Origin of the sequence: Yersinia vastinensis, from assembly GCF_902726565.1 — a bacterium.
GTDB lineage: Bacteria > Pseudomonadota > Gammaproteobacteria > Enterobacterales > Enterobacteriaceae > Yersinia > Yersinia vastinensis.
The window spans coordinates 342,276-399,946 of sequence record NZ_CACVAF010000002.1; the positions used below are offsets into that span (position 1 = coordinate 342,276).

A 57,671-nucleotide genomic window follows, 5' to 3' on the forward strand; every position below is an offset into this window, starting at 1 on the left:
AAACAAGAGAAATCAGTACTCAACCGCTTAGTTGAAGAAATGTTTGATGAGGCAGATGAGTGGTTAGTCAGTGAATTCTGAGAAAATTAAAATCTGTTAAACTGACTCAGTGATATTCTTTATTATCCTAGAGACATTATTTAGTGATAAATTAATTTTTTTGATTTTCTTTTAATCTTTATTTTAAAAAATTAATACTTTATCGATGTTAGGTTTCCTTACAGAAACGTAAACAGAGTAAAGGTTAATAATGAAAATCACGCTAATCACTAAAGAAAGTGTTTGTACATTAGCATTACTGCTGGCGAGCCATACTGCCGCCGCAAACCAGCAAAGTCATATCACAAATAATGTTATTGTCAGTACCTCACTAGGTTTATTAAATTCAGAATCTCGTGAATTTGTTTACAATGTGCCAGGTAATGGTCGTAAATTAAGCCAACTAGATTGGAAGGCAAAAAACACACCTATTATTAAAGCTGAGATCTCATGGGATTTTTTATCTCGATTGACATTGAGTGCTAGAGGCTGGAGTACATTAACATCCAGTCATGGGTTGATGGATGATTATGATTGGCTTAATTCAAAACAAACCCAATGGTCTCATTGGTCCCACCATGAAAAAAGCAACTTAAATTATGCCAATGAAATGGACGTCAATGCTAAGTTTTGGTTTTTACAGCAACATAATTACCGAATTTCCTTAATGTATGGTTACCAGCGGTATAATAATAGTTGGACAGCATATGGTGGGCACAGCAATTATACAAAACCGCAACCTGATGAAGTGGCAGGTCTCGGTTATAAACAAAAATTTGATATGCCCTATGTCGGGTTAGCGAGTCATTATCGCTACCAGGATTACGAATTTAATACCTTAGTGAAATATAGCCGATGGGTTAATGCTCAAGGTCATGATGAGCATTACTTACGCAATCTTTCATTCAAAGATAGCAGCAAAAAATCACGTTATTACGGCATTGTTATTAATGCTGGTTATTACATCACTAACAACACTAAATTATTGATTGAAGCCGCCTGGAACCGCTACTCCGAAGGGAAAGGGGGCACACAAATACTTGACCGCACCACGGGTGCTTCAGCCAAATTCTCTGAAGGTTCGGGAATATCTCATCAAAATCAAAGTATTAGTGTCGGTTTGCAGTATACGTTTTAATCTTTCTGAAAGAGTATAACTACACATATTCAGCATCAATCCTGCCTCCTTTATGCTTACGGATTGGTGCTAATCTTTATTTTTATCTCCCTATTTTTTTCAACTTTACCCCGTGTCAACGCAATACCTTCAAGATCAAAAAACGATCAAGTTAATGTTTTTATTAGAAATTAACATCAACAAAATCCTTCTATATTGTCACCATCACATAAAAAATAATTAACAATGGTGCATAAATTACACTTTGTAACCGTGACTCAGCTCAAGTTTTTCTAAACCACGCCGTTACTTGAATCATGCCTTCCCTTCTATTTAGGACGCTCTATGCTTGATTCTATTCGTTCACGTATCTTGGCTGCCTGTATCTTCATCGTGGCGGGTTCTTTGGCCATTAACACTTACTTTAACTATTCAGTTGCTAACAAATACAATAGTCGTGCCATTGATAATACCCTCACTGCGGTAACAGCGAGTCATGGTGTAGGAATTGCAGATTGGGTTGCATCTAAAACCCAAATGATTGTGTCACTGAAAGACAGCGCACTGGCAGCAGACCCAACGACCGCACTACGCCAAGTTGCCGCCGCCGGTAACTTCATTAACGTTTATATTGGTTACGCCAATAAGACAGCTATCTTTTCTAACCCTGATGGTATTCCCGCAGATTACGACCCCACTGGCCGACCTTGGTATTTACAAGCAGTGAAAGCAGGCAAACCCGTGGTCACTCCCCCTTATGTCGATGCGGGAACCAACCAGCTGGTGGTCACTTTTGCATTGCCGATTAATCAAGATGGACATGTTAAAGGGGTATTGGCTGCCGATGTCACCATGGATAGTGTGATTGCTAATGTAAAATCGATACACCCGACTGATGATAGCTTCGGCATGTTAATTGATGCCGATGGCACAATCATCGCGCATCAAGATGCACAACTAACCCTGAAACCCTTAAGTGAAATTGCCCCCTCACTGGACTTGAGCACACTGTTGACGGCAACGGAGCCCATGACTGTCGATATTGGCGGCAGCAGTAAGTTGCTACTGGCACAAGCCGTCCCAGGTACTCAGTGGTTTACCGTTGTCGCATTGGACAAAGCTCAAGCCACGGCGGGCATGCGCTCATTGCTGACAACATCTTTGGTCACTTTAGTTGTTATTATTTTGATAGCGACGGTTATCATTGGTCTGATTACTCAGCGTGCATTAGCTCCCCTGACCCATGTGCACAAAGCCATGGATGCAATCAGTTCTGGCACCGAAGATTTAACTCAGCGTTTGCCAATAGAAGGCCGTGATGAAGTGGCCAAGATAGCCCTTTCATTCAACAACTTTGCCGACAAACTCAGTGCGGTTATGGCGCAAATTCGTGACACTAGCGAGTCGGTACGGATTGCAGCCAATGAAATAGCAGCAGGTAATCAGGATTTGTCAGGTCGAACAGAATCAGCGGCCGCCAGTTTGCAACAAACCTCAGCCGCATTAGAACAAATCTCGGCAACTGTGGCTCAGTCAGCCAGTGCGGCAAGGCAAGCCAATACCGCAGTGCTCTCTGCTGCAAATGATGCCTCTCGCGGAGGGGATGTTATTGCGAAAGTAATCACAACCATGGAATCGATTGAGGCCGCATCTGGCAAAATTGGCGACATCACCAGTGTCATTGACGGTATTGCATTCCAAACCAACATATTGGCGCTGAATGCCGCTGTAGAAGCGGCACGCGCAGGTGAGCAAGGCAGAGGTTTTGCCGTCGTGGCAGGGGAAGTTCGCACACTGGCGCAACGCAGTGCGCAAGCAGCAAAAGAAATTAAAACATTGATTGAATCAACTGTCAGCAGCGTAGCTTCAGGTTCTGGTCAAGTCCGTCAGGCCAGCAACACCATGACCGAAATTGTCAGTAGCGTATCTGACGTCACCACCATTATGTCAGAAATCACTAATGCCGCTGATGAGCAAATGCGTGGCATTCATGAGATCAATAGCGCGGTCGCGCAATTGGATACCATGGTGCAACAAAATGCCGCACTGGTACAGGAATCAACCGCAGCATCTGCAGCGCTACAGGCCCAGGCGGCAGATTTAACTGGGGCGGTGAACCAATTCAAAATCTAGTCCATCAGACCTGTAGTTTCAGCGGGCTATCATCAGCCCGCTGAAATTCCCCTATTCCAGCACGATGCATGCACCAATCTTAATGGGTACAAAATTATCTTGTGGAATACCTGCTTCAGTTAAGGCCATTTTCAATTGTTGTGGCGGCTCATCCAGAGATTCATCAGCCAATTCAAAAACCCCCCAATGAATTGGGACTGTTATCGGCTGCTGTAATTGCGCAAATAAATGTACTGATTGCTGCGGATCCATATGCTGTGCATTCATAAACCAACGTGGAGCATAAGCGCCAATGGGGAGGGCCGCATAATTAAATGGCCCTAACCTTTCACCGATTGCTAGCAGTTGCTGACAATAACCAGTATCACCGGTGAAATAGAAGTTAATCTCATCGCGCTTAACGACCCAACCCGACCACAAACTTTGATTCCGATCCCACGGCGTGCGCATGCTCCAATGGCGCGCAGGAACACAATGAAACTCAAATTCAGCGGCCTGATGCTTATCCCACCAATCTAACTCATGGACATGTTTAGCTCCATGGTGCACGAACCAACTTTTTAGCCCGAGTGGTGCCAAAAAAATCACCTCGGGGAAGCGACGAATGAGTTGGGTAATCGTCGTGACATCCAGATGGTCGTAGTGGTTGTGGGAAATAACGACAACATCAATATGCGGTAATTCCTTCACACTGGCGGGTGCCGGAGTTCTGCGCGCAGGCCCGTAAAAATTGAGAGGGGAAGCACGACAAGACAGTACCGGGTCAAACAATACCGTTTTCCCCGCGACACGTAACAATAGAGAGGCATGACCCAACCACCATAAGGCATCTTGCTGGCCGCTGAAATCTGCCGATTGCCACCAGTCAGCAACAAACTGCGCATAGCCTTGTTGCGGGGGTTTGGGTAGTGACTGACGTTTACGCTCTTCGCGCCAGCGTTTTAAATCCTGTGGATGGTGGATGACGGGTTCCAGATTCTGAAATCCAAACTCAGTGTGGTGTGGCTTACTGGCATCATAATACGGGTTTTTCTTCGCCATCTTACATCCTTCACTACTGCTGATATTTCAGACTATTGATTAAAATCTTGCCACCTTTGTCACGGTGATGATTGCCGTAAGCGTGCATTATCGCTTATTCGTATTCTTATGGATATTTTGTTTTTTTGCCGAATATTTCCTCTATCCACTAATTTGATTCATATCAATTTTTTACTGTAATACGCGCTTTTTCAGGCCACAAAACCCTTTTTCGTGATCGACCACTCATTTTTATGAACACCATACCTTTATAAAGAAAACGCTTATCCATTATTAATGAAACATTGTTTTAATTTGAGGTGGTGGTAAAAATGAGTAAAGCTATAACAACAAGACATACGTTGGCGTATGGGAGCGCCAACTTATTGGGAAGTGGGGCATTAGCAATTAGCGGTGCCTGGTTAATGTATTTCTATACCACCTTTTGCGGACTGTCTGTCGTCGAAGCGGCCACTATCTTTTCAATCGCCAGTATTCTCGATGCCATCAGTAACCCGGTCATGGGTTATATCACTGATAACTTTTACAACACACGCCTTGGCCGTATATTTGGCCGTCGTCGCTTCTTTATTTTGCTAGGGATCCCCCTGGTCTTGGTTTATCCAATGCTATGGATGAGCGGCTTTGGTTTCTGGTATTACCTGCTGACCTACGCGCTGTTTGAACTCATTTACACGTCTATCATGGTGCCTTATGAAACATTGGCAACCGAGATGACAACCGATTTTGCTAAACGCTCAAAACTAACCGGTTCCAAAGCTATTTTTGGCAAAGTTGCAAACTTTTTGGCCGCCTTTATTCCCGGCCAGTTTATTGCTATTTACGGTAAAGATTCGGCAACACCATTCCTCTATACCGGTATCGCTTATGGTCTCATTATGTGCTGCGCGATGATCTGGCTTTATAGTTCATCTTGGGAGCGTCCTGCCAGTGAAGTGGTTAGAGAGACCACCAGCAGCTTAGGTCAAGCATTGAAAAAGCTGTGTGTGGATATGGCATCGACTTTCCATCTGCGTATTTTCCGTAAACATCTGGGGATGTACCTGTTTGGTTTCGGCGCTGAATGGCTATTCGCTTCCGCATTTACCTACTTCATTATTTTTGGCTTGGGCCAAGACGCGGCGCTGGTTTCTCAACTCAATAGCTTCAGCTCAATCATGCAGTTGATTTCAACCGCGGTCTTTATTGGCATCTGCGTCAAAATGGGTTTTGCTCGCCCATTCCGTATTGCGCTGCAAGTGGTTATTGTCAGTGTTATCGCCTATGCCGCACTCTATTTTACCGGCTGGTCTCAAACTACGACCGTGATTGTGCTGTTCTGTATTACCGCTGTTTTTGGCCTAAGTACCGGCGGTATCTACTATATTCCATGGACGGTTTACACTTTCCTGGCTGATGTAGATGAAGTATTAACAGGCCGTCGCCGTGAAGGTATCTACGCAGGTGCCATGACTTTCGCGGGTAAAATGGTGCGTTCAGTTATCGTCTTCGCCATGGGGTGGACATTAAGTCGCTTTGGTTTTGTTTCCGGGCAATCGAGCCAGCCAGAAGTTGCGGTACAAGCAATTGTCGGTGTGTTCGCCATCGGTGTCATTGCCTTGGCCTTGGTGGCAATTTACTACACCACACAGATGAAACTCGACCGCAAGAATCACAAAATTCTGCTGGAAGAAATTGAGCGAATTAAAGGTGGCGGTGCCATGGCAGATATCCCAGCTCATGCCCGCGCCGTGGCGGAAGAACTTACTGGCTGGAAATATGAACAATGCTGGGGCAACAACCCTCTTGGTATGAAAGAGTCCACAAATGTCGTTCCTAAACCAGTGACTGAGAGTTAATTCACTCTGGTAATCATATCAAACCGCATCGGCGTCCTTGATGCGGTTTTTTTATCCCTCCGGGTAATGCCTCCCCCTGTAATGTAAATTATTCGTCTACCTGAAAATTTCCGCATGTTTTATACAAATATCCGATTACTATAAGTCCACGACCACTTATTTAGTTTTTTGAACATGGATAAACGATTGCTGAAACATCTCTCTGCTTCACTGCTGTCTGCCGCGCTATTGACGATACCTATGCACAGCTACGCCGATACGGCACTTTTGACATCACAAGTTGTTGACCAATACGCCGAACATATTTTCTATAACAGCGGAGCCATGGGTATGGCACTGGTGGTGATTGATAATAACCAAGTGGTCAACCGGAGTTTTGGCGAAACCAAACCCGGTAACAATCTTCGCCCGCGACCAGACTCATTAATTCGTATTGCCTCCATCACTAAGCTAATGACCAGTGAGGTGATGGTTAAACTGGCCGAAGATGGCACAGTAAAATTGACCGATCCGCTGCGAAAATATGCGCCGAGTGGGGCCAAGGTTCCGGCTTATAATACGAAACAGCCAATTACCCTGCTGAATTTAGCCAGCCACACCAGCGGCCTGCCACGTGAGCAACCGGGTGGCCCGCAAAAAAGGCCGGTGTTTACCTGGCCAACTAAGGATAACCGCTGGCAATGGCTGAAACAGGCCACGGTGACTGTTCCGCCCGGAGTCAAAGCGGCTTACTCCAATTTAGCCTACGATTTGCTGGCTGATGCGCTATCACGGGCGTCAGGAAAACCTTATACCAGCTTATTGCGCGATAAAATCACCGCTCCGCTAGGAATGCGTAACACCACCCTCACCCCAACAGCGGAGCAATGCAGCCGTCTGATGGTCGGTGTTGGCAGCAGCCGCTGTGAGAACACCACTGCGGCAGCGGGTAGCGGTGGGGTTTACTCAACACCGGAAGATATGCAGCGGTGGATGCAACAATTTTTATCTTCAGATAAGAATGCACGCAAGAATTCAGCTAAACGTGAACAAGCCATGTATTTCCAGCGCCGCGACTTAGTTTCATTGAAAGGGATGGATGTTGCCGGTCAGGCCGATGCGTTAGGTTTAGGCTGGGTTTACATGGCCCCCAATGCTGAGCTGCCTGGCATCATGCAAAAAACCGGCGGGGGTGGCGGATTTATTACCTACATGGCGATGATACCTGAGAAGAATATTGGCGTCTTTGTAGTGGTCACCCGCACCCAATTGACCAAGTTCACCAATATGAGCGATGGCGTCAATCAACTGGTTGCTCAACTAGCGAAGAACGGCTAATACTATCGGCGGCGGAGCTAAAAACTGCCGCCGATCATCATCAGTCAGAAAGCAAAAAGCCCGTTATCTTATTCAGATAACGGGCTTTTAATTGGTGCCGGCACCAAGAGTCGAACTCGGGACCTACTGATTACAAGTCAGTTGCTCTACCAACTGAGCTATGCCGGCGTAATTTGGCGGAAGGATAGAGATTCGAACTCTAGGACCTGTTACAGTCGACGGTTTTCAAGACCGTTGCCTTAAACCACTCGGCCATCCTTCCAATGGGCGGCATTATCATCTATAGCGTAATGATATGTCTAGTGTTTCATTCAGAAAAAATTGAAATTCGATTCGTTTGGTTAAACTTCACGCCAAAACTGGTCAAAAAAAGTCACTCCGGTCAAAAACACACCTATTTTAGCTTAGGCGACAACTCGGTTTACGCACTAACAAAAACAAAAAAACGCGGCCAAATGACCGCGTTTTATCAGAACCTACCCTGTTATCAGGATTAGAACTGGTAAACCAAACCAACCGCTACGATATCATCAGTGTTGATACCGGCATTTTTGGTGAATTGGTTTTCATCCAACAGGTTGATTTTGTAATCAACATAGGTGGACATGTTTTTGTTGAAGAAGTAAGTTGCACCGACATCAACATATTTCACCAGATCTTGGTCACCATAGCCGTTGCCGAGGTCTTTACCTTTAGATTGCAGGTAAGCTACGGATGGGCGCAGACCGAAATCAAACTGATACTGAGCGACTAATTCAATGTTTTGTGCTTTGTTAGCAAAACCGGAAATTGCAGTAGGATCGCTGTTGAACTTACCGAAGCGAGTCAAGTTGTAAGTCTGGGCATAAGTTGCCGCCAGATAAACATTGTTCGCATCATATTTCAGACCACCGGTATAGGCATCAGCACGATCGCCATGACCAAATGCCAGGTTATTTTGATCATCGGTACGTTTAGAGCTTGCCATGGCAGCCGATGCACTCACACCCCAGCCCAGATCGTAAGATACGGACATACCGTAGCCGTCACCATTCTGGCCTTGTACATCACGGCCATTGTTGGTTTCAGTACCGCTGCCGTTCTTGCCTTGGTATTGCAGTGCGAAGTTCAGGCCATCAACCAGACCAAAGAAGTTGCTGTTACGGTAAGTCGCAATGCCATTACCACGCTGTGACAGGAAGTTATCCGCACCGTAAGTATCACCACCAAACTCTGGCAGTACGTCGGTCCATGAAGTTACGTCGTAAAGCACACCATAGTTACGACCATAATCAAAAGAACCGTAATCAGCGAATTTCAAACCAGCGAAGCCAATACGAGTAAAGTTATCTTGGTCTTGGCTTTCTGCTTTGTTTAGATTCGCCTGATATTCCCACTGGCCGTAACCGGTCAGTTGGTCGCTGATCTGAGTTTCGCCTTTCAGACCAAAACGCATGTAAGACTGGTCGCCATCCTTGCTCTTATCATCAGAAAAATAATGCAAACCATCGACTTTACCGTACAGATCCAGTTTATTACCGTCTTTGTTGTAAATTTCAGCCGCGCCTGCGCTACCTGCGACTAATAAGGCCGGAACAAGCAGGGAAAGAACTCGAAGTTTCATCGTTATTATCCTCTAATTATTAGATCTAACTATGCCACTGCTCTTGCGAGCATATAATCCCAATGGGGTGATTCTATTGTGGTAATAAGATTAGGATTAATCTATACAGAAAATGCTACCAAGTCTCGAATAATGTTTCATATGACCAAAAAGCATTTCAAAATGTAAATGAGAGCGAACTTTCACAAAAACAAAAAATACTTAAAAATAGAGCACGCATAATCAAAAATAATTATTTTTATAATAAAATCAAAGATATGCATAAAAATAAAAACCGCACAAATTGACAAGTGACATTCGAAAAACAGAGGCTATAATAAATCCGCTATCATCATTATTTTACTATTACCTACATTGTGGCTTACGCAGCCAGATAATTCGTTAGTGTTACGGCCGGTCAATTGACCGGCTTTTTTATTGCCTGCAATATATATAGTAAAGTATATTTATAGTGGCTGGTATATTTCAAAAATGAAATAATAGGTTACGTATATAGTTTCGTATTTATATTTAAGCACGAATAGCTCAATCATCACAGACTAATAATTAGCCTGATAGGTTAATGATCAATCAATTATTTAACTGCATAACTTCATCTTTTTACGCCAATAAACACTCTTCAGCCCTGAGAGTAAAAGGCGCATAGTGATAAATAATGAACAGTAATATTAGCGCTCCCGCAATGATTCCTTCACTTTATTTAGCGGTTTTATTAGGTAATCTAAAACTGTTTTCTGACCCGTTTTAATTTCTACGCTGGCAACCATTCCCGGTAATATAGGAAACGATTTACCAGCTTTATTGGTCAACTCAGCCCGATTAGTACGAACGTAGATACGATAGTAAAACTGGTCCCGTTTGACCTCATCTTGCAGGGTATCCGGCGAAACCGTTTCTACCACGCCCTCCAGATTGCCGTAGATTGATGAATCATAAGCCGTGATTTTTACTGTAGCGGGTAACCCGGGTCGAATATAAGCAATATCACGAGGGTTAATACGCGTTTCGATCAACAATTGTTCTTCAATCGGTACGATTTCCATCAGTTTACCGCCGGGTTGCAGTACCCCACCGACCGTCGAAACCTGAATATCTTTTACGATCCCACGTACAGGAGAGATCAGTGTCGTTCGAGTGAGCTGATCCTGTTTGCCGGAGACCACCTGCAATTGTGCATCCAAATCAGCATTGTTTTTCAACTGCTCCTCTCTAGCTCTGACGGCGTACTGATTGCGAGCCTCGTCAATTTTACCTCGCAGATCACTGACTTGCCGCTGTAGCCTAATCACCTCGACCTGACTGGCTGCCCCTTTAGCCACCAAAGGTTCCGTCATGCGTAATTCCTGCTGCACCAGCTTGAGTGACTGCTGTAAATTGCTAACCGTCTCATTGAGGTTTTGCCGCCGAGATAAGTAAAACTGAGTCTCTCTCGCCACCAACTCCGGCTCTTTCAAGGTATCGACACTGAAAACCAGCGCCGCGCCAGTAAGTTCGGCCCGTAAGCGTTCAGCGGAGGCACGTAACGTCCGCACTCTGGCGGCAGCCTCACCATAATTAGATTGAAAACGCGTGGGATCGAGGCGGGCCAGTATTTGCCCTTTATTGATGATAGCTCCTTCATGGACCAGCAACTCATTGATGATACCGCCATCCAGACTCTCTATTAGCTGTGCACGACTCGACGGTGTCACTTTCCCGGTGCCAACTGTAACTTCATCCAGAATGGCGAAATAGGCCCAGAGAAACATGACTATCATCCCCACCAACATGAGCCACACAATGGCCGACATGCGCCGTTCCTGCTGTGCCCTTTCTTGTTGTAGGCTTAAATTGCTCATGACCAACTCCTGTTAGGCTGCACCTTGTTGAGATTTATTGGCCATCGCATTAAGGATATGGTCTCGTGGGCCATCAGCCACGACATGGCCGTTGTCCATGACAATGATGCGGTCCACTAATTTTAGTAATGCGGGCCTATGAGTCACCAGCACCAACATGCGTCCATCTAACCAAGTGCGCATTTGGCGAATAACATAATCTTCCAGTTGTTCATCCATTGATGCTGTCGGTTCATCCATCAACACTACTTGTGGATTACGCAAAATCATGCGGCTCAGTAATACCATTTGCCGCTGCCCCCCCGATAACCCCTTCCCACCTTCATTAATAATCCGGTCAAGGCAAGCCGCATCTTGCTGCACCATAGTGATTGCGCCACTGATGCGCAGCGCTTGAATCATTTCCTGTTCGGTCGCATGAGGGTGCCCCAGCATTAGGTTTTGTCGTAATGAACCAAAGAACAGGCGGGAATCTTGCGATAAAAAACCCAGTTGGCGGCGTAGATCCGCCGGTTCAATGCGTTTGATATCAACACCATCAATGACCACTTTGCCTTGGGTCGCACTAGCCTGGCCGGCTAGCAACTTCAGTAAAGTGGATTTACCGGCCCCTACTTTGCCAAGGATCGCCACTTTCTCACCGGGCTTTATTTCCAGTGAACTAATGGCAACCACGTTTTGCCCTTTTTCCTCATCATAGGTGTACTGCACATTCCGCAGTTGATAGTGACCATTGAGTATCGGGCAATGAGCCAGCTCACCCTCTTCAGGGCGATCCAACGGTTTTTTGAGTAATTCATTCAAGCCGGTCATGGCACTTTTCGCATGTTGCCAACGCGAGAACACCATCGTCAATTGCATTAACGGCGCAATGGTTCTTGAGGAGAGCAAGCTGCTGGCGACCAACGTACCGGTGGTTATCTCTCCAGCCAGCACCAAATAGGTGCCAAACACCAACATTCCGGCATAGGTCAATTGTGAAACCGTTGAGGCCCAGCCGGTAAGACGCGCCCCCCACAGCCGCTGCTTCATCCCAACCGCCGCACTTACCTCGTGGGTTTGCTCCCATTGGCGCTGGAAATAAGGCTCGGCCTGTAACGCTTTAATGTCTTCAATCCCCTCAATGGTTTCGACCAAAATGGCATTGCGTAACGCCCCTTCACGCATCCCTTCTTTCGCCAACTTTGCCAGTGGGAATTGAATTAATAAGCCGGGGATAACAATCAACGGGATTGCTAACAGCGGAATGACCACCAATGGCCCTCCCATAAACGCCATAATGGCCAGAAACAGCAGCACAAAAGGCATATCGGCCGCGGCCCCTACTGTCGTGGACGTCAGCAACTCTCGAACTTGATCGATTTCGCGCAATTGGGAAATAAACGACCCCGTCGATTTAGGCCGTGCTTCATTTTTAATAGCCATAGCGCGGACAAACAGCATCGACGACACATTGAGGTCAATTTTTTTGCCCATTAAATCAGAGATCTGCGTCCGGGTTAGGCGAATGACATATTCCATAAATGCCGCCAGTAACACACCAAAGAACAGCACCCACAACGTGGCGTATGACTGAGCTGGAATCACCCGATCGTAGACTTGCATTGAAAACAGGATGCCGCCCAACGCCAGCACATTACCCAGTACCGACGCGAGAGAGATTTCGGCAATTTTACGCCCCGCTCCACGGAAATTTTGCCAAAACCAGTGTTTACGATACGGCCCGACAAATTCGTCAATCCGTTTATCACGGCCCCGATTGGCCATTCCCACCATCACCACCTGACCTTGGCTGCGTGCCAGCAATTCTTGCAAGCTCGCCTCCCGTACCACGTCCCCCCCTTCACTGAGCCAATAGCTCACTAAATCGTCATCGCCCATGTGCTCTAAAACAGCTACGCTGCCCGGTTCCAGCTCCAGCAACACTGGCAACAACTCGTTGCGCCAGCGTACTTTTTTCAATGGCATCACATTGACCTGCAACCCCAGCAGGCCACTGAGTCGTTCCAGTTGGCGTAAGCCACTTAATTGCTCAAACCAGCGCATTTGCTGGGCAAGAAAGTTAACATCAGCGGGCTTGCCATAGCGGCTGGCAACTCTCGCCATTGCTGTTATCCAGACTTCTGTTGGCGTAGATTGCGTCGTCATGTTACCTCTGTCGCGTGCGCATTTGCGGTCAGTTAAACCCGAAACCGCCCGTCAATGGACGGGGGAGTTTGGGCGTTTTCAGAGCGTCGGCAACCTTTCACCACTCTGAGCGACCCGATCAATACCCAGCATGTCCACCAAATTATCGACAGCCGAGGCATAGCGTGCTGTCGCATCCCAGCCGTCATACAGCGCCATCAGCCGCATTGAGTCGGCCTGCAACACATCTTGCTCAACACTCAGCAGGTCATTTAAGCTACGTTTGCTTAACTTATATTCATCCTGATAGACACTGCGGGTATGGCGGGCACTTTCCAATTGCTGTTCTCCCGCTTGTTGACGTTGGATGGCACCAATCATGTCGGCGTACGCCATCGCGGCTTTTTGATTCACATCCAGTTTGGCTTTTTCAACTTCCGCTTGTGCCGCCGCCCGCGCACCTTCTGCCGCGCGTACTTTAGCGCTCACCGCGCCTCCTTGATAAACCGGTGCTTCGAGGGCCAGTTGCACCTGATCATCCCAGTAAGAGCGTGAATCATTTTCATAGCGAGTTCGGCCCGCCTGAATCTTCAAGGTCGGCCAGTGTTGTGCCTGACTTTGCCGCACCCGCTGCATTGCGGCCTGCTGTTTTGCCTCGGCGCTGCGTACTGCACTGCTGGCATCATAGGGAATGGCATTGAGCGTGACTTTTTGCTTGAGCAGATCTTTAGGCAGATCGGGTAAGTTATCGGATACCACCCCGGTTAGCACTGTCAGTTGCGCCTGAGCCGAGCGCTGCTGCGCGCGATATTGCTCCAGCGTCGCCACCATGCCAGCGATTCGGGTTTCTGCTTGTAACACATCTGATTGTGAACTCAGGCCGGCATCAGCCCTGAGCTGGGCGGTTTCTTTGACTTTCTCCAGTGACGCAATATTGCTGCGCGCCACCACACTTAATGCCTGATAGCGTTTAACTTGCAAATACGCCTGAACCGTACTCAACCCCACCGCAGTCATGGCGTTAAACAGTTCATAGCGATAGGCATCTGACAAGGCTTGTTGTTCATCAATGCTGCCGCCCGTTTTACCAAAGTCATACAACAATTGACTCAATTGGATCCCGGCAGAAGCATCGTTATTCAGACTGCCAGCGGAATCTGTTTGGTGCGATTTTCCCGTCGTTCCCTGTAGGGAAATCTGCGGATACCAGCCACTTTCAGCGACATCCAAATCACCTTGCCCCACTTTTATTTGCGCCGCCGCTTGCGCAATTTGCGGGTTACGGGCAAATGCCCGCAAAATGGCCTCACGCAAACTCAGTTGGGCCAATTGCTCCTCACTGGGGGCCGCCTGCCAGTTAAAAACTGCCACTGGTGGGGTTTCTGCCGCCCATACCGGCGGCGTCCCCACAGCCATTAACATCGTCACCGCCCATAATGCGCCGGGAATACCCCGGCGAGTTAAGCACCTTATTTTTCTTTTCATCGCCGACAAACTCCTGTGCCGATCCTATTTTATGGGGCTTTTTTTGTTCTTAATCTCATCCATGGTTTCACACCAAATGCACCTGTAAGCCATGTTGAACCAACACATCTCCCAATGTGTTGCTGCTATCCAGAGAGGAATTGTGGTAAACGTCAAACGCCTGCCCATCAACGTTGCGTTGCCCTACACTGCTCCAGACCCCCTCGGGCGTATTGCTGAGGGTGACCTGACCACCTTCAGCCCCTTTGATCAACAAGTCATCTTGCGGTTTATCGGTCAGTGTTAATGCGTCGTGCAAATCCAACCGGATGCTGTTGGTGCCGCTTTGCCCCAAATCTATGACTTCGATGTGCTCCACTTTCAGCCCCAGACTGGTCAAGTCTAGAACCTGATGCGTCCCACCTAACAGCAAAGTATCCATTCCTAAACCGCCATCGATATGGCTAAAATTCAGTGAATTGACAGTGAAAATATCTGCGCCACTGCTCCCGGTCAGCGCTTCACCAGACATCACCACACCATCGGCCAGATTCAGCGTAATTCCGCCGATGGTATAGCCCCCCTCTGTCACCGTGGTGGACAGCATGCTGTCGATAGGTTCAGCCAGTGGTTCGACGACCATGGATTGTGTTTGAGCTGACGCGGATTGCGCTGCTGTTGGGTCTGCCGAAGTGTCACTAGCCGTCGAAGTGTTAACGGTCTGGCTCTCGACACCGGCGGTATGCGCAGCTTGGGTATCTGGAGTGACCATCATGCTGGTCGCTTGAATATCGCTATCAGCCGACAGCAGTTGAATACCCGAACCTGAGAGCAAACCAACCGATATCTCTTTGTAGTTACCGGCTTCATCTGTGACCGAGACCGCCACTGTGGTGGTTAGGATGCTGACAACATTCAGCGCCCCGAGGAAAGATCCATAGAATTTGACACTCCAGTGCCCGGTGCTATCAACGGTGCCCTCAAGGGATTGCCCCAGCAAAACCACTTTGACTTTAGTATTGGGCAGCACATTTACGCTGGAACCAGAAACGGTTAATCCGTTGATCGGCAGTAATACCAAGTTGCCCACATTGCCTAATACATCGACTCCTAATAATGGCAGGGCATGGGTTTTCACCGTGAAATCGGTGTTCACCGCAACCTGATTGCCGACGGTATCAGTGATTGAAACACCTATTTTGGCCGAACCGTCCAATAACCCCGTCAGAGCCGACGGGGTAATAGGCACACTCCAACTGCCATCACTGCCCACGACGCCGAGAAGCGTCGTCCCGCCAATTGTCACCTTAATTTGCGAACCAACAGCATGAGTACTGGTTCCTGAGATCACTTGTGCCGCTGTCGACTCCGCACCGCTGAGATAGTGATCAGTGGCAAAGAATGGGTTTAGTGTGATCGTTGGTAAAGTGATACCGACAGTGACCGGTGCACTGGCTGAGGTGCTATGCCCGGCGGCATTAGTCAGACTGGCACTGGCCGTAAAACTGCCATCAAGCAGGCCGGCTAACATCAATGGTGAAACGGGAATACTCCACGAACCATCGGTTTTGACGGTGGTATTCAGTGTCAAATTACCGACAGTCACATTTACCGTAGAACCGGCGGCGAATGTACTATGACCGCTGATAGTTTGGGTCAAAAGTGCATCAGCCGCATTGAGCAAACCGTCACCAAAAATAGGGTCCAGTGTCAGTGTCGGTAAGCCATTGGCGATAACATTCAGAATGCCAGTGCTGGAGGCAGGGTTGCCCACCGCATCTTGCAATCCAGCGGTGAGTGTCAAGTTACCGTCTGTCAGCATTGCTTTTAAATCAATCGGCTGGACCAGCACACTCCAATTGCCTCCGGCCCCTACCGTGGCAGTGTAGGTTTTGCCATTGAGGGCAATATTGACTTGGGTGCCCAACGCCACATTGGTGGTGGTGCCGCTGATGGTCTGCGCTACCAGTAAATCTGCCACACTGAGAATGCCATCACCAAAAATAGGATTGACTGACAGCGTAGGCTGGGCATGAATCAGGACATTGACTAATCCATTGGCGCTGGTGGTATTGCCGGCCCCATCAACCAACGATGCACTGATAGTTTGGTTGCCATCCAATAGTCCGCTTAATATGATGGGCGGAACTGATGCAATCCAAGCGCCCCCAACCCCGACGATTGCCACCAGTTGATACGCGCCCACCTGAACCTGTACCTGCGCACCAACCGTGCCATTGAGCACCGTCCCACTAATGATTTGCACGGTTTGACTATCCAGAATACTCAGCAGCCCGTCACCAAAAATAGGGTCCAGCACCAGTTTAGGTACATTGTTGATAATGACATTAACGTTGCCCGATGCGCTTGCAGTGTTGCCCGCCTGATCAGTGATAAAGACGTCCACCTTGAGGTTACCATTTAGCAGTGCAGTCAAATCCGCAGGTTGCAAGGTGATCGTGAAACTGCCATTTGCGGCGGTGGTGCCAAAGAAGGTTTTCCCTCCTAGCGTGACACTCACCTGTGTTCCGGTTGTCACTCCACTGACGGTGCCACTAATTATTTGCGCAATGGCAGTGTCGGCCAGACTGAGCTTTCCGTCACCAAAGATAGGATTTAACGCGATAACCGGTGGGGTCACATCTACCAGTAATGAGCCAGTCACTGTGCTAGTGTTCTTCGCAGAATCCTCTACCGAAGCTGTAACATTGAGCGTACCTGCCAGCAGCCCATTCAGTGTGAGAGCGTCAACTGGTACACTGAAAGTCCCGTCCGCATTGACCGTGGCCTCTAGCGAAACCGTCCCCAGTTTGATAGTGACTTTCGCCCCTGCGGGCAAATTCTTAACCGTACCACTGATGGTTTGATTGAGCAGCAAATCAGCCGCATTGAGGATGCCATCACCAAAGATTGGATTAAGACTAACCTGCGGCAGATTATGGATAAGAACAGTAGCCCCAACTTGGGTATTGACGATGTTACCTGCCACATCTTTGACCGAAATATTGACCTGCAAGCTACCGTCTTGCAGACCACCAAGCAGGGACGGCAGCAAGTCAACATGCCACACACCACCAGCCTGTACTTGCGTGGTCAATATTTGAGTTCCGATGGTCACAGTAACCGTTGTTCCAACGGCGACATTATTTATCACCCCACTCAGTGTTTGAGCTGTCGTCGCTTCCACCGCATTAAGAATGCCATCGGCACCAAACAGTGGGTCTAATAAGCCAAACGTTGGCAGATTGTGTGTCAGCACATTCAACACTGGTGCGGGATTCACCTGAACCACATTATTATTAGCATCAACTATGGTGAGCGCCAATGACAGTGGGCCATCGGCTAATTGACTCAGTTGTGCCGTTGGTAGCGTCAGTGACCATTTGCCATTAGCCCCCACATCAGCCGTCAGTTCGACACCATTAATGGTGAGTTTCACCTTGGCACCCAACCCAGCATTTTGTGCCGTGCCCGATAACGTTTGATCCAGCAACGCGCCAGCCGCGTTGAGATAGCCACCGTTAAAGAGTGGGTCAACCGCCAGTGACAGTCCTTTATTGAGCGCAATATTCACTGTCACATTGCTGCCGCTTGGGTTACCGGCAGTATCCGTCACACTCAAGCCCACCACCAATGGGCCATCCGCAATTCCTGAGAGGTTCTGTGGCAGCACCTTGATGCTCCATTTACCGTCATTTCCTACCAGTGTGGTGAGTGTCGTGCTCCCCAGGGTCAGGCTTAAGGTTTGCCCTTCGGATCCCAACGCTGTCCCAGACAATATTGAACCAAGGATATTGTTGTTAAGGATGGGCGCACTGACGTCCAAGGTGATCAGTGTTGGCACCGTATCAACCAAAACAGTAATCGGCGTGATATTGGCACGGTTTCCTGCCAGGTCGGCCAGTGTCGCCGTCAGGGTATTATTGCCTTGGGGTAGCGCCTGCAAATCGACCACTGGAATAGTGACACTCCATGTTGCACCTAGACCTGCACTTACAACTACCGCCGAGTAATTTTTACCGTTTAGCGTCACCGTTACCGTGCGGCCAATATCGTCAACTGAAGCTGTACCACTGACCTGTTGTGGCACTTTAGATTCCAGCGCATCTAATGTGTTGTTGATGGCAAATGGCTCTACCGTCAAGGTGGGAGGAACACGGTCAACCAGCAGCCCGACCTGTTCAGAGGCAGTACCAAGTTCCAATGATGCTGTAATTTGATAATTTCCATCGGGGAAAGTGATTTTGGGCAAGGTGACTGACCAACTCCCGTCAACCGCGATGGCGATCGGCAAACCGACGGTGACACCATCGATTTTGAGAATAACGTTGTCACCCAGCGCATTGGTCACTTTACCGCCAATCGTGATGGTCAGCGGATCACTTAGCTCATTGATAATATTATTGGTGTTGATAGGGTCGATAGTCAGCACCACCGGAGGAACAATGATATTCACATCAACGTTAATTGGATTGAGGGTATGGCCCTCATTACCCACACTGTCGGTGACTGACGCATTGATCGTTACATTTCCGGGTGCCAAACTCCCCAACTGAGCACTGCTCACTGTGGTTGACCACGCACCATTAGCCCCCACTGTGGCCGTGAGATTAAGGCCACCAAAGGTGATATTGACTTGGCTGCCAATAGCCATATTGGTGGTGGTGCCGCTGATAATCTGGGGCACTTTACTTTCTAGGAAGTCCAAAACAGGACCAAAAAGTGGAGTATCGATGGTGACTGTTGGCAACGCGTGTGTCTGTACACCAATATTGAGTGAGTGGCTGCCACTGTTTCCACCGCCATCAAGTACATCCACTTGAATAGCGGGTGAGCCATCAGGAATGAGTTTTAAATCTGCCGTTGGCACCGTGACAGACCATACCCCCGTGGTGATATTCACATTCGCATCATATTGCTTGCCATTGAGAGTCACTTTCACAGTTTGGGCCGTGTTCAGCAAACCCGTGGTGCCTGTCAATATTTGATCAACCCCCGCTTCACTCAGATTCAGCACTGCACCAAAGGGAGGTGTGTTAATGGTCGGCTGTGGCAGTGTCAAGAAGCTGTCAAAGCCCAATGAGCCAGTATTGTTGTTTCCGGCGGAGTCAGTCACGGTGACATTGATTTGGTGCGCGCCATTAACCAGACTATTTAGCGCCCCTGATGGGATAGTAACTGTCCAGTCCCCAGTCAGCGAGTTCACTTGGCCGATATAGATGATTCCACCCACATCGATTTTCAGCTGCACATTCTGGTTATTCCCCGAAATTCCGGTTTTGCCGCTGATCGTGGTCACCGCCCCAGCTTCAGCAATATTAATGCTATCGCCAAAGGAAGGAAGATTGATTGTGGGCTGTGGCAACAACTGCTGAGAAATAAAGGTGATGGGCTGATTTGGCAGAATATCCACCACGTTCCCGCCACGATCAGTGACGGTAACACCAATCGTATGTGATCCCGCCCCTAGCAGGGTTAATACCCCCGATAGTAGCGGCAAACTCCAACTGCCATCAGGGTCAGCAGTAATGGTATTGATCAACTTACCATCAATAAAAATAGCCACACTCTGCCCGCTACCCACAACGCCCGTGCTACCACTCAATGTCTGCCCAAGCAGAGCTTCCGCATGGTTCAGCACCCCATCGCCAAACGGCAATGTCAGTGTTGGCTGGGGTAAATCATGGGTTATCACCTCAACCTGCCCCGTCAAGGTGCCGCTATTACCCGCCGCATCCTTCGCGGTGACAGCCACACTCCATGTCCCCTCCGGCAGGGCTTGCAGCACGGCGGGGGTCAAAGCCAATGTCCATTTGCCATCTTCCGTGACGATTGCCGCGTAACCGGTGCCATTAATATAGACGGTGACCTGCTGTCGCGTATCGCCCACAATCCCGGTGGTCCCAGTTAAGATTCCACCGGCGGCCGCTTCCACCGCATTGAGATAACCGTCGATGATCGGCCCAGTATCCAGCGTTGGGGTTGGGCTAATTATCAATTGAGAATTGAAGTTAACGGACTCCGTATCGCTATTACCCACCCGGTCGGTGACCGTGACCGAAATCGTGTGTGACCCATCAGCTAACAAACTTAATGCCCCCGCAGGCAGAGCACAGACCCACGTCCCATCAGCAGCGACAGTCGCTGGGTAGGTTACGCCATCAATTTTCAGTGTGATGATCTGTCCACTCCCTGTGGCTCCGGTATTTCCCGTCAAAATTTGGCTGGTGGCCGCTTCTAATTTATTCAGATAGCCATCGCCAAACGGTAATGTTGGCAGGGTAATATTTGGCACATTATGGATTAAGATATCGAGGTTAGTGCTGGCTGAAGCGACGTTTCCCGAATCGGCATCAGTGGCGCTGACGGTTACTTTCGTCATTCCATCAGCCAAGCCTTGCAACTCTGTGGCGCTAATATTCACCGACCAGACACCGGCTGACGTCACACTACCGGGGTAATTTTTACCATTAATGGACACCACTACCGCCGTGCCAATCGCCAGATTGCTGCAACTGCCGGTCAAGGTGGCATTCGCTCCTATCTCGCCCACACTCAAAATGTTATCAGCAAATAAGGGCGCTAATGTCAGTGTCGGAACATCGTGGATAGCGACCGTGATGCTCGTGACATTGTGACTTTCATTGCCCGCAGTGTCGGTCACACTGACATTAATCCCGCCAGCCAGCGGGCCATCCCCCAACAGCAATAAGTCAGCCGACGGAATGGTTAAGCTCCAACTGCCATCACTTTGCACTGTCGTCTTATAGTCATGACCATTCAGTGTGACGGTCACCGTCAACCCGGCATCTCCGGTGCAAGTTCCTTTCACTACCACACCCAGCAAGGCATCGGCCAGATTTAAAACATTATCGAGGTTGGTTTGCACATCGACGGTGAGAACTGGGGCTTGCGTATCTACCGTGACATTGTGGGTGGTGCTAGCCGGGTTTTGCGCGACATCATTAACCGTGGCGGTAATGACGTTGTTACCCTGTGGCAGCGCCTGCACATCCACGGCAGGAACGGAGACACTCCAACTGCCGTCCGCCTGCACCTGCGCCTGATAGAACTTACCGTGTAAACCCACGGTCACCGTTTGCCCGGCTTGTACATGCAGGCTATTGCCATGAATGGTCAGTGCTGACTGACTTTCCTGATAATTGATAATGTCATCGCTGGTGACCGTGGCAACCGTTAACGACGGTTGGTCAGCAAGAGAGGCTATCACCGTCACCTGATGACTGGTACTCGCAGGGTTCCCCCCCAAGTCCGTCACCGTCGCCTGCGCAGTGGATGCCCCCTCAGGCAATTGACTCACATCGGCGGCAGGGACGGTCACTTGCCAACTGCCGTCACTTTGTACTTGGCCGCTGTAGCTCTTACCATTAAGGGTAACAGTGACAGTGCGCCCGGCTTCCACATGAGTAGAAACCCCTTTGATCAGCGCATCTTGTGAATATTCATTCCGGTTAATGAAATTATCGCCGGAAATGGTGCTGATAGTGACCGTCGGTAAACGAGTGGTATCAGCATCAATGATCAGCGTGCTACCGACGGTCTTTTGGTTGCCAGCGCTATCACTGAGCGTGACGCTAATCGGATAACTACCGTCTGCTAGGCTTTGCAGCAAGGCACTACTCAGTGGAATGCTCCAACTGCCGTTCGGTTGAACCAAACCGGTGTAGGTTATGCCATTAAGCACCACAGAGACCGTTTGCCCCACTTCTGACAGTGGCGCACTACCGGTAATATTGACGGTGCTTAGAGCTTCAGTGGCATTGACAATGTTGTCGGTGCTGATGGGATCTACCACCAAATCCGGCGCGATTTTATCTACTGTGGCATTGCCGGTGAACGTATTACTGTTACCGGCGCTGTCCGTCGCAGTGACTACAATAGTCAGATTGCCATTAGGCAGATTTTGCAATTCAGACGGTGCTAAGGTTAATTGCCAATTGCCGTTATTATCGGCCACCAGTTGGTGTTCCACGCCACCCACCGTTACCACCACTTTTTGCCCTGCACCACTGACACCTGTGGAGCCAGTTAATGTTTGGTTGGTCGTGACTTCTGCTGCGTTCAGGTATCCATCAGCAAACGGTGTACTCAGTGTTGGTGCAGGAAGTGACTGCGTTGCCAGCGTCACATTGCTAACCTGAGTGGTAATATTGCCAACACTGTCTTGAATCGAAATGCTAATGGGGTAGGATCCATCCGCCAATAAATTCAGGGTATTAGCCGGAATATCCACACTCCAACTGCCGGAAGGCCCCACCGTGGTACTGTAAGTTTGCCCATTAATGACCACATTAACAGTGGCCCCTACTTCATTGGAGGTGCCAAATACCGGGATGTTTGCTGCAGCTTCACTGGCATTGATCACACCGTCACCGGCGATCGGTCCGACGGACAATTCAGGTGCCAACGTGTCGACCGTAATCGCCGTCACCTTGCTATTGGTATTACCGGCTGCATCGGTTACTTGCACCGTGATGGACTGCCCACCTTGCGCCAGCCCCTGCAATACCGAACTTGGTAACGTCAGTGACCATTGACCGTCACTGCCGACTAATGCCGGATACGTTTTGCCGCCCACCGTCACCGTTACTGTCTGCCCGGCCCCAGAAATCCCCGTGGAACCATTTAAGCTCTGGCTGATGCCCGCTTCGCCTTTTGTCAGCGTGCCATCGCCAAAAGGTAGGTTGGTTATCGGGGCGGGTAAATTATGGATATAAATACCCAACTCACTGCTGGTCGAGACAGTGTTGCCCGCGCTGTCAGTGGCGGTGGCGGTCAATGTGGCTTTGCCATCCGCGAGTAGCGCCAAATCACCCGCAGGTAAATTCAGGCTCCAACTTCCCCCCGCGCCAGTAACAGTAATGTAGGTTTTACCATTCAGTGTCAGGGTAATTATCTGGTTAGGATTGAGGTTGCTGGAGGTACCGTTAACCGTGACACCTGCCGCGGCCTCTTGCGCATTGATCTGATTGTCGCCCGCTATCAGGCTTATCCCAATTCCGCTCTGGGCATTGTTGATGATAATACTGTGGCTACCACTGGCCGCATTGCCATTCATATCACTGACTGTTGCCGTAATATTCGTCATGCCATTGGTTAGCAACGCCAGATCAGCGGCAGGAATGCGGGTACTCCAATTACCCGAAGAGTCCACTGTTGCTGTATAGTTTCGGCCATTAAGCGAAATGGTGATCACCCGCCCAGCTTCTATCCCTGTGGTGCTACCGCTGACAGCCTGACTGACTAACTGTTCAGCCCCATCAAGAATATTATTTCCGGCGAAAGTATTAATCGTCAGGCTAGGTAAATTGAGCGGATCGGCATCCAGCGTGACATTTTGTGTCACTGTTGTGCTATTACCGGCCACATCCTGCACCTGTGTACTGACCACGTAGGTCCCATCGCTGAGAGACGCCAGTGCCCCTGCAGGAATAGTGATGCTCCAGCTACCATTGGTTTGCACCACTCCGGTATAGGTCTGGCCGCCAATGGTCACTTTCACAATGGCACCTATTTCTGTGCTGCTGCCATTGACTGAAATACCTGTCGCTGCTTCTGCGCCATTAATGATGTTATCCGTCGCAATCGGTGAAACAGACAGACCCGGAGCTTGAGTATCCACGTTAAATTGGGTGCTCAGCGTATTGCTATTGCCAGCAGCATCACTGGCGGTGATCACCAGTGGCTGGTTGCCTTGCCCCAAGCCTTGGAGCACATTGGCGGGCAACACGAGTGACCAACTGCCATCCGTCGCGATGGTCGCCGAATAGGTCACACCGCCAAGTTTCACACTGACGTGCTGACCACTGCCCGTGATGCCGGTGCTCCCACTTAATGTTTGCCCCAGTGCGGCTTCCGCACTGTTGAGCGTGCCATCACCAAAAGGCAGTGTCAGACTGGCAACCGGAGAGGTATGGGTATAAATCCCCAGCGTCGTTGTGCTGTTGATGGTGTTACCAGCGGCATCCATAACCGAGGCTGATAACGCCGCAGTGCCATCCGCTAGCTGGGCCAGATCGCCTGCAGGAATCTGGGTACTCCAGTTGCCGCCTACCCCGACTGTGGCAGTATAAGTTTTGCCATTCAGCATCAAGGTCACGGTTTGCCCGGCATTCACATTGGACGAGGTCCCACTGACCGTCACCCCAGCCGCCGCTTCTGCTGCATTAATCAGGTTATCGCCCGTGATCAGGTTAATACCGAGTCCCGACGAATTATTATCGACAACAATGTTATGAGTCCCTACGGCAGAATTACCGCTCACGTCTGTAACGGTCGCCGTAATACTGGTGCTACCATTCGCCAGAAGGGCTAAATCTGCCGCGCTGACCTTGGCACTCCAACTGCCATCCGCCGCAACCGTCGCGGTGTATGTTTTGCCATTCAGTATGATGGACACTACACGACCCGCTTCCACATTCGTGGTTAGCCCACTGATTATCTGGTCAACCCGCTGTTCTGCACCATCCAAAATATCATTACCTGCAAAGCGATTGATGGTCAGCGTTGGCAAATGAGCAGGATTAACATCCAGAGTGACGGTCGACGTAACGGTGGTGGTATTACCCGCGGCGTCAGCGATAGTCGCGTTGAATGGGTAGCGCCCATCGGCAGTGGCAAAGAGATCGCCGGCCGGAATATCAACCGCCCAAGAACCATTTGGCAAGACGGCGGCGGTGTAGGTTTTCCCTGCATAAGTGATGATGACTGTGCCGCCTATCTCAGAACTGCGTCCACTGAGTGTTATCACTGCGGCGGCTTCAACGGCGTTAATGATGCCGTCACCGGCCACAGGGTTGACCACCAGTGTCGGTGCCTGTGTATCGACATTCACCACCAACGGCTTGCTATCACTATTACCTGCGGCATCGCTGACCGTCACCACCAGCGGCAGGTTCCCTTGGCCCAATGCCTGTAGGGCTGCAGTGGGTAAAACTAATGACCAACTGCCATTAATATCGACTATTGCCTGATAAGTCACACCGTTAAAGCTCACCGAAACGGTCTGCCCCGCTCCCGTAACCCCCGTTGACCCCGTGACTGTTTGGCTTGAATTGACTTCAGCACCATTGAGATTCCCATCACCAAAAGGCTGATTAATGGTAACGACGGGTAAGCTATGGATGTAAATACCGAGTGGCAAGGTGCTGTCTGGCACACCGGTGGCCTTAACCGTTAATGTTACTGAACCATCAAGCAGGTTCGCTAAATCCCCTTTAGGAATAAGCACACTCCAGTTGCCATCCGCATCAACAAAGTCGGTATAAAGTATGCCATTTAACGTGACGGTAACCTGTGTGCCTAGTGCCAAGCCTGCTGACGTGCCGGTTACGGTGAGGTCATTTTGTGCTTCAATGGCATTAATAAGGTTATCGCCCGCAACGGTATTGATACCCAAACCACCTTGGGTGCTATCGACGAGGATATTGCTGTCTTTACTGGCCGGGTTACCGGCGATATCCGTAACCTGAGCATGAATAGTGGCGGTACCATTGGCAATCATCGCCAAATCTGCGGCCGGAATCTGAGTGCTCCACTTACCATCAGCCCCAACAGTGGCAGTATAGGTTTTATTATTCAATGTGATGAGGACTAATCGGCCAGCCTCAACATGGCTGGTTGTGCCGCTCAATGTCTGACTAACTTTTTGCTCTGCCCCGTTAAGGTGATTATCTACAGCAAAGTCGTTTATCGCCAAATTAGGGAGGTTGGCAGGGTCGGCATCAATGATGACATGCCCAGAGGCACTGGCACTGTTGCCTGCACTATTCGTTACCGTGGCAGAGATGGATTGTGAGCCGTCCGCCAACCCAACGAGTGCGCTCGCTGGAACATTGACACTCCAACTGCCGTCACTCTGTACCGTACCCGTATAGGTTTTGCCATTGAAAACAACGGAAACGGTGGCACCAATGGCAGTAGACGTCCCACTAATGGCGACGGTCGCTTTGGTTTCGGCGGCGTTGATAATGCCATCACCCGCGACAGGTGAAATTGTCAGTGTGGGGGCGGTGGTATCCACCACCACCGTGATAGTTTGCTCCGCCGTCTGGCCACTGCCATTGCTGACAGTGACCACCACGTTATAGCTACCGTCATGTAATCCTTGCAACACCGAGGCGGGAAGCGAAACATGCCAGGATCCATCAGCAGCCACTTTCGCAGTATAGGTCGTACCGTTAATCGTGATATTGACCAATTGCCCAGCAGCGACACCGGTTGTTGTACCACTCAAGGTTTGGCTGATAGTGATTTCACTGCCATTAAGACGGTTATCACCGGTCAACGGATTCACTTTCAATGTCACGACGGGGTCGGGGTCAGGGTTGGGATTTGGGTTGGGATTTGGGTTGGGATTGCCTGTCGGTGGCTCAATATTACCGCCATTATTCCCCCCCGCACTGCCACTATTGTTGTTACTGCTATGCGATGCGGCAATACCGATACCGCCGGCGATCGCCAGAAAACCCAATGATCCGGCCAATAGCCCAGCGGAGCTACTACTGCCGCTTAGGGCCAGACCGGCCACCCCATCAATTGCGGTAAATTGCGGTACCAATATGGCATCGCCGAAAGCAGCAGCGCCCATAGCTGCAGGGAAACTGGCATGAACAGGCGGGTTGACGCCATCATCAAACACCAATTCACTGTAATGCCCTTCACCGTCGGTGATAAAAAAATTCTGATAGCGGACGGTTGTACCGTCTTTCATGCGCAAAATCAGATCACTACCCTGACGCTCATAGCTCGCTACACTTTCTGCCGTGCCATGGATACGGACGATACTCAATCCGTTCAGCGTGACAACAGCTTGGTTGCCTGCAACCTCAGAGATAAGCGCCCCATTCTGCCGCGAAATAATATCAACTGAACCCGCTACTGAATTCGCCATGGATAACCTCAAAAATCAAGCAAGACGGTATCTCCACGTAAGAACATACCCGGGGGTTCCCCGGATAAGTCGGACGCTGGAGGGTATATAAACACCTCAATAAAGAGGGTTTGAGCTTGTTTCTGGTGTGGTTAACAACAGCAAAAAATCAGCGTGATCTGCACATCTCTTTTTTTATACATATTTTTTAATGTGATCTCGAACAATAAGTTGGCGAGCCACTCTTTAGATATAAGTAGATATTTCATGACTGTACAATTAAATTTTTCATTTAATTTACAATCATAAATAATTGAAATGATAAAAATCAGGCTAGCACTAAGAGATAAAGCAAAAAATAATCAAGTTAACTATTTGATAAAATTAAAAATTAATCGTTTCAGCTGAAAATGTCATTACCAGTATCAGTCAAAATAGGTGCAACTAAGCGCAATCCATAACCATAAGCAAAATTAATCAATAAAGATTACATTTTTGCAACAAAGTCTCATTATCACCATAGGATAGTTTAGATTTATTGCAGAATATGAATCCAACCCTTTATCTGTGCAATATTTAACCTACTTGTGAGTGAAATAGGCCAATCACCAAGGAAAGGCGGCAAGTATTATGCTATTCCAGATAAATCCCTTCGACCGGCATTTCGCTTTGTGATAGAAACGTCTGTCTATATTTATTATTCATACCAATCGCAGATCCGATACCTCATGACCACCAAAACACTCCAACAAACATTGCAGCCCGGTGTTGCACAGCAAGTCTCTACTCGGCTAGCTTTTTTTATTGCCGGATTAGGGATGGCCGCGTGGGCGCCGTTAGTGCCTTTTGCTAAGGAGCGTATTGGCCTTAATGATGCTTCTCTTGGCTTACTGCTGTTGTGTATTGGTGTCGGTTCAATGCTCGCCATGCCCCTGACTGGCGTGCTGACAGCAAAATGGGGGTGTCGGGCCGTCATTTTACTGGCAGGTGCGGTACTCTGCCTCGATTTGCCCTTGCTTGCATTGATGAATACCCCAGTCACGATGGCTATCGCCCTCTTAGTCTTCGGGGCCGCGATGGGCATAATAGATGTCGCCATGAACATTCAGGCAGTCATTGTCGAAAAGGCCAGCGGCCGAGCAATGATGTCGGGATTTCATGGGCTATTCAGTGTCGGCGGGATTGCCGGGGCGGGCGGCGTCAGTGCTTTACTGTGGCTAGGGCTGAGTCCTTTAGCGGCCATTATTGCGACCGTCGTATTAATGATTATCCTGTTGTTAGCTGCCAACAAAAACCTATTGCAAGGCAGCGGTGAACCCCATGACGGCCCGCTCTTTGTTTTACCCCGTGGCTGGGTGATGTTCATCGGCTTCTTATGCTTTGTTATGTTTCTGGCTGAAGGCTCCATGCTCGACTGGAGTGCGGTCTTCTTAACAACATTACGTGGTATGGAGCCATCACAGGCGGGTATGGGGTATGCCGTATTTGCCATAGCTATGACACTGGGCCGTTTAAATGGTGATCGGATTGTCAACGGATTAGGCCGATACAAGGTATTATTAGGGGGAAGTCTGTGTGCAGCGATCGGGATTATCACGGCAATCAGTGTTGATAGCGCACTTGCTGCCCTGATTGGCTTTATGCTCGTGGGGTTGGGCGCATCAAACGTGGTGCCTATCTTGTTCACCGCAGCCGGTAACCAGACCGTGATGCCAGCCAATTTAGCTGTCGCCTCCATCACGACTATCGGATATGCCGGGATTCTGGCAGGCCCAGCGGCAATTGGCTTTGTTGCCCAACTCAGTAATTTATCAGTCGCTTTTGGCTGTGTGGCACTGTTGTTACTGACCGTTACCGCCAGCGCCAGAGCCGTGACGCGCTAACCAAGGAATATGCATTACCTTTATGCAAAATAACTCGTTATCTACCAGTTCAGCCAACATTACCCGCTGCTTCTGGCTGTTTATCGTATTGTTGCTCATCACCATTGGGCTGTATGGCTATAACTATACCAATGCTTACCTGACGGATAAAAAGCACGCCTTAACCGCCATAGCCACTGGGTTGCAACAACGTATTGATGATTACCGCTACCATACCTATCAGATATATGATTTAGCCAATAATCCGAGCATGTCTGAGAAGAGCATGCTGAATGTTCAAGAAGTCCGCTTGCGCCCTGATATTTACTATATTGAAAAACCGCGCAGAAAAACGGATGCCGTCATTTTTGGCAATCACGAACCCCTGACACTCCCTATGACATTGCGGTTGTCTGAGTATCTCGACAGCCACTGGGGGTCACAGAATGATACTTACTCCATGTATTATCTTAATGGTCAAGATAATAGCCTAACGCTCATCACGACACAGGCGCTGAAAGAAGTCACATCGCGCTTTAAAGAAAGTTATTTGACGGCAGCGGCAGAATCGCGGCGCGCGGAGATGCTCCAGCAAGCCAATACGCTAGATGAAAGAGAAAGTTTCTCACCACTACGAAAATTACGCTTTCAGAACGCCTACTATTTTACGCTGAGAACCACCTTTAATCACCCCGGTCATCTGGCCACCGTGATCGCTTTTGACTTACCGATTAATGATTTAATTCCCCCTAATATGGCGCGCGCCAACTTCTTGTTGCAACAGGATAAAACGCCAATCAATGAGGGGATGACACCAGAGGATATCACCACCGCTAGCGTGACACTTAATGGCTACTGGCTTGAGTTCTCCGCTCCCCTAGCGAACGCCACCCTTAAAATTGTTTATCGGGTTCCTATCAGTGTGCTGGCGATTGATTTATTGAAGAACAATTTCTGGCTGATCCTAACCAACCTATTACTGCTGTCATTGGCTATTTTGGGTATCTATTTTATTCGCCGCCAATTTGTTTACCCCAGTGCGGACATGGTTGAGCAATTGGAAACGCAAAAATCGTTGAGTCAGGAAATTATTACCAGCCTGCCACAAGGATTGCTGGTTTATAATTTCAGCAATAACGCGGTTATTGCCAGCAACCAGATAGCCGATAATCTGATGCCACACCTTAATCTGCAAAAAATTGCCCATATGGCGGAGCAGCACCATGGTGTGATTCAGGGAACAGTGAACAATGAAGTTTACGAAATTCGCATGTTCCACAGTAAGATTTCACCGGAAACTTATCTTTTCCTGCTTCATGATCAAGACAAAGAAGTGTTAGTCAACAAAAGGCTGCAACAGGCAAGGCGCGAATATGATAAGAGCCTGCAAGCGCGGAAACTAATGCTGCATAATTTAGGGATTGAACTAAACCAACCGGTCAGTCACCTCAATCAGATAGCCAAAGAGTTACAGCACACTACTGATGATGAGCTGCGGCATACCCTGACAGCTAAATTAATTGCACAATCTGACGCTGTCATTGAACTGATTGATAACATTACCCTACTGACGCGTCTGGAAACACAAGACTGGCAACCGGAGGAACATCGCTTCTCGCTATCAGCATTAATTGATGAACTTCTACTCGATATGCTCCCGGCAATTAACCAAAAAGGGTTAACTCTATTTAATCACTATCGCGTTAATATTGACCAAAACTACATCGGTGATGAAAAAGTATTACGTAAAATACTTTCTCTACTGCTGCATTATTCGGTTATTACGACGGCTTACGGCAAAATCACCCTGAATGTTGACCATGAGCCAGAGCATCCGGAACAACTCATCATTCAGATAATTGATACCGGTGTAGGCATTTCTGATGAAGAGATCAGTAATCTTAATTACCCTTTCCTCAGCCAGACATTGGTCGACAGATACAATCACAGCTCAGGGCTAACATTCTTTTTATGTAACCAATTATGTAAAAAATTAAACGGTCAATTAGAAATTCGTAGCAAAGTTGATATAGGTACTCGTTATACTATTCGAGTTACAATTGACGTAGAAAATGATCAACAGGAGGAGCAAGAGAAGTTATTGGACGGAGTCACGGCATTATTAGATATAACGTCAGAAGAAGTTCGCTCCATCATCACAACATTATTGAATTCGTTCGGCGCTAACTGCATTATTGTGGATGACCGTCTGCCGGGAAGAGACTACGACGTGACAGTAACGGATAACCCGCAACACTATGATAACTTTACCTTATTGCTAGCCTCTGATGAGGTGGGTTTGCAGCAGTTGCAGGATAATTATATTCGGGTAAATTATAATTTAGGAAGTGCAGTCATTGATGCCGTATTATTATTAATTGAGCAGCGAATCCTATCAGATGAATCCTCTGAAGTGTCTGAATCTATTGCTGATGATGATATAAGTGCATACGAGCAACAACTTAAATCCAGTGACTATTATTCCTTATTTGTTGAGACAGTACCGGTAGATCTGAAGAAACTGTATACTGAACTTCAGCAACATGATTTCATATCGCTTTCGCAGACCGCACATCGACTGAAAGGCGTATTTGCTATGTTGAACCTGCTTCTCGGCAAACAGCTATGTGAAACACTAGAACAGCATATCGCAGATGGCGATCGGTTGAAGATCGAAAATAGCATCAGTCAAATTGATTCTTTCGTCACCAGACTGTTGCAGCAAGGTAACCCATAACCATGAACAACCTTAATGTAATTATTGCTGATGACCATCCAATTGTGTTGTTTGGCATCCGAAAGTCGCTTGAGCAAATTGAATGGGTAAACGTTGTCGGAGAGTTTGAAGACTCCACAGCGCTTATTAACAGTTTGTCTAAACTTGATGCCAATGTGCTAATTACCGACCTCTCCATGCCTGGAGATAAGTACGGTGATGGCATCACATTGATAAAATATATAAAACGGCATTACCCAGACTTAGCCATAATTGTACTAACAATGAATAATAACCCCGCTATTCTCAGTTCCGTTTTGGACTTGGATATTGATGGGATTGTATTAAAACAAGGCGCGCCTGCTGATTTACCTAAGGCGTTAGCTGCACTACAGAAAGGGAAGAAATTCACGCCTGAAAGTGTCGCTAAATTACTGGAAAAAATCAGCGCAAATGGCTACGGTGATAAACGCTTATCCCCGAAAGAAAGTGAAGTGTTACGGCTATTTGCTGAAGGTTTTCTGGTCACCGAAATTGCCAGAAAACTGAATCGCAGCATTAAAACTATCAGTAGTCAGAAGAAATCGGCGATGCTGAAACTGGGCGTTGATAATGATATTGCCCTGTTAAATTATCTTTCATCCGTAACTATCGGCCAAGATAAAGAATAACTTTTGTTCCTAAACCCGTGGTGTTATTCACAACACCACGGGTTTATTTATTTCTTTCCCGATTCCATTCATATTATCAATTCATCAATTAACTTTATCCCTGAACTTATATCTATATCGTTTCTGATTTACCGGGTTTAACGTGCTCGCCTCACCTTATCGCCGTAATAACGCAACATTTGACGCAAGGTATCTAAAGTAACGGGTTTAGAGAGGCAGTTATCCATTCCTGCCTCAATACAGCGCTGTTTGCCTTCAGCTAATGCATTAGCCGTAACACCAATGACCGGGAAATGATGATTCAGTTGCCGTAAGCGCTGTGTTAATCGGTAACCATCCATATTTGGCATATTAACGTCAGTTAGCACGATATCAACGTTATTGGCACTCAACACAGCCAGTGCATCCAGCCCGTCATTTGCCGTTATCACTCGGTAACCCAATGTTGTCAGTTGGTCAGCCAGTAACCGACGGTTGATCGGATGGTCATCCACAACCAATATTTGTAAATCAGCATTATCATCCTGATTCACTTTCGGCGAGGATAATTGCAATGGAGCTCCCTCAACCAAGGACTGTTCCAGCAATATTTGGTCCAACAATGGGATGATTTCCAGCAGAGTAGAGGTACTCAGCAACCAATAGCCTGGGCGTGTCTCTTGCGGCAAACCAATATGCTCGATGGATAGCTGTATCCATGTTGATAAAGGTGCGCTGACTTGTGGCAGATAATCACAAATAAGCACCTGGTCTTGCAGGGTTTGCTCATTGCTATAACGCTGAATTGTGGCGCCAAAATGGCTCAATAGATCAAGTAAATAGCTTTCAAGGCGGGTATTACGAATATCCAACCACAATACTTTCCCTTGCCAACGATCACTTTGCGGCAATACCGTATTTTTCGCTTGATACAGCGGTATGCGAATGGCAAAAATACTGCCCATCCCCAGTTCAGAAACGACCTCCACATCCCCATCCATTAAGTTGACTAATTTCTCGCAGATAGCCAGACCTAACCCCGTGCCTTGGAAATGGCGCTGTACCCCTGTTCCCACCTGGAAGAAAGGATCAAATAACTGATTTATCTCGCGTGCATTAATGCCTACACCGGTATCCCGCACCCGGAATTCCAGATAGTCGCCGCGGACCCGCACCTGCAAGATGATGCAGCCTGTATCAGTAAATTTAATAGCATTATTCAATAAGTTAGAAATTACTTGTTGCAGTCGAACTGCATCGCCCAGCATCAGGCGAGGAACATCTGGTTCAATGAAACAGTACAAACCTAAGCGCTTTTTCACCACCAGCGGCAAATAGTTCGCCGTAATATGAGTTATCACCTCTACAGTTGAAAACTCGCTTGGCTCAATTTTCAGTTGTTCCGATTCTATTTTGGAGAAATCGAGAATATCGCTAATGATTTTAAGGAGCAAACCCGATGAGTTATTCATCGCTGTGACCAATCGGTCAACGCCCTGAGGTAACTCTTTGGTTTGCAACAAATCGAGATTGCCGATAATACCATACAGTGGGGTCCGCAACTCATGACTGACAGTTGCTAAAAACATCGATTTAGATTGACTGGCCTGCTCTGCCGCGGCCGCCATCTCTTGCAGTGACTCTTCCATCTTCACTCGCGAACTGACATCCACTAACACACAAATGGCCACATCTTCATTACGGTAACGCGAATGAACAAAGCTGATTTGCAGATTATTATTATTGCTGGTCATCACATCAACAAAGTTCGCTTGCTGCTCACAAATAATGCGCGTAATTCGCTCACGATCTTCATTTGTCAGCAAGTTAATATAGTTATGTGCCAATTCATTACTGAGAATATTGGTGCCATCGCTTATGCGCAGGATAGAAATACCTACCGGCGCAGAAGCCACAATTTTACGGTTAAATTGCTCGTGCTCTTCCAGCCTTAACGCATTATCTTCGGCCGGGTGGAACATTTTTCGCTCAAATAACCAGGCCAACGTAAATATCACCACCGCAGAAAGCGTATTCAATAATAATGCATTAAAAATTAATAGCTTAAATATCTCGATAATGGTTTTAACAGGTAAAGAATAGGTAATACTGAGCGGGGATGGCAGCAAGTTCTTTTTCAGAATAAGATAATTATAATCATCAACATAGCCGAAATAAGAGGGCGAATCAGGGTAATTATCCAGCATAGAAGCAGAACGCTCGCCAGTAGCCAGTTGCAAAACTGGTTCATTATTCTGATTGAGTAATGTCATCCCAACCGGCAGCGGCCCTGAAGAGATAAAATCTTCCAGCCGAATAGTTTGCTCAGTCCCCACTAAAGCTTCTAATTTATTACCAACATAAATCGGGCTGAGAACATATAGCGTACCAATTTCAGGGCGCACACCCGGAACTATCCAATACAGCGTGCTATCTTTATCCTGATTGTTTGCTTCACGATATTTTAAAATATGTTCATTCAGTGATTTAAGTAAACTCTCCTGATCCATCGGAGTATTACGAATATCGAAATCCACCATACACATGGTGTCACTGCCAATAAAAAATATCCGATTAAGATCATAGGCTGCGGCGAAATTCTCTTTCCAGTACAAGATGAGATTGCTGAGAGAATCTAATGACGAGTGGCGGGATGAATTAAGCGCAGCACAATCAGCCTGTGAATTGAGAGGGTAATACTTTGGTACTGTTTTATTTTTGATAAATGCGCCAGCCGCGATGTCACTGCTCGCTGCATTTTGGTTTAACCGATTTTCCGCCATATACTTGATATCACGAATAATATCGGATGAGTGCCTGATATAGCTCTGTGCTTGTTCAAAGTTAGTATTATATTCCTGACGAATATCAGATTTTTTCTCATTAAGGATGTTCAGGATATAAAAGGTTGTCAGCAATGCACCCAGCGACCATAACATGACGGCCAATACCCGGAACAGGTAGCGGGATATTTTCAGTGTCGTGCGAAATGAAGAGAGATATTTCAATCTGATACCATGGTGAAAGCATCGCCGGACAGGCAGTGTGAGTAACAGAATACACTACCCATAACCCATAAAAAAGCCAGCTCGTAAGCTGGCTTTTATTGATTACTGCATATTATGCATTATCTTTTTCTGCTTCGTCGGCAGCATCATCTTCTTCTGGTGTATTCAGTGCGGCGTTTTCGCTGCCCTCTTCACCTTCCAATGATTCGCCATCAAGGATGTCATCATCCTCTTCTGGCTCCGCTACACGTTGCAGACCAACCACATGCTCATCTTCAGCAGTACGGATCAGTGTCACACCCTGAGTATTACGGCCCACGATACTCACTTCAGAGACACGCGTACGCACCAGTGTACCTGCATCAGTGATCATCATGATTTGGTCAGTCGGTGTCACTTGGACGGCACCCACCACTTTACCATTACGTTCACTGACTTTAATGGAGATAACCCCTTGAGTCGCACGAGACTTCGTTGGATATTCTTCCACTGCGGTACGCTTACCGTAACCATTTTCAGTTACCGTCAGGATTTCGCCATCACCACGCGGGATAATCAGAGAAATAACCCGATCATCGCCATTGAGGTTGATACCGCGAACACCAGTTGCAGTACGACCCATTGAGCGAACCTGTGTTTCTGGGAAGCGAACCACTTTACCCTGTGCGGAGAACAGCATAACTTCATTGCTGCCATCGGTCAGGTCCACACCAATCAGCTCATCACCCTCATTCAGATTGACGGCAATAATACCGGCGCTGCGTGGGCGACTAAATTCAGTCAATGCTGTCTTCTTCACGGTTCCACTGGCGGTCGCCATAAAGATGTGACGACCTTCTTCATATTCCCGAACCGGCAGAATAGCGGTAATACGCTCATTCGGCTCAAGCGGCAATAAGTTGACGATCGGACGACCACGTGCACCACGACTGGCTTCCGGTAACTGGTACACCTTCATCCAGTAGAGACGACCACGGCTAGAGAAGCATAAGATTGTATCGTGGGTGTTGGCGACCAGTAGGCGATCAATGAAGTCTTCTTCTTTGATACGTGCTGCCGATTTACCCTTGCCACCACGACGTTGAGCTTCGTAATCACTCAACGGCTGATATTTGACATAACCCTGATGGGACAATGTCACAACCACATCTTCCTGATTAATCAGGTCTTCAATATTGATGTCAGAGGTATTCGCTGTGATTTCAGTGCGACGAGCATCATTATATTGCTCTTTAATAGCCACTAACTCTTCGCGGATCACTTCCATCAAGCGCTCTGGGTTCTCCAGAATAAAGATCAACTCGCCAATTAAGGTCAGCAGCTCTTTATACTCATCCAGCAGTTTTTCATGCTCCAGACCGGTCAGTTTCTGCAAACGCAGATCCAAAATCGCCTGAGCTTGCTGCTCGGTGAGGTAATACTTGCCGTCACGAATACCGAACTCAGCTTCCAGCCATTCAGGGCGGGCAGCATCATCACCGGCACGTTCTAACATGGCTGCAACGTTACCTAATTCCCAAGGATTGGCAATCAGGCCAGCCTTCGCTTCCGCTGGGGTTGCTGCACGGCGAATCAACTCGATAATTGGATCGATGTTAGCCAGAGCAATTGCCAGTGCTTCAAGGATATGCGCGCGGTCACGTGCTTTACGCAGTTCAAAGATAGTCCGGCGTGTCACCACTTCACGGCGGTGACGAACAAAGGCAACCAGAATGTCTTTCAGGTTAAGTAATTTAGGCTGCCCTTGCGACAGAGCCACCATATTGATACCGAAAGTCACCTGCAATTGCGTCAGAGAATAGAGGTTGTTCAGAACCACTTCCCCTACCGCATCACGTTTGATTTCAATCACGATACGCATGCCGTCTTTATCAGACTCATCACGCAACGCACTGATGCCTTCTACGCGTTTTTCTTTAACCAGCTCGGCGATTTTTTCAATCAACCGCGCCTTGTTCACCTGATAAGGAATCTCGTGAACAACAATCGTTTCGCGGCCTGTTTTTGCGTCAGCTTCGACTTCAGCACGAGCGCGGATATACACCTTGCCACGGCCAGTACGATAAGCTTCTTCAATACCGCGACGACCATTAATAATCGCAGCGGTTGGGAAGTCTGGCCCCGGAATATATTCCATCAGCCCTTCAATGCTGATGTTTTCATCTTCGATATAGGCCAAGCAGCCATCAATAACCTCAGAAAGGTTATGTGGCGGAATATTGGTTGCCATCCCGACGGCAATACCAGACGAACCATTAACCAACAGGTTAGGGATTCGGGTCGGCATGACTGCTGGGATTTGTTCCGTACCATCATAGTTAGGCACGAAGTCAACGGTGTCTTTTTCTAAATCCGCTAACAACTCGTGAGCAATTTTAGACATACGGATTTCGGTATAACGCATCGCTGCGGCGGAGTCGCCGTCAACGGAACCGAAGTTACCCTGCCCATCCACCAGCATATAGCGCAGTGAAAACGGCTGGGCCATACGCACAATTGTGTCGTAGACCGCGCTGTCACCATGCGGGTGATATTTACCGATAACGTCCCCAACTACACGGGCCGATTTTTTGTATGGTTTATTCCAGTCATTACCCAGTACATTCATCGCATACAGTACGCGACGGTGAACCGGTTTCAGTCCATCCCGGACATCTGGCAAAGCACGTCCGACAATAACGGACATCGCATAATCCAGATAGGAGCTTTTCAGCTCTTCCTCGATGTTGACCGGTGTTATTTCTCTGGCAAGGTCGCTCATTGAGCCGCTATCCCTCTACTAATTACCGGATTTAAAGGTACGAAACTATATCACAAAACCCTGATTTTGGCGAAACTACATTACGTTCAAGAGAAACGTCATTGCGCTTAAGTCTCGGACACAAAACTGCGCCAATTGATGGGGAACATGTATAATCCGCGCAAAGAAACATAACAGTGAGATTCCATCATGCGTGCTGATACCCAAGCCCCCCATCATAATGTTGATGAACAAGAAATCGCTAAGTTTGAGGCAGTTGCCTCTCGTTGGTGGGATTTAGAGGGTGAATTCAAGCCTCTCCACCGCATCAATCCTTTGCGCCTTGATTATATTTTGCAGCGCTCAGGCGGTATTTTCGATAAGAAAGTGCTGGATGTAGGCTGTGGTGGTGGCATTCTGGCGGAAAGCATGGCGCGTGAAGGAGCACAAGTGACCGGGTTGGATATGGGTTATGAACCCTTACAGGTCGCCCGCCTGCATGCGTTGGAAACCGGTATTAAACTGGATTATGTGCAGGAAACAGTCGAAAGCCACGCGCAAAAACACCCGCAACATTACGATGTTGTCACTTGCATGGAAATGCTCGAACACGTACCTGACCCTGCTTCTGTTATTCGTGCTTGTGCACAGTTAGTCAAACCTGGTGGCCATGTTTTCTTTTCAACCATTAACCGCAATACCAAATCTTGGTTAATGGCGGTTGTCGGTGCGGAATACGTTCTGAAAATGGTCCCGAAAGGCACGCATGACTCGAAAAAGTTTATCCGCCCATCAGAACTGATTGGTTGGGTTGACCAAACGCCTCTGCGCGAACGCCACATTATTGGGCTGCATTACAACCCGATAACAGACCATTTCAAGCTCGGTCGCAACGTTGACGTGAATTATATGGTGCATACTCAACGGGATGACTTATAAAACGGTCATTATTTCACTCAAGGAGCGAGCGCATTTGGTCGCTCCTTGGCCGGTGGTTGCACTTAATGTGGGCATTTTTTGTGACTGACCGCACCAATTTGTTGCTTTATACGCCGTCAATCGAAATATCGGGCAGAAACCGTTTTTTTAAACAATAAAAGCGATAAGTTATGCCACTTTTTTATAATGTTTAATAAAACGGCAAACGATCAAATTTTTAAGATTTTCAGTAAAATCTTATCCCCTAGGTGAAGGGAAGGTAAGCCCCAGCAATGGCGGTGTCTGTGAGGGTTTCGTAACAATTCACCCCCAAGTTATCCACACAATTCATCGATCTTGTTCACTTGCCAAAAGTCTCAATACTCACTATCTTGTTATCTATCCACTACCCACCCCCTATATATTGTGTTTACATACTGAACAATACACTACGCCCTCAATGATTATTGCAATCATGGAGAACGTAAATTTGTGCTGTATGGGCATAAAGTCAGGGGAACAAAGGTCACGAACACATGAACCAAAGCCTACTTGTTACTAAACGCGATGGCAGCAAAGAACGCATCAATTTGGATAAAATCCACCGGGTCATCGACTGGGCCGCGGAAGGTTTACATAACGTCTCAGTATCTCAAGTAGAATTGCGTTCACATATTCAGTTTTATGATGGCATTAAAACTGCCGATATCCATGAAACGATCATCAAAGCTGCCGCCGATCTTATTTCACGCGATGCACCGGATTATCAGTATCTGGCCGCCCGTCTGGCCATTTTCCACCTGCGTAAAAAAGCTTACGGTCAGTTTGAACCACCAAAATTATTCGCCCATGTGACGAAGATGGTGGAAATGGGTAAGTACGACAAACACCTGCTGGAAGATTACACCGCAGAAGAATTCGAACAGATGGACACTTTCATCGACCATTGGCGCGATATGAACTTTTCCTACGCTGCGGTTAAGCAGTTAGAAGGTAAATATCTGGTGCAGAACCGCGTCAGCGGCGAGATCTATGAAAGTGCCCAATTCCTGTACATTCTGGTTTCTGCTTGCTTGTTCTCTGGCTACCCACGTGAAACTCGTCTCGATTACATCAAGCGTTTCTATGATGCAATTTCGACCTTTAAAATCTCGCTGCCAACACCGATTATGTCCGGTGTGCGTACGCCAACCCGCCAGTTCAGCTCTTGCGTGTTAATTGAGTGTGGTGACAGTTTGGATTCTATTAATGCCACCTCCAGCGCCATTGTGAAATATGTGTCACAACGTGCGGGTATTGGTATCAATGCTGGCCGGATCCGTGCTTTAGGTAGCCCAATCCGTGGCGGTGAAGCATTCCATACCGGGTGTATTCCGTTCTACAAACACTTCCAGACCGCAGTAAAATCCTGCTCACAAGGCGGTGTACGTGGTGGTGCAGCCACCTTGTTCTACCCAATGTGGCATCTGGAAGTTGAGAGCCTGCTGGTTCTGAAAAACAACCGTGGCGTTGAAGGCAACCGCGTCCGCCATATGGACTACGGCGTACAAATCAACAAACTGATGTATCAGCGCCTATTGAAAGGTGAAGATATCACTCTGTTCAGTCCATCGGATGTTCCGGGCCTGTATGATGCGTTCTTCGCCGATCAGGATGAATTTGAGCGCCTTTATGTCAAGTATGAGCAAGATGACAGCATCCGTAAGCAGCGAGTAAAAGCCGTCGAGTTATTCTCTCTGATGATGCAAGAACGTGCTTCTACTGGCCGTATTTATATTCAGAACGTGGATCACTGCAATACCCACAGCCCGTTTGACCCGAAAATTGCGCCGGTGCGCCAGTCAAACCTGTGTTTAGAAATTGCATTGCCAACGAAACCGCTCAATGACATCAACGATGAAAATGGCGAAATCGCGCTGTGTACCTTGTCGGCGTTCAACTTAGGTGCCATTGACAGCCTTGATGACTTAGAAGACTTGGCCGTGCTGGCCGTCCGCGCGCTAGATGCCCTGTTGGACTATCAAGATTACCCGATTGCTGCAGCACAGCGCGGTGCTATGGGCCGTCGCACCTTGGGTATTGGTGTCATTAACTTTGCTTATTATCTGGCGAAGCATGGTGTTCGTTATTCCGATGGCAGTGCCAACAATCTGACTCACCGCACTTTTGAAGCTATTCAGTATTATTTGCTGAAAGCCTCAAATGCGCTGGCTCGTGAACAAGGTGCTTGCCCATGGTTCAACGAAACCACCTATTCACAGGGTATTTTGCCGATTGATACCTACAAAAAAGATTTGGATACCATCAGTGACGAACCCCTGCATTACGATTGGGAAACGCTGCGTAAGGATATTCAGACCTTTGGGCTGCGTAACTCTACATTGTCGGCATTAATGCCTTCAGAGACATCTTCACAAATTTCCAATGCCACCAATGGCATTGAACCGCCGCGGGGATATGTCAGTATTAAAGCCTCGAAAGATGGCATTTTGCGCCAAGTGGTTCCTGAATATGAGCGCCTGAAAGAGGCTTACGAACTGCTGTGGGATATGCCAAATAACGACGGTTACTTGCAGTTGGTCGGTTTGATGCAGAAATTCGTCGATCAGGCAATTTCAGCCAACACTAATTACGACCCGACTCGCTTCCCATCAGGCAAAGTGCCGATGAAGCAGTTGCTGAAAGATTTGCTGACAACGTACAAATTTGGCGTAAAAACCCTTTACTATCAAAACACCCGTGATGGTGCTGATGATGTGCAGGAAGATATTCAAAGTCAGCCGGGTGATGATGACTGTGAAGGCGGTGCATGTAAGATCTGATTTTTAGTTCAGGCCCTCCCCCAGTCCGCGCATGCTCATGCGCCCACTGGGGGATGATTCATTTTGTCGCTGAATACAGAATGTTGCGGGCCTCTCTTCATTTGCCCTTTGCTGTTCCCTGAGGAAATCATGGCCTATACCACTTTTTCGCAAAATAAAAACAACCAGTTACTCGAACCGATGTTCTTTGGTCAATCCGTCAACGTGGCGCGCTTCGATCAGCAAAAACACGCTATTTTCGAAAAACTGATTGAGAAACAATTGTCGTTCTTCTGGCGCCCGGAAGAGATTGACGTCTCCCGTGATCGTATTGATTATCAGAACCTGCCAGAACACGAAAAACACATTTTCATCAGCAATTTGAAATACCAAACCTTGCTGGACTCCATTCAGGGGCGCAGTCCGAATATTGCCCTATTACCCCTGATCTCTATTCCTGAGTTGGAAACCTGGGTTGAAACTTGGTCATTCTCTGAAACCATTCACTCACGTTCATACACCCATATCATCCGCAATATCGTTAACGACCCAGCGATTGTTTTCGATGATATCGTGACCAACGAAGAGATCCTTAAACGCGCAAAAGATATCTCGGCGTATTATGACGATCTGATTGAGATGACCAGCTATTACCATTTGCTGGGGGAAGGCACTCACCAAGTCAACGGTAAAACCGTGGTGGTCAGTTTACGTGAGCTGAAAAAACAGCTTTATCTGTGTTTGATGAGCGTGAATGCACTGGAAGCGATTCGTTTTTATGTCAGTTTCGCCTGCTCCTTTGCCTTTGCAGAGCGCGAACTGATGGAAGGCAATGCGAAAATCATCAAAATGATTGCGCGCGATGAAGCCCTGCATTTGACAGGCACCCAGCATATCTTGAATTTGATGCGCTCAGGTGAAGACGATCCAGAAATGGCTGAGATTGCGCAAGAGTGTCAGAAAGAGTGTTATGAACTGTTTGTGAAAGCCGCAGAACAAGAGAAAGAGTGGGCCGAATATCTGTTCCGTGACGGCTCCATGATTGGTCTGAATAAAGATATTTTGTGCCAGTATGTTGAATATATTACTAATATTCGCATGCAAGCCGTGGGTCTCGGTGTGCCATTTGCTATTCGCACCAATCCAATTCCATGGATCAACTCTTGGTTAGTTTCTGATAACGTGCAAGTTGCGCCGCAGGAAGTTGAAGTCAGCTCTTATTTGGTCGGTCAGATTGATTCAGAAGTCAGTGCTGATGACCTGAGTGATTTCGAGCTGTAAGCCATGAAGTCTCTACCCAACAAATTTCGAGTCAGTGAGCTCGATGTGGGGAACACTGTGACGTTGAGCACCACCGGTGCTCAACTTAACCGCCCTGCCAATAGCCGCAATTTATTGGAAACGCTCGAATACCATCAAGTTCAAATCGAATACCAATGCCGGTCCGGTTATTGTGGTTCTTGCCGCTTGCGATTACTCAAGGGCGAGGTCTGCTATCAACAGCAACCGCTGGCCTTTATTCAAACCGATGAAATTCTGCCCTGCTGCTGTCAACCCAAAGGCGATATTGAAATCGAACTCTAGCCATATCCTCTAAGATATTGCCTTCAAAACATAAGCTTGGCTTATTCCTCATTTAGAAAGTTAGGATTTCACCTATAATCAGATGCTCGGTTGTATGATATTTTGCACCAGGTATTACCTGACAAACCATAGGGACAAAAGATGAAAATAGTGTCAATCGCAATAACCAGCCTGTTAATGGCAGCATCAATCAGCACTTTTGCCGCGACAGAGCAGCCACTTGATCGGCAACAACCGTTAGAGAAGATTGCGCCTTATCCACAAGCTGAAAAAGGCATGAGCCGCCAGGTAATTTTCCTTGATCCACAAGAAGATGAAAGCCGTTTTAAAGTTGAATTGTTGATCGGCAAAACGATTGAAGTGGACTGTAACCGCCATATGCTCGGCGGCAATCTGGAAACCAGAACGTTGTCAGGTTGGGGATTTGATTATCTGGTAATGGATAAAATCTCAGAACCGGCTTCAACCATGATGGCATGCCCAGATAATACTCGCCGCCCACAATTTGTGGCCGCTAATCTGGGCGATGCCGGAATGCAACGCTATAACAGCCGACTGCCCATTGTAGTTTATGTTCCGCAAGGGGTCGATGTGAAATACCGGATTTGGGAAGCAGGCGACGACGTCAGAAATGCGCAGGTGAAATAACAACCACTTGCCTTCGTTGAAATTAAAAATACCCATTCAGTTGAGTGGGTATTAAAAAATGTCATCTTGATCATAATAAACCCGCGTTTAAAAACTGCTGGCAGTCAATGTATGAGGCAGGAGTTGCGCTATGCTAGGTGGGAATACAATTAAATTAACAATAACACTTTATGGATTAATATATTACTCATATGCCATATTTAAATAAAAAGCGCATTTAAATGATGCGCCTTTTACTTATTTAGAGATATATCTATTAATTGAAAATTAACTACAAAATCTCAACCACTTCCAGCCAACCGTGTTGGCCGCAGACTGGGCTACCTTTCAGCCAACGCCGCAGCATGTCCAATGCCAGCATAGCGCTGCTTTCCTGACGAATTCGTAAACTATGTCGGCTCGCCTGATAACGCACTGTCTGGGCAAAAGTCCCATCAGAGGTGTGCAGTGCAACACTAAGACAATCATTTTGCATGGCACTGACAGCCAGCACTACCTGCGCACCACACAGCATAGAGAGTGACTGGGCGCGGCTCGCGACTTCGGGCAAGGATTCCTGACAATGGGCTGGCAACAACTCGCCCCCCGCCAATGACGCGTTCGCGCTCTGCAATTGCCAGTGCATCAATCCACCAGTAAATTGTTCACTGACGGCCAGCAACAAACCACGCTGTGTTAACTGCTCGGCTAGTAATGCCGGTAACCCCTGAGTACCTTCAAATATCGTGCTATCGCCAGTTACCGCTCTAACCTGTTGCCACACCTGTTCCATCGCTGTGCGCTGCGAGGCAGGCCCCGTTAACTTCAATTCAATAATAGGTGCAGATGAGCGATAACCCAGCACAGCCCCCTCAGGGAGTGGCAAAGGGTCTAACTCCAGCGCTAAATCACTTTCTGAGCGGCCAAAGGTGGTCATTCGTAAACACAATGGAGGCTCCGCCACATCAAAATGTTGACGCAAACGCGGCATAATCTGCTGCTCAACCATCACCTTAAATTCTGATGGCACACCGGGGGTGAAAAACATCCAGCACTTATTTAGCTGCAGTGCGAAACCACAGGCAGTTCCGACCGGGTTATCTAACATTTCTGCATTGGCCGGAATGTGCGCTTGCTTACGGTTAGTCGACGACATCACTCTGCCGCGCTCTTTAAAGAAAGCCTCCATTCGTGCAATCCACTCTGGGTGTTCGATCAACTCCGTTCCGGCAGCCCGTGCAGCGGCCAAAGCACTCAAGTCATCACTCGTCGGCCCCAGCCCGCCGTTAACAATCAACACATCCGCAACCTGACTGCGCTCGGTGAATACCTCAATAAGCGCTGAGAGTGAATCACCGACAGTTTCTCTACTGCTAATGGGCAATCCCTGATTAAATAAGTAATCTGCTAACCATGCAGCATTGGTATCAATAATTTGCCCATGCAGCACTTCATCCCCGGTACTCAACATCTCAACTCTAATCATTTTTTTCTCCGTTCAACCCCATGCCCCACCCAGTCGGTTTCGAGTTGCAGATGTACTTTATGAATCCCATCACTCAAACACAATCATTTCCCGCGGCGGCAATAAATATACTCTTCATCTTTCAAGATACAGGTGTGTTGATTGCTCTCGGCCACCCGATTGAATTAACTCATTAGGATGTTCTCGTTTATCGCCTTCCTACATCAGAGAATCTATTGGGAATAGACGTAATCAATATATCCATTTCGCTTTATTCTACACATGTAATCATATGTTTACATGCCGCGTAACGACGATTTGACACAAATAAGCCAATCTACTACCCTGCTGCACTCAATAATTCCAATAAATTGTTATGTAATAGAGGAAAGCGTGAAGAATCGCACCCTGGGCAGTATATTTATCGTTGCTGGCACCACCATTGGTGCAGGTATGCTGGCTATGCCACTGGCTGCTGCGGGAGTGGGCTTTGGCGTCACCCTCGCATTATTAATTTCTCTTTGGTTATTAATGTGTTACACCGCATTACTTTTGGTTGAAGTGTACCAGCACGAAGCGGCAGATACTGGGCTGGGGACTTTGGCTAAACGTTATCTCGGTCATCGAGGGCAGTGGCTCACCGGTTTTAGCATGATGTTTCTGATGTATGCACTGACCGCCGCCTATATTAGTGGCGCTGGTGAGTTGCTAGCCACCAGCATTAGTCAGTGGACTCAACATTCGTTTCCAACTTCACTTGGCGTATTGCTGTTTACACTGATTGCCGGTGGTGTGGTCTGTATCGGAACCCACTCCGTTGACTTATTTAACCGCATCTTGTTCAGCGCTAAAATTATCTTCCTGATTGTAATGTTGGCATTGATGATGCCGCATATAGAGAAAACCAATTTATTGACGTTGCCATTGGAACAAGGGCTGGCTCTTTCAGCTATTCCGGTCATTTTCACTTCATTTGGTTTTCATGGCAGCGTACCCAGTATTGTCAATTATATGGGTGGCAATATTCGTAAACTGCGTTGGGTATTTATTATCGGCAGTGCAATCCCACTTATTGCTTATATTTTCTGGCAGTTGACCACGCTAGGGTCCATTTCGTCTCATACCTTCGTTGGTATTTTGGCACAGCAAGCTGGGTTGAATGGCTTATTACAAGCTGTGCGTGATGTGGTGGCCTCCCCTCATGTCGAGTTGGCCGTCCATCTGTTTGCCGATTTGGCACTGGCGACCTCATTCCTAGGGGTTGCATTGGGGCTGTTTGATTATCTGGCGGATTTGTTTAAACGCCGTAATTCAGTACGAGGCCGCCTGCAAACTGGCGCAATTACCTTTGTACCGCCGCTGCTGTTCGCTCTGTTTTATCCACGTGGTTTTATTATGGCCTTAGGTTTTGCCGCTGTCGCATTATCGGTATTAGCATTAATTCTGCCTGCCATGTTGGCGTGGAAAGCACGTAAGATTCATCAAGGAAGTTATCGCGTATGGGGCGGGAAACCGGCACTCGCAGCGGTATTTGCTTGTGGGGTTGTGGTCATTGGAATTCAAGTCGGGATTGTCACTGGCGCACTACCCGCTGTTGGGTAAGTGTAACTGCACCCCGTAAGGCGTAGCGAGCTGGGTCAATTGAGTACGCCCAGCGCGGAGCCCCCGCAGTGTATACGTCGCACACTGCGGAGGCGGGCACAGCGCAATGTACGTGATGATGCGCAGTAGCCGACTGCAACCCACAGCCATTGGCGCTACAGCAAGGCGGCAAACGAGTAAATCCCGATGAGCTGACACCTGTCAGTGATTCGGGGGAGCGAATGCAGCCAACAACACTGTAGCGTCAAGGGCGTAGGGGAATTAGAAGTTTAAGCCCGCACCGATATACACCCCATCCGCTAGGCGATTATCCCGATGGCCTTCTTTACCTTCCATATTGATATAACGATAGCCAACATCAACAGTCAGTGGGCGGAAGACACTCCAGCGCAAGCCACCATTGGCTTCACTGTAGGATTTCATGCCGCTGGTCAACTCTTCAGGGGCGAAATAACCTTCACCGTATAAAGTAAATGACTTGTTGATTGGATAAGTTAGCCCACCGCCAATCGCTACTGCGCCGCCATTGCTCCCCTCTTCCGGCGACATATAAATGCCTTTCCCGCCAACAGTTGCCATCATTGGACCAATCGGCAAATTAAAACCCAGCCCCATACCATAAACATCACCATCATGATCACTACGCGCCCAGTTGCCACTGATAGCCAACCCGCCGGTGTTAGTACCAAGACCAAACCCTAAATTGGTGTAATGACGCCCAGTTTCAGCGTTAAAACTTACCGCACTGGCGGAACCTGTAACAAACAACAGGCTGGCAGCACAGGCAATTAAATGCTTATTCATATTTCTCTCTCATTATTCGTCATGTTACCCATGAGCAAACTCTGGCTAACAGGTTTTTCCTACCCCGAGTTTAACCGAAAAAAAAACCATAAACACACGGAAAAACCGATTAAATACCACAGTATTTCAAATGATTGTCAATAATCATGTCATTAATATGTTTTATGCTAGCGATGATAATGATAAGGCGTACCTATTTGCTGAATATCAGCAATACGGCTACAACTAGTGTGGAGATCAAAGAATAAATCCCTGATGTTGTTTAAGTTATTATCTTGTCAATTAGACTTTTGACGCGATGTAATGCTTTAAATACCCGAAAAAGCAATCAATTCAACAGCCATACTGGAGAAAATGATGAGCAAAAAGAAAGGTTTAACGACTGCAGCAGGTGCTCCCGTTGTTGATAATAATAATGTTGTGACTGCTGGCCGACGTGGCCCGATGCTACTGCAAGATGTGTGGTTCTTAGAGAAGCTGGCTCATTTCGATCGCGAAGTGATACCAGAGCGCCGCATGCACGCTAAAGGTTCTGGTGCTTACGGTACTTTTACGGTGACCCACGACATTACCCAATATACGCGAGCAAAAATTTTCTCCGAGATTGGTAAGCAAACCGAAATGTTTGTTCGCTTCTCAACCGTTGCAGGCGAACGCGGTGCTGCTGATGCTGAACGTGATATTCGTGGTTTCGCCATGAAATATTACACTGAAGAAGGTAACTGGGATTTAGTCGGTAACGATACCCCCGTATTCTACTTGCGTGATCCGCTAAAATTCCCCGACCTCAACCATGTTGTAAAACGCGACCCGCGCACTAACCTGCGTAACCCGATTTACAAGTGGGACTTCTTCTCCCAACTCCCTGAGTCTCTGCACCAGCTCACCATCGACTTCAGTGACCGTGGCTTACCAAGATCCTATCGCCATATGCACGGGTTCGGTAGCCATACCTTTAGTTTTATCAATGCCAAGAATGAGCGTTTTTGGGTTAAATTCCATTTCCGCTGCGAGCAAGGCATTGAAAATCTTATGGATGATGAAGCTGAAAAACTGGTTGGCACAGACAGAGAAAGCTCTCAGCGTGACCTGTATGAGGCGATTGAACGTGGTGACTTCCCACGTTGGAAATTACAGATTCAGGTGATGCCAGAGCATGAAGCATCACAAACCCCATATAATCCGTTTGACCTGACCAAAGTCTGGCCACACGGTGACTACCCATTAATTGATGTTGGTTTCTTCGAGTTGAACCGCAACCCAGAAAACTACTTCGCTGAAGTTGAGCAAGCCTCCTTCAACCCAGCTAACGTAGTGCCCGGGGTGAGTTTCTCACCAGATCGCATGTTGCAAGGCCGTTTGTTCTCTTACGGTGATGCGGCGCGTTATCGTTTAGGGGTTAATCATCATCAGATCCCAGTGAACAGTGCTAAATGCCCATTCCACAATTACCATCGTGATGGTGCAATGCGTGTTGATGGTAACAGTGGTAATACGGCAACTTACGAGCCAAACAGTTTTGGTTTGTTCCAAGAGCAACCTGATTTCAGCGAACCGCCATTAACTTTGGAAGGGGCCGCTGATCATTGGAATCACCGCGAAGATGACGATTATTACTCACAACCACGAGCGCTATTCAATCTGCTCAGTGAAGAAGAACATCAGCGGATGTTTGCTCGGATTGCCGGGGAGCTTTCACAAGTTCCTGAAGAGATCCAACGCCGTCAGGTAGACCTGTTTACTAAGGTTCACCCTGATTACGGTAATGGCGTGAAGAAAGCGCTGGGATTAAATTAAGACATTTATTTAAAACCCCTCTTTTGAGGGGTTTTTTACTTTGCCATCCCTTTTGATAATACGCCGCTCAAAATTGGCCGCATCACCAGTGCTCAGTCCAGTCTGAATATGAACAATCAGGTGACATGGCGAATATGCTCAGGCGGTAGCGAATTGCAAAATGGTGACGTGACTGCCTCGGCTGAAATGCTCATCACCTTTAACTAAGTTTGATCCCCTGCGGTTTCACATTACGCAGGGTGTATTTTCTCAAAATACTCCGTTAGCAACCGCCGAGAAACCTTAATCCCGCCGTTTTTTAACGCATCCGGTAAGCGATAAAAAGCCACCGGACGCTGAAAGACGGCGAGCTGTGGCGCAAGCCACTTTGCGAGCGCAAGTTCATCCACGGCCACCTCGCTGTCAATCACGGCTATCGGGCGGTGACCAAACTCAGCATCCTCGACGGGGAGGATAAATGCTTGTTGTATACCGGGGTACTGCGCCAAAATGCGTTCGATATCCTCTGGCTGCACGCCCTCACCACCGCTGAAAAATACATTGTCCAGCCGCCCAAGGATCCGCAGTTCCCCTTTTTGCCAAACGCCACGATCACGGGTATGAAACCAACCCTCACCATCGGTAATCGGCCGTAACTGCCCCTGTTGCCAATAACCAGCAGCCAGACAATCGGCTTTGACCCAGACCTCCTCCTCGACCAACTTCACTTGCCGCCCTGCAAGGGCGACCCCGACACCCGGCATGCCATTAGCGCGCTTGGCGCACACCGTCGAGGCAGCTTCTGTCAGGCCATATCCACACCAGCAGCGAATACCTCGAGCTTCCGCTTGTTCGGTTAGCTCGGTTGGAATATTCGCTCCCCCTAGCAGCACCTCTTTCAAACTCAGATGACCGTCGGCAGCATCGAGCAGACGCCAAAGTTGAGTTGGCACCAACGATGCATGGCTACACCCATTCAACGCATCCAATAATGTTACGTCCGTTTGCACCACCAACGTAGCCCCAGCCCTTAACCAGCGCCAGACAATCCCCTGCCCTGAAACATGAAACAGTGGTAATGAGAGCAACCAACTGTCATTCGCGGCGAAATTCATCAGTTGCAATACGCCATCAGCACTGGCCAAGTGGGCCGCGAGCGTATGTACCGCCGCCTTAGGCAAGCCTGAAGAACCAGAGGTTAATGTCATGGTTGCCAGTCGCTGGCTATCCCATATCACCGCCTCTGGCGCAGCGTTTTCGGTACTGAGATTTAGTGGAAGAAAGGTTAATGGCGCAGGTAATGGATCCGCCAGATTCAGCATGAAATCGATATCGAGCTGTGGCAGCAGTTGAGTCAGCAGTGGCGCAGGTAATTGAGGATTCAGCGGTAAAACCCGAGCAGCGCACTGCAACGCCGCCAAATAGGCCAGCAGCAATGAATAACTATTTTTGCCCCGTAGCACAATAGTGCTACCGGGAGTCACACCTTGCCGCTGAAAACTGGACGTCAGGTTATCAAGATCAGTAACCCACTGCTGCCAACTGATCAGTTGTGACCCTACGTGCAGCGCTGTTGCCTGAGGTCGCAGATTAGCCCAATGTTGCCAAGGCCAGTCCTTTAGCTGTGCCATAGCACGTCCAGTTGGTCTGCGGTCACTAGCGGCAAGCGGCTCTCAGGCCATTGGCGTATTAACTGCGCTTGCATCAAATCCAGCGTATCCAGCCCCGGAAGGGTGGTTGGTGTCAACCAATGCGCCAATCGCGCCAATTGCGTCAACCCCAGACTGGATTCGATACTGGAGCTGATCACTGCCACCAGCCCCGCCTGATGCGCTTGCTGCACCAATTGCTGGCAACGTGCAATACTGCCCACCAGCGTCGGCTTGATAACAATCGCCGCCACACCAGGCTCGGCTTCCACCTGAAAATCCGCCTCACGGACACTTTCGTCCCAAGCGATAGCAATCCCCGTATCACGGGCAAATTCGCGGGATTCGGCGCGGGTTTTACAGGGTTCTTCCAAGAAAGCAATACGTGAGCGCAGTTCAGGGTTCACATATTTGGCAAACCCATCGGCTTTCGCTCGGGTCCAACTGCGGTTAGCATCCAGTCGCAGAGTTAAGTCAGGCAAAGCTTCCAGCAGCACATTGACAATCATGCCATCGCGCACCGCTTCATACAGCCCGACTTTCACCTTGGCAACTTTCTCACCGGGCAGTGCTTCTAGCACAGCGAACAGCTCGTCAGGGTCTCCCGTACAAAGTGGCGCTTTGTGGTAGTTTGCCGCCATTGGCAAGGATTGCTCAAGCTCTGCTTGCGCGCAACTGAGGCCAAAAGCCACGGATGGCAATGCACCAAGCAAAGGGGCCTCACCCGCCACCCAGTTTTGTAGCCAACAGGTGGCCTGTGCTTGCGCTTGCGCCAACGTTTCCTGACTGAACTCCGGTAAGGGGGCAATTTCGCCCCAACCTGTCTGTTCACCTTGCTGCAACTTCACCAATAACCCATCGCGGCTTTTCAACCGCTGATTGCGCAGTATCACCCCAGCGTCCATCGGGATGCTATAGCGGTAAAGCGTGGCCGCGCGCATTATGGATTACGCTTGAATTTGCTGAAGTCTGGTTGGCGTTTCTCATTAAATGCATTACGCCCCTCTTGGCCTTCATCGGTCATATAGAACAACATAGTGGCGTTACCCGCCAGCTCTTGCAGACCAGCCTGACCATCGCAGTCAGCATTCAATGCTGCTTTCAGACAACGCAGTGCCATTGGGCTGTTTTCCAGCATTTCACGACACCAGCGTACAGTTTCTTTTTCTAACTCAGCCAACGGGACCACGGTATTAACCAGCCCCATATCCAGCGCCTGCTTGGCATCATATTGACGGCACAGGAACCAGATTTCGCGCGCTTTTTTCTGGCCGACGATACGAGCCATATACGCCGCTCCCCAACCGCCGTCGAATGAGCCGACTTTGGGACCTGTTTGGCCGAAAATAGCGTTATCTGCGGCAATGGTCAGGTCACACATCATATGCAATACATGCCCACCGCCAATAGAATAACCGGCTACCATTGCAACAACGGGTTTCGGACAGGTACGGATCTGACGCTGGAAATCCAACACATTCAAGTGATGAACACCGCTGTTATCTTGATAACCGCCGTAGTCACCACGGACTTTCTGATCACCGCCAGAACAGAAGGCTTTCTCACCCTCACCGGTCAGAATGATCACCCCGATACTGTCATCATAGCGGGCATCTGCCAGCGCTTGGATCATCTCTTTCACCGTTAACGGGCGAAATGCATTACGCACTTGAGGACGGTTAATGGTTATTTTAGCGATCCCATCGCTGGATTTGTGATAACGAATATCTTCAAACCCGGCGGAGCATTCATGCCACTCGATGGCGGCGTACAGTTGTTCTTCGCTCGGATACAGCATAGTTAGCATTCCTTTATCGGGAGAGGGACAAAAATGAAGACTGTGACAAAAATGAAAGTACCTGCGCCGCAAAAGCGCCGGGATTTGCCCGATGCGCATTATGCCCAGCGCGGGCCAGTGTACGTAATGGCAACTGATATTGATGTGCCAACTGCTGGAATTTTTGGTCGCGCGAGCCACACAGATAAGTGTAGGGAACGCTGAGCCGTTGCAAGGCCGGTAACAACCAAGGTTGATGCCCTAGTGAGGTTGCCTCCAACATGTCTGCCACTGCAGGTCCCTGATTGGCCGCACGCAGTGACACCAATTGCGTCCGCTGTTGTGAATCTAAATCAGCAAAAACATCCTGTTGATACCAATCGGCCAAGACTTGTGGCAAAGGTTCGTGACGAAAACGCTGCGCCCATTGTCTATCGTGCTGCAAGCGCTGCGCTCGTAGTTCATCACTTTCCAACCCGAGGTTTCCGCCTTCTACCAGTAGCCCCAGCAACCCTTGATGGTGACCATTGCAGGCGTGGTACATCGCAATTCTGCCGCCTAAAGAGTAGCCTGCCAGCCAATATTCGCGAATACCATAAGCCTGCAATGTTTCGGCTAGCTGCTGGCTGATATCAGCAAAACCGCGAGTCTTCACGGCAGTTGATTTACCGTGCCCCGGCAAATCGACAAGCAGTGAGGGATAATCGCCGCACAATTCAGCGACGGGTAGCCAATCTTCACCACTGCCCAGTAAACCATGCAGCCACACTAACCATGGTCCACTATGTTGCCGCGTAGACGAATCAGGGTGTGGATCGAGCTTACGGCAAGCCAACGTCATAATTGGGCCACCTGTTGCACCAGTTGTTGCAACGTTTCGGCACCCTGACTTGGCGGCACGACGATTTCAATCAGTGTCACACCACCGCGCAGCCAACATTGCTCTACCTGCTGCTGAAGCATCAACATGCTCTCCGGCCGGGCATAACCCAAGCCAAACATGGCGGCGGCATGTTCAAAATTCACATTCTGCGGCATACAGTAAAAACGCTGGCGATCAGCTTCAGGAGTCGGAAGCAGGGAGAAAATCTGCCCGCCATTATTATTGACCACCAGCAGCACCATTGGCGCTGAACTTTGGCGTAACAACGCCAGCGCATTGAGATCGTATAAAGCCGATAAATCCCCGACAATCGCCAGTGTCGGTTTGGCCGTTGCGCGCTGAACACCCGCGGCGGTCGATAGCAAACCATCAATGCCACTGGCTCCCCGATTACTGTAAACCGGATACCCCACCGGCAATTGCCCCAAAGCATCAATCAAGCGGACAATTAAGCTGTTACCCACAAAAAGCTGACCGTTTTCTGGTAAAAGTTCAGCCAGTAGATGCGCCACTGCCGCTTCACTAAACTGGTCATTCAGCGCTTTTGCTACATAGGCATGGGCATTTTTCGACAACAGAATAAGTTCCGCAGCCCACGGGGTTCGGCGCTGTGCAGGATGCTGTTCCAACCACTTATTCACTGGCGAAATAATTCTACGCCCACGATGGTTAGCTGGATCAAGGCGGCCCGGTAAGGTGTCCACCAGCCAATACTCCTGCGGCTGACACTGTTCTTGCCATTGCAGCAGGCGCTTGCCCGTTAAGCTGCTACCAAATTGTAGAACTATCTGCGCCTGCGCAAGCACGCGTTGCGCTCCCGGATGCCCCAGCCACAGGTCAGCACAAGGCAACGGTTGGCCCGTTTGCGAAAGTACATCACCAATCAATGGCCAACCCAACAGTTCAGCCCATTCAGCAACTTGCCGCCCTTCTTCAGCGGTCATACGCCCGGCAATGACAACACCACGTTTTTGCCGCCATGAAAACCAGTCAGCTTGTTCTATTTGCGGCAAATTGCGCGATTGACGCAGCCACGGATGGCAATCCTGCCACCAGTCACCTAACGCGCCAGACCAGTCAGCATAGTGTTGGTCGTCACCGCCATAGAGCGGTTCCGCAAATGGGCAGTTAATATGTAGGCCACCATGATGCAATTGCGCCATGGCGCTATCGAGCGTCGATACCAGCCAACGGGCCGGAATATCCGGTGTGGGTCGAGGCAGATTCAGTGTGACCTGAGGATGGCTGGCAAACAGCCCTTGTTGGCGAATCGCTTGGTTGGCACCGCAATCAATCAACTCTGGTGGGCGATCGGCGGTCAGTAATACTAGGCGCTCCCCTGTCAGCCCGGCCTCAATTAAGGCGGGATAGAGGTTGGCAGCAGCAGTACCTGATGTAACTATCACAGCAACGGGTTCGTTGGCGGCTTTCGCCAACCCCAACGCCAGATGTCCCAAACCGCGCTCGTCAAAATGGGTATGGCACACCAAGGATGAATTCGCGGCAGCCGCCAAGGTTAACGGTGTCGAACGGGAGCCTGGCGCAATACAAATATGACGTACACCGTGGCGCGTCAACGCCTCCAGTAGTAATGCCGCCCAACGACGGTTAAAAACGCTTGTCGACATGATTCGCCCAAAAGTCAGTTAACAGACACTGCGATCCCGATAATCGGCATGAAAAACAAACATTGCCCTTTGAAATAGCCCGGAGTGACTGATTAATGGTTAAAATTTTACCGACCTATACCACACATGTGGTTTAGTTTTGCCGAGTTTAACAGTTTACACCTGCGGCATGGGGGTCACAATCCGCCCACATAACAAGTGCGGTTAATTACCGTATTTTATTCATCATTATCGCGTGATTGATTAACCAGCAACGTGCGTAATCCAGCGGATTTATTGTTAATTTCTTGCCACTCTTGCTCTGGGTCAGAACCCGCCACGATACCGGCTCCGGCATACAGATGCAGCCATTGCTCCTCCACCCATGCCGAACGCAGGGTGACGCTGAACTCACTCTGCTTGAGTGAAAGATAGCCGGCCGACCCCGCATACCAGCCACGGGAAAAGGGTTCGTTTTCGGCAATAAACTGCCGAGCGATATTCCGTGGTAACCCCGCCACCGCCGCGGTGGGTTGCAATCGTTGCAAGCAATCGGTATCACTGGCCTGATTAAGCTGCGCATGAATGCGGCGGCGCAAATGCTGTACTTTGCGTAATCGAATAATCTCTGGTGGCATCACATCCACCGCTTCAACCCCACCTTGTAGACGCTGACAAATATCATCGACTACCAGTAAATTTTCGCGCTGATTTTTTTCATCACTCATCAGCCAATGAGCTAATTCAGTAGCTTGGCCAGTATCTTCATCATTTGACACCGTCCCCGCCAAGGCTTCGGTTTCCAAATGGCAAAGTTGGCGCAGATATAAGCGCTCCGGGCTGGAGCCTAAAAATGCCCGTGATGCATCAAAGCGCAACAGATAATGAAAACAGTGGTGATTAACCTGACGGCTGGCGGCCATAAAAGCCGTACAGGAGAGCGGTTTGTCCAGCCGCAAGCGAGTCGCCCGCGCCAGAACCACTTTTTCCATTTTTTGTTGCTCAATACTGCCCAGAGCTTGCTGAATCAAGCGGCTCCATTGCGGGTATTCCGGCATATGGCTGGCCTGTTCAACCACGGTATCCAGTGCGGGGAGCGGTTTAGCGGCAAGTAGTTGGTCAATAAAGGTGATAGCACGCAAGGCATCTTGCTGTAGGGAGGAATCACTGACCAGGTTAAGGGTCAAATGCGTGTTATTGCCGCGGCGCAATATTTCAATACGCGGTAAAAACAGAAAGCTGGTTTGTGTGCCTTGAGCTTCAGAATGAAGGCTATCAGCACCAGAGGCAGCAAGAGTGACTGGCTCAAATGCATTCAAACCCCAGACTCGCAGCCCGATGGTAGCACTGTGCTGTTGAATAAACTGATCAGCGGATTGCACATCATTAAACTGCCGGGTTTGGCCACAGACAGCAGCCTCTTCATGGCCTTCACGGTGGTGCCAATAAAATTGAGGGAAATGGCACTGAGCAGCTAACCACTCCAATAATTGGTTTCCCACTTGTCCCGGCGCGGGCAAGATAATTTGCCGAATACCGGCCTGGTCAGGGAAACCGGCACGCAACTTTTGCCGTAATTCACCTAACAAACCAGAAAGTTGCTTCACGACCACCTCGGCAAATCAACAGAAAGAGTGGGATTATACGGGCCATGAATAATAAAAAAAGTCAGATTGAAAAGTTATTGTTCGTTATCACACTAATATTTGATATCGGCACAAATCTTTACCTCTTAATGGGGGCTAAGGGCAGGAGTACACCTACCCTTAGCATGGGATAGTGGTGAGCGAAAT

General features: G+C 48.5%; 31 protein-coding genes and 2 tRNA genes (1 of these 33 only partly in view). 15 read left to right on the forward strand and 18 right to left on the reverse strand.

Annotated features, from left to right (window positions below):
* The 3 genes from HUZ92_RS04270 to HUZ92_RS04280 form a co-directional block, all read left to right on the forward strand.
* Positions 1-81: the final stretch of a DinI-like family protein gene (locus tag HUZ92_RS04270; protein ID WP_050096952.1), read on the forward strand. The gene continues 162 nt to the left of window position 1, outside the view; 81 of the gene's 243 nt are visible here — the last part of the coding sequence; the start codon falls outside the window, past its left edge; its stop codon occupies positions 79-81.
* A gap of 169 nt (positions 82-250) precedes the next feature.
* The gene (locus HUZ92_RS04275; protein ID WP_050096951.1) at positions 251-1,177 is read left to right on the forward strand and encodes an omptin family outer membrane protease; all 927 of its coding nucleotides are present in this window, start codon (positions 251-253) and stop codon (positions 1,175-1,177) included.
* Positions 1,178-1,501: 324 nt separating this feature from the next.
* Positions 1,502-3,289, forward strand: a complete 1,788-nt coding sequence (locus HUZ92_RS04280; protein WP_145579996.1) for a methyl-accepting chemotaxis protein — start codon at positions 1,502-1,504, stop codon at positions 3,287-3,289.
* Positions 3,290-3,340: 51 nt separating this feature from the next.
* Here the strand turns inward: HUZ92_RS04280 and HUZ92_RS04285 are convergent, their stop codons facing one another.
* Entirely contained in the window at positions 3,341-4,330 is a 990-nt protein-coding gene (locus HUZ92_RS04285; protein WP_164908306.1) for an MBL fold metallo-hydrolase, read from the reverse strand.
* Positions 4,331-4,641: 311 nt separating this feature from the next.
* Between HUZ92_RS04285 and HUZ92_RS04290 the strand changes: the two genes are divergently transcribed.
* On the forward strand, positions 4,642-6,168 hold the full coding sequence (locus HUZ92_RS04290; RefSeq protein WP_050096948.1) for an MFS transporter: 1,527 nt from the start codon (positions 4,642-4,644) through the stop codon (positions 6,166-6,168).
* Positions 6,169-6,342: 174 nt separating this feature from the next.
* On the forward strand, positions 6,343-7,485 hold the full coding sequence (ampH, locus tag HUZ92_RS04295) for a D-alanyl-D-alanine-carboxypeptidase/endopeptidase AmpH (RefSeq protein ID WP_050096947.1): 1,143 nt from the start codon (positions 6,343-6,345) through the stop codon (positions 7,483-7,485).
* Between the two features lie 92 nt (positions 7,486-7,577).
* Here the strand turns inward: ampH and HUZ92_RS04300 are convergent.
* The 7 genes from HUZ92_RS04300 to HUZ92_RS04330 form a co-directional block, all read right to left on the reverse strand.
* Positions 7,578-7,653: transfer RNA gene (locus HUZ92_RS04300), tRNA-Thr, on the reverse strand.
* Positions 7,654-7,659: 6 nt separating this feature from the next.
* A tRNA-Ser gene (locus tag HUZ92_RS04305) sits at positions 7,660-7,747 on the reverse strand.
* A gap of 231 nt (positions 7,748-7,978) precedes the next feature.
* The gene (locus tag HUZ92_RS04310) at positions 7,979-9,088 is read right to left on the reverse strand and encodes a porin OmpC (protein ID WP_050140419.1); all 1,110 of its coding nucleotides are present in this window, start codon (positions 9,086-9,088) and stop codon (positions 7,979-7,981) included.
* 668 nt (positions 9,089-9,756) lie between these two features.
* The gene (locus tag HUZ92_RS04315) at positions 9,757-10,926 is read right to left on the reverse strand and encodes an HlyD family efflux transporter periplasmic adaptor subunit (protein WP_050140418.1); all 1,170 of its coding nucleotides are present in this window, start codon (positions 10,924-10,926) and stop codon (positions 9,757-9,759) included.
* Between the two features lie 12 nt (positions 10,927-10,938).
* The gene (locus HUZ92_RS04320) at positions 10,939-13,074 is read right to left on the reverse strand and encodes a type I secretion system permease/ATPase (protein ID WP_072086440.1); all 2,136 of its coding nucleotides are present in this window, start codon (positions 13,072-13,074) and stop codon (positions 10,939-10,941) included.
* Between the two features lie 78 nt (positions 13,075-13,152).
* Entirely contained in the window at positions 13,153-14,475 is a 1,323-nt protein-coding gene (locus HUZ92_RS04325; protein WP_235897004.1) for a TolC family outer membrane protein, read from the reverse strand.
* 130 nt (positions 14,476-14,605) lie between these two features.
* On the reverse strand, positions 14,606-27,430 hold the full coding sequence (locus tag HUZ92_RS04330) for an Ig-like domain-containing protein (RefSeq protein ID WP_174846789.1): 12,825 nt from the start codon (positions 27,428-27,430) through the stop codon (positions 14,606-14,608).
* A 707-nt stretch (positions 27,431-28,137) separates the two neighbouring features.
* Between HUZ92_RS04330 and HUZ92_RS04335 the strand changes: the two genes are divergently transcribed.
* Genes HUZ92_RS04335 through rcsB form a run of 3 tightly spaced genes read left to right on the forward strand, consistent with a single transcriptional unit; the run spans position 28,138 to position 32,658 of the window.
* Positions 28,138-29,292 (forward strand): MFS transporter, encoded by a 1,155-nt coding sequence (locus tag HUZ92_RS04335; protein WP_050295298.1) that lies wholly within the window; start codon positions 28,138-28,140, stop codon positions 29,290-29,292.
* Between the two features lie 22 nt (positions 29,293-29,314).
* Entirely contained in the window at positions 29,315-32,008 is a 2,694-nt protein-coding gene (gene rcsD / locus HUZ92_RS04340) for a phosphotransferase RcsD (RefSeq protein ID WP_050096939.1), read from the forward strand.
* Positions 32,009-32,010: 2 nt separating this feature from the next.
* Positions 32,011-32,658, forward strand: coding sequence for a response regulator transcription factor RcsB (gene rcsB, locus HUZ92_RS04345; RefSeq protein ID WP_004708702.1), 648 nt, complete (start codon positions 32,011-32,013; stop codon positions 32,656-32,658).
* Positions 32,659-32,795: 137 nt separating this feature from the next.
* Here the strand turns inward: rcsB and rcsC are convergent, their stop codons facing one another.
* Together rcsC and gyrA are read right to left on the reverse strand one after the other, a co-directional pair.
* Positions 32,796-35,645 carry a two-component system sensor histidine kinase RcsC gene (gene rcsC, locus HUZ92_RS04350; protein WP_145579999.1) on the reverse strand — a complete coding sequence of 950 codons (2,850 nt, stop codon included), beginning with the start codon at positions 35,643-35,645 and terminating at the stop codon, positions 32,796-32,798.
* A 112-nt stretch (positions 35,646-35,757) separates the two neighbouring features.
* On the reverse strand, positions 35,758-38,406 hold the full coding sequence (gene gyrA / locus HUZ92_RS04355; protein ID WP_174846790.1) for a DNA topoisomerase (ATP-hydrolyzing) subunit A: 2,649 nt from the start codon (positions 38,404-38,406) through the stop codon (positions 35,758-35,760).
* A gap of 189 nt (positions 38,407-38,595) precedes the next feature.
* Between gyrA and ubiG the strand changes: the two genes are divergently transcribed.
* From ubiG to eco, 5 genes are all read left to right on the forward strand, one after another.
* Entirely contained in the window at positions 38,596-39,324 is a 729-nt protein-coding gene (gene ubiG, locus HUZ92_RS04360) for a bifunctional 2-polyprenyl-6-hydroxyphenol methylase/3-demethylubiquinol 3-O-methyltransferase UbiG (protein WP_050096936.1), read from the forward strand.
* A gap of 515 nt (positions 39,325-39,839) precedes the next feature.
* Positions 39,840-42,125: a class 1a ribonucleoside-diphosphate reductase subunit alpha gene (gene nrdA, locus HUZ92_RS04365; RefSeq protein ID WP_050096935.1), complete on the forward strand. Its 2,286-nt coding sequence runs from the start codon at positions 39,840-39,842 to the stop codon at positions 42,123-42,125.
* Positions 42,126-42,254: 129 nt separating this feature from the next.
* A complete protein-coding gene (nrdB, locus tag HUZ92_RS04370; RefSeq protein WP_050096934.1) occupies positions 42,255-43,385 on the forward strand; it encodes a class Ia ribonucleoside-diphosphate reductase subunit beta in 1,131 nt (376 codons plus the stop codon).
* 3 nt (positions 43,386-43,388) lie between these two features.
* Entirely contained in the window at positions 43,389-43,688 is a 300-nt protein-coding gene (gene yfaE, locus HUZ92_RS04375; protein WP_050096933.1) for a class I ribonucleotide reductase maintenance protein YfaE, read from the forward strand.
* Between the two features lie 141 nt (positions 43,689-43,829).
* Positions 43,830-44,336 carry a serine protease inhibitor ecotin gene (eco, locus tag HUZ92_RS04380; protein ID WP_050140369.1) on the forward strand — a complete coding sequence of 169 codons (507 nt, stop codon included), beginning with the start codon at positions 43,830-43,832 and terminating at the stop codon, positions 44,334-44,336.
* Between the two features lie 271 nt (positions 44,337-44,607).
* Here eco and HUZ92_RS04385 read toward each other — a convergent pair whose 3' ends face one another.
* The gene (locus HUZ92_RS04385) at positions 44,608-45,801 is read right to left on the reverse strand and encodes a nicotinamide mononucleotide deamidase-related protein YfaY (RefSeq protein WP_050140367.1); all 1,194 of its coding nucleotides are present in this window, start codon (positions 45,799-45,801) and stop codon (positions 44,608-44,610) included.
* 372 nt (positions 45,802-46,173) lie between these two features.
* Between HUZ92_RS04385 and tyrP the strand changes: the two genes are divergently transcribed.
* On the forward strand, positions 46,174-47,382 hold the full coding sequence (gene tyrP, locus HUZ92_RS04390) for a tyrosine transporter TyrP (RefSeq protein ID WP_050096928.1): 1,209 nt from the start codon (positions 46,174-46,176) through the stop codon (positions 47,380-47,382).
* A 261-nt stretch (positions 47,383-47,643) separates the two neighbouring features.
* Here tyrP and HUZ92_RS04395 read toward each other — a convergent pair whose 3' ends face one another.
* A complete protein-coding gene (locus HUZ92_RS04395; RefSeq protein WP_050096927.1) occupies positions 47,644-48,186 on the reverse strand; it encodes a YfaZ family protein in 543 nt (180 codons plus the stop codon).
* Between the two features lie 357 nt (positions 48,187-48,543).
* Here HUZ92_RS04395 and HUZ92_RS04400 point away from each other — a divergent pair, with 357 nt between their 5' ends.
* The gene (locus HUZ92_RS04400) at positions 48,544-49,983 is read left to right on the forward strand and encodes a catalase (RefSeq protein WP_050096926.1); all 1,440 of its coding nucleotides are present in this window, start codon (positions 48,544-48,546) and stop codon (positions 49,981-49,983) included.
* 230 nt (positions 49,984-50,213) lie between these two features.
* Here the strand turns inward: HUZ92_RS04400 and menE are convergent, their stop codons facing one another.
* From menE to menF, 6 genes are all read right to left on the reverse strand, one after another.
* Positions 50,214-51,593 carry an o-succinylbenzoate--CoA ligase gene (gene menE / locus HUZ92_RS04405; RefSeq protein ID WP_145580001.1) on the reverse strand — a complete coding sequence of 460 codons (1,380 nt, stop codon included), beginning with the start codon at positions 51,591-51,593 and terminating at the stop codon, positions 50,214-50,216.
* Complete coding sequence (gene menC, locus HUZ92_RS04410; protein ID WP_050096924.1) at positions 51,581-52,552, reverse strand: o-succinylbenzoate synthase; 972 nt, start codon at positions 52,550-52,552, stop codon at positions 51,581-51,583. The genes menE and menC overlap by 13 nt, the downstream gene beginning before the upstream one ends.
* Positions 52,552-53,409 (reverse strand): 1,4-dihydroxy-2-naphthoyl-CoA synthase, encoded by an 858-nt coding sequence (gene menB / locus HUZ92_RS04415; protein WP_050096923.1) that lies wholly within the window; start codon positions 53,407-53,409, stop codon positions 52,552-52,554. The genes menC and menB overlap by 1 nt, the downstream gene beginning before the upstream one ends.
* Before the next feature lie 13 nt (positions 53,410-53,422).
* Positions 53,423-54,232, reverse strand: a complete 810-nt coding sequence (gene menH / locus HUZ92_RS04420; protein WP_128450906.1) for a 2-succinyl-6-hydroxy-2,4-cyclohexadiene-1-carboxylate synthase — start codon at positions 54,230-54,232, stop codon at positions 53,423-53,425.
* The gene (gene menD, locus HUZ92_RS04425; protein WP_050096921.1) at positions 54,226-55,899 is read right to left on the reverse strand and encodes a 2-succinyl-5-enolpyruvyl-6-hydroxy-3-cyclohexene-1-carboxylic-acid synthase; all 1,674 of its coding nucleotides are present in this window, start codon (positions 55,897-55,899) and stop codon (positions 54,226-54,228) included. The genes menH and menD overlap by 7 nt, the downstream gene beginning before the upstream one ends.
* Positions 55,900-56,117: 218 nt before the next feature.
* Positions 56,118-57,485, reverse strand: a complete 1,368-nt coding sequence (menF, locus tag HUZ92_RS04430; protein WP_050140362.1) for an isochorismate synthase MenF — start codon at positions 57,483-57,485, stop codon at positions 56,118-56,120.
* Positions 57,486-57,671 lie beyond the last annotated feature (186 nt).

What these genes read in the sequence shown, in the direction of transcription:
- HUZ92_RS04285 (WP_164908306.1), bottom strand. Translation starts at nt 4,330, where the DNA reads ATGGCGAAGAAAAACCCGTATTATGATGCCAGTAAGCCACACCACACT.
- nrdB (WP_050096934.1), top strand. Translation starts at nt 42,255, where the DNA reads ATGGCCTATACCACTTTTTCGCAAAATAAAAACAACCAGTTACTCGAA.
- HUZ92_RS04330 (WP_174846789.1), bottom strand. Translation starts at nt 27,430, where the DNA reads ATGGCGAATTCAGTAGCGGGTTCAGTTGATATTATTTCGCGGCAGAAT.
- yfaE (WP_050096933.1), top strand. Translation starts at nt 43,389, where the DNA reads ATGAAGTCTCTACCCAACAAATTTCGAGTCAGTGAGCTCGATGTGGGG.
- ubiG (WP_050096936.1), top strand. Translation starts at nt 38,596, where the DNA reads ATGCGTGCTGATACCCAAGCCCCCCATCATAATGTTGATGAACAAGAA.
- HUZ92_RS04290 (WP_050096948.1), top strand. Translation starts at nt 4,642, where the DNA reads ATGAGTAAAGCTATAACAACAAGACATACGTTGGCGTATGGGAGCGCC.
- menE (WP_145580001.1), bottom strand. Translation starts at nt 51,593, where the DNA reads ATGGCACAGCTAAAGGACTGGCCTTGGCAACATTGGGCTAATCTGCGA.
- HUZ92_RS04400 (WP_050096926.1), top strand. Translation starts at nt 48,544, where the DNA reads ATGAGCAAAAAGAAAGGTTTAACGACTGCAGCAGGTGCTCCCGTTGTT.
- ampH (WP_050096947.1), top strand. Translation starts at nt 6,343, where the DNA reads ATGGATAAACGATTGCTGAAACATCTCTCTGCTTCACTGCTGTCTGCC.
- HUZ92_RS04320 (WP_072086440.1), bottom strand. Translation starts at nt 13,074, where the DNA reads ATGACGACGCAATCTACGCCAACAGAAGTCTGGATAACAGCAATGGCG.
- menC (WP_050096924.1), bottom strand. Translation starts at nt 52,552, where the DNA reads ATGCGCGCGGCCACGCTTTACCGCTATAGCATCCCGATGGACGCTGGG.
- HUZ92_RS04385 (WP_050140367.1), bottom strand. Translation starts at nt 45,801, where the DNA reads ATGATTAGAGTTGAGATGTTGAGTACCGGGGATGAAGTGCTGCATGGG.
- menD (WP_050096921.1), bottom strand. Translation starts at nt 55,899, where the DNA reads ATGTCGACAAGCGTTTTTAACCGTCGTTGGGCGGCATTACTACTGGAG.
- HUZ92_RS04275 (WP_050096951.1), top strand. Translation starts at nt 251, where the DNA reads ATGAAAATCACGCTAATCACTAAAGAAAGTGTTTGTACATTAGCATTA.
- HUZ92_RS04310 (WP_050140419.1), bottom strand. Translation starts at nt 9,088, where the DNA reads ATGAAACTTCGAGTTCTTTCCCTGCTTGTTCCGGCCTTATTAGTCGCA.
- HUZ92_RS04325 (WP_235897004.1), bottom strand. Translation starts at nt 14,475, where the DNA reads ATGTTAATGGCTGTGGGGACGCCGCCGGTATGGGCGGCAGAAACCCCA.
- eco (WP_050140369.1), top strand. Translation starts at nt 43,830, where the DNA reads ATGAAAATAGTGTCAATCGCAATAACCAGCCTGTTAATGGCAGCATCA.
- HUZ92_RS04315 (WP_050140418.1), bottom strand. Translation starts at nt 10,926, where the DNA reads ATGAGCAATTTAAGCCTACAACAAGAAAGGGCACAGCAGGAACGGCGC.
- HUZ92_RS04395 (WP_050096927.1), bottom strand. Translation starts at nt 48,186, where the DNA reads ATGAATAAGCATTTAATTGCCTGTGCTGCCAGCCTGTTGTTTGTTACA.
- nrdA (WP_050096935.1), top strand. Translation starts at nt 39,840, where the DNA reads ATGAACCAAAGCCTACTTGTTACTAAACGCGATGGCAGCAAAGAACGC.
- rcsD (WP_050096939.1), top strand. Translation starts at nt 29,315, where the DNA reads ATGCAAAATAACTCGTTATCTACCAGTTCAGCCAACATTACCCGCTGC.
- HUZ92_RS04280 (WP_145579996.1), top strand. Translation starts at nt 1,502, where the DNA reads ATGCTTGATTCTATTCGTTCACGTATCTTGGCTGCCTGTATCTTCATC.
- rcsB (WP_004708702.1), top strand. Translation starts at nt 32,011, where the DNA reads ATGAACAACCTTAATGTAATTATTGCTGATGACCATCCAATTGTGTTG.
- HUZ92_RS04335 (WP_050295298.1), top strand. Translation starts at nt 28,138, where the DNA reads ATGACCACCAAAACACTCCAACAAACATTGCAGCCCGGTGTTGCACAG.
- gyrA (WP_174846790.1), bottom strand. Translation starts at nt 38,406, where the DNA reads ATGAGCGACCTTGCCAGAGAAATAACACCGGTCAACATCGAGGAAGAG.
- menB (WP_050096923.1), bottom strand. Translation starts at nt 53,409, where the DNA reads ATGCTGTATCCGAGCGAAGAACAACTGTACGCCGCCATCGAGTGGCAT.